Annotated in this window: 54 protein-coding genes and 1 tRNA gene (1 of these 55 only partly in view); 31 read left to right on the top strand and 24 right to left on the bottom strand. The window is 58.5% G+C overall.

The features are described from left to right. Positions 1-15 precede the first annotated feature (15 nt). The 7 genes from ADH66_RS01705 to atpC are packed head-to-tail and all read left to right on the top strand — an operon-like array spanning position 16 to position 6,242. Entirely contained in the window at positions 16-816 is an 801-nt protein-coding gene (locus ADH66_RS01705) for a F0F1 ATP synthase subunit A (protein WP_066536513.1), read from the top strand. 52 nt (positions 817-868) lie between these two features. Beyond that, complete coding sequence (locus tag ADH66_RS21940; RefSeq protein ID WP_088364354.1) at positions 869-1,243, top strand: ATP synthase F0 subunit C; 375 nt, start codon at positions 869-871, stop codon at positions 1,241-1,243. A 14-nt stretch (positions 1,244-1,257) separates the two neighbouring features. Continuing rightward, complete coding sequence (locus ADH66_RS01695; protein WP_066536519.1) at positions 1,258-1,749, top strand: ATP synthase F0 subunit B; 492 nt, start codon at positions 1,258-1,260, stop codon at positions 1,747-1,749. Further along, positions 1,736-3,490 carry a F0F1 ATP synthase subunit alpha gene (atpA, locus tag ADH66_RS01690; protein ID WP_066536528.1) on the top strand — a complete coding sequence of 585 codons (1,755 nt, stop codon included), beginning with the start codon at positions 1,736-1,738 and terminating at the stop codon, positions 3,488-3,490. The genes ADH66_RS01695 and atpA overlap by 14 nt, the downstream gene beginning before the upstream one ends. Before the next feature lie 2 nt (positions 3,491-3,492). Then, entirely contained in the window at positions 3,493-4,407 is a 915-nt protein-coding gene (gene atpG / locus ADH66_RS01685) for an ATP synthase F1 subunit gamma (protein WP_066536530.1), read from the top strand. Between the two features lie 6 nt (positions 4,408-4,413). Next, complete coding sequence (atpD, locus tag ADH66_RS01680) at positions 4,414-5,826, top strand: F0F1 ATP synthase subunit beta (RefSeq protein WP_066536534.1); 1,413 nt, start codon at positions 4,414-4,416, stop codon at positions 5,824-5,826. Then, the gene (gene atpC / locus ADH66_RS01675) at positions 5,826-6,242 is read left to right on the top strand and encodes an ATP synthase F1 subunit epsilon (protein ID WP_066536537.1); all 417 of its coding nucleotides are present in this window, start codon (positions 5,826-5,828) and stop codon (positions 6,240-6,242) included. Before atpD ends, atpC begins: the two co-directional genes overlap by 1 nt. A gap of 38 nt (positions 6,243-6,280) precedes the next feature. Here the strand turns inward: atpC and ADH66_RS19800 are convergent, their stop codons facing one another. Continuing rightward, positions 6,281-6,595, bottom strand: a complete 315-nt coding sequence (locus tag ADH66_RS19800; protein WP_157767182.1) for a helix-turn-helix domain-containing protein — start codon at positions 6,593-6,595, stop codon at positions 6,281-6,283. Between the two features lie 133 nt (positions 6,596-6,728). On the opposite strand from ADH66_RS19800, the gene ADH66_RS19795 reads away from it, so the two are divergent. From ADH66_RS19795 to ADH66_RS01635, 7 genes are all read left to right on the top strand, one after another. Continuing rightward, positions 6,729-7,214: a hypothetical protein gene (locus tag ADH66_RS19795; protein ID WP_066536542.1), complete on the top strand. Its 486-nt coding sequence runs from the start codon at positions 6,729-6,731 to the stop codon at positions 7,212-7,214. Positions 7,215-7,319: 105 nt separating this feature from the next. Continuing rightward, positions 7,320-8,252, top strand: a complete 933-nt coding sequence (gene pyrB / locus ADH66_RS01660) for an aspartate carbamoyltransferase (RefSeq protein ID WP_066536544.1) — start codon at positions 7,320-7,322, stop codon at positions 8,250-8,252. Between the two features lie 33 nt (positions 8,253-8,285). Then, complete coding sequence (locus ADH66_RS01655) at positions 8,286-9,650, top strand: hypothetical protein (protein ID WP_066536547.1); 1,365 nt, start codon at positions 8,286-8,288, stop codon at positions 9,648-9,650. A 17-nt stretch (positions 9,651-9,667) separates the two neighbouring features. After that, entirely contained in the window at positions 9,668-10,093 is a 426-nt protein-coding gene (locus ADH66_RS01650; protein ID WP_066536550.1) for an aspartate carbamoyltransferase regulatory subunit, read from the top strand. A gap of 28 nt (positions 10,094-10,121) precedes the next feature. After that, a complete protein-coding gene (gene addA / locus ADH66_RS01645) occupies positions 10,122-13,628 on the top strand; it encodes a helicase-exonuclease AddAB subunit AddA (RefSeq protein WP_066536553.1) in 3,507 nt (1,168 codons plus the stop codon). Then, a complete protein-coding gene (locus ADH66_RS01640) occupies positions 13,606-15,399 on the top strand; it encodes a beta-mannosidase (RefSeq protein ID WP_066536556.1) in 1,794 nt (597 codons plus the stop codon). Before addA ends, ADH66_RS01640 begins: the two co-directional genes overlap by 23 nt. 21 nt (positions 15,400-15,420) lie before the next feature. Beyond that, entirely contained in the window at positions 15,421-18,084 is a 2,664-nt protein-coding gene (locus ADH66_RS01635; protein WP_066536559.1) for a translation factor GTPase family protein, read from the top strand. Positions 18,085-18,185: 101 nt separating this feature from the next. Here ADH66_RS01635 and ADH66_RS01630 read toward each other — a convergent pair whose 3' ends face one another. From ADH66_RS01630 to leuA, 7 genes are all read right to left on the bottom strand, one after another. After that, positions 18,186-19,007 (bottom strand): TrmH family RNA methyltransferase, encoded by an 822-nt coding sequence (locus ADH66_RS01630; protein ID WP_066536560.1) that lies wholly within the window; start codon positions 19,005-19,007, stop codon positions 18,186-18,188. Further along, positions 19,004-20,029 carry a zinc-dependent alcohol dehydrogenase gene (locus ADH66_RS01625; protein ID WP_066536561.1) on the bottom strand — a complete coding sequence of 342 codons (1,026 nt, stop codon included), beginning with the start codon at positions 20,027-20,029 and terminating at the stop codon, positions 19,004-19,006. Before ADH66_RS01625 ends, ADH66_RS01630 begins: the two co-directional genes overlap by 4 nt. A 26-nt stretch (positions 20,030-20,055) precedes the next feature. After that, positions 20,056-20,568: a CarD family transcriptional regulator gene (locus ADH66_RS01620; protein WP_066536562.1), complete on the bottom strand. Its 513-nt coding sequence runs from the start codon at positions 20,566-20,568 to the stop codon at positions 20,056-20,058. A 124-nt stretch (positions 20,569-20,692) separates the two neighbouring features. Further along, a complete protein-coding gene (locus tag ADH66_RS01615) occupies positions 20,693-21,073 on the bottom strand; it encodes a hypothetical protein (protein WP_066536564.1) in 381 nt (126 codons plus the stop codon). Positions 21,074-21,103: 30 nt separating this feature from the next. Then, positions 21,104-22,390: an MFS transporter gene (locus ADH66_RS01610; protein ID WP_066541714.1), complete on the bottom strand. Its 1,287-nt coding sequence runs from the start codon at positions 22,388-22,390 to the stop codon at positions 21,104-21,106. Positions 22,391-22,548: 158 nt separating this feature from the next. Further along, entirely contained in the window at positions 22,549-24,006 is a 1,458-nt protein-coding gene (locus tag ADH66_RS01605; RefSeq protein ID WP_236757275.1) for a sodium:solute symporter family protein, read from the bottom strand. Positions 24,007-24,025: 19 nt separating this feature from the next. Next, on the bottom strand, positions 24,026-25,708 hold the full coding sequence (gene leuA / locus ADH66_RS01600) for a 2-isopropylmalate synthase (RefSeq protein ID WP_066536566.1): 1,683 nt from the start codon (positions 25,706-25,708) through the stop codon (positions 24,026-24,028). Between the two features lie 557 nt (positions 25,709-26,265). Here leuA and ADH66_RS19790 point away from each other — a divergent pair. Then, positions 26,266-26,424, top strand: coding sequence for a hypothetical protein (locus tag ADH66_RS19790; protein ID WP_157130611.1), 159 nt, complete (start codon positions 26,266-26,268; stop codon positions 26,422-26,424). A gap of 73 nt (positions 26,425-26,497) precedes the next feature. Then, positions 26,498-26,662, top strand: a complete 165-nt coding sequence (locus ADH66_RS19785) for a hypothetical protein (RefSeq protein WP_157130612.1) — start codon at positions 26,498-26,500, stop codon at positions 26,660-26,662. Positions 26,663-26,741: 79 nt separating this feature from the next. Here ADH66_RS19785 and ADH66_RS01595 read toward each other — a convergent pair whose 3' ends face one another. The 3 genes from ADH66_RS01595 to ADH66_RS01585 form a co-directional block, all read right to left on the bottom strand. Further along, a complete protein-coding gene (locus ADH66_RS01595; RefSeq protein WP_066536569.1) occupies positions 26,742-27,308 on the bottom strand; it encodes an N-acetylmuramoyl-L-alanine amidase family protein in 567 nt (188 codons plus the stop codon). 234 nt (positions 27,309-27,542) lie between these two features. Beyond that, a tRNA-Leu gene (locus tag ADH66_RS01590) sits at positions 27,543-27,629 on the bottom strand. Between the two features lie 221 nt (positions 27,630-27,850). Continuing rightward, positions 27,851-29,194: a citrate/2-methylcitrate synthase gene (locus ADH66_RS01585; protein WP_066536572.1), complete on the bottom strand. Its 1,344-nt coding sequence runs from the start codon at positions 29,192-29,194 to the stop codon at positions 27,851-27,853. 139 nt (positions 29,195-29,333) lie between these two features. Here ADH66_RS01585 and spoIIP point away from each other — a divergent pair, with 139 nt between their 5' ends. From spoIIP to ADH66_RS01555, 6 genes are all read left to right on the top strand, one after another. Next, entirely contained in the window at positions 29,334-30,425 is a 1,092-nt protein-coding gene (gene spoIIP, locus ADH66_RS01580; protein ID WP_066536575.1) for a stage II sporulation protein P, read from the top strand. A gap of 52 nt (positions 30,426-30,477) precedes the next feature. Then, positions 30,478-30,741: a hypothetical protein gene (locus ADH66_RS01575; protein ID WP_066536578.1), complete on the top strand. Its 264-nt coding sequence runs from the start codon at positions 30,478-30,480 to the stop codon at positions 30,739-30,741. 14 nt (positions 30,742-30,755) lie between these two features. Beyond that, positions 30,756-30,980 carry a hypothetical protein gene (locus ADH66_RS01570; protein ID WP_066536580.1) on the top strand — a complete coding sequence of 75 codons (225 nt, stop codon included), beginning with the start codon at positions 30,756-30,758 and terminating at the stop codon, positions 30,978-30,980. Between the two features lie 189 nt (positions 30,981-31,169). After that, positions 31,170-32,420 carry a murein hydrolase activator EnvC family protein gene (locus ADH66_RS01565; RefSeq protein ID WP_066536581.1) on the top strand — a complete coding sequence of 417 codons (1,251 nt, stop codon included), beginning with the start codon at positions 31,170-31,172 and terminating at the stop codon, positions 32,418-32,420. 136 nt (positions 32,421-32,556) lie between these two features. Continuing rightward, entirely contained in the window at positions 32,557-33,027 is a 471-nt protein-coding gene (locus tag ADH66_RS01560; protein WP_066536583.1) for a GNAT family N-acetyltransferase, read from the top strand. Between the two features lie 213 nt (positions 33,028-33,240). Beyond that, positions 33,241-33,474 carry a hypothetical protein gene (locus ADH66_RS01555; RefSeq protein ID WP_066536585.1) on the top strand — a complete coding sequence of 78 codons (234 nt, stop codon included), beginning with the start codon at positions 33,241-33,243 and terminating at the stop codon, positions 33,472-33,474. On the opposite strand, the gene ADH66_RS01550 is transcribed toward ADH66_RS01555, so the two are convergent. After that, positions 33,454-34,155 carry a DNA alkylation repair protein gene (locus ADH66_RS01550; RefSeq protein WP_066536587.1) on the bottom strand — a complete coding sequence of 234 codons (702 nt, stop codon included), beginning with the start codon at positions 34,153-34,155 and terminating at the stop codon, positions 33,454-33,456. The two genes, ADH66_RS01555 and ADH66_RS01550, sit on opposite strands and share 21 nt — an antisense overlap. Beyond that, complete coding sequence (locus ADH66_RS01545) at positions 34,152-35,279, bottom strand: MGDG synthase family glycosyltransferase (protein WP_066536589.1); 1,128 nt, start codon at positions 35,277-35,279, stop codon at positions 34,152-34,154. The genes ADH66_RS01550 and ADH66_RS01545 overlap by 4 nt, the downstream gene beginning before the upstream one ends. Before the next feature lie 283 nt (positions 35,280-35,562). Between ADH66_RS01545 and ADH66_RS01540 the strand changes: the two genes are divergently transcribed. The 9 genes from ADH66_RS01540 to gluQRS all read left to right on the top strand — a co-directional run bounded on the left by ADH66_RS01540 (position 35,563) and on the right by gluQRS (position 46,308). Next, complete coding sequence (locus ADH66_RS01540) at positions 35,563-37,149, top strand: VanW family protein (protein WP_066536591.1); 1,587 nt, start codon at positions 35,563-35,565, stop codon at positions 37,147-37,149. Positions 37,150-37,234: 85 nt separating this feature from the next. After that, positions 37,235-39,148 (top strand): NAD(+) synthase, encoded by a 1,914-nt coding sequence (locus ADH66_RS01535; protein WP_066536594.1) that lies wholly within the window; start codon positions 37,235-37,237, stop codon positions 39,146-39,148. Positions 39,149-39,170: 22 nt separating this feature from the next. After that, positions 39,171-40,181, top strand: a complete 1,011-nt coding sequence (locus tag ADH66_RS01530; RefSeq protein ID WP_066536596.1) for a D-2-hydroxyacid dehydrogenase — start codon at positions 39,171-39,173, stop codon at positions 40,179-40,181. Positions 40,182-40,185: 4 nt separating this feature from the next. Beyond that, positions 40,186-41,322 (top strand): cysteine desulfurase family protein, encoded by a 1,137-nt coding sequence (locus tag ADH66_RS01525; RefSeq protein ID WP_066536598.1) that lies wholly within the window; start codon positions 40,186-40,188, stop codon positions 41,320-41,322. A gap of 1 nt (position 41,323) precedes the next feature. Beyond that, positions 41,324-42,022 (top strand): HAD family hydrolase, encoded by a 699-nt coding sequence (locus ADH66_RS01520; protein WP_066536601.1) that lies wholly within the window; start codon positions 41,324-41,326, stop codon positions 42,020-42,022. Positions 42,023-42,026: 4 nt separating this feature from the next. Continuing rightward, entirely contained in the window at positions 42,027-43,217 is a 1,191-nt protein-coding gene (gene thiI / locus ADH66_RS01515; RefSeq protein ID WP_066536603.1) for a tRNA uracil 4-sulfurtransferase ThiI, read from the top strand. 2 nt (positions 43,218-43,219) lie between these two features. After that, entirely contained in the window at positions 43,220-44,089 is an 870-nt protein-coding gene (locus tag ADH66_RS01510) for a GNAT family N-acetyltransferase (RefSeq protein WP_066536606.1), read from the top strand. Between the two features lie 30 nt (positions 44,090-44,119). Further along, positions 44,120-45,373 carry a competence/damage-inducible protein A gene (locus ADH66_RS01505; RefSeq protein ID WP_066536609.1) on the top strand — a complete coding sequence of 418 codons (1,254 nt, stop codon included), beginning with the start codon at positions 44,120-44,122 and terminating at the stop codon, positions 45,371-45,373. Positions 45,374-45,384: 11 nt separating this feature from the next. Beyond that, positions 45,385-46,308, top strand: a complete 924-nt coding sequence (gluQRS, locus tag ADH66_RS01500; protein ID WP_257789557.1) for a tRNA glutamyl-Q(34) synthetase GluQRS — start codon at positions 45,385-45,387, stop codon at positions 46,306-46,308. A gap of 124 nt (positions 46,309-46,432) precedes the next feature. Here gluQRS and ADH66_RS01495 read toward each other — a convergent pair whose 3' ends face one another. The 11 genes from ADH66_RS01495 to mfd all read right to left on the bottom strand — a co-directional run. Next, on the bottom strand, positions 46,433-47,089 hold the full coding sequence (locus ADH66_RS01495; protein ID WP_066536615.1) for a V-type ATP synthase subunit D: 657 nt from the start codon (positions 47,087-47,089) through the stop codon (positions 46,433-46,435). A 6-nt stretch (positions 47,090-47,095) separates the two neighbouring features. Then, positions 47,096-48,469 (bottom strand): V-type ATP synthase subunit B, encoded by a 1,374-nt coding sequence (locus tag ADH66_RS01490; RefSeq protein ID WP_066536618.1) that lies wholly within the window; start codon positions 48,467-48,469, stop codon positions 47,096-47,098. Continuing rightward, positions 48,469-50,238 (bottom strand): V-type ATP synthase subunit A, encoded by a 1,770-nt coding sequence (locus ADH66_RS01485; RefSeq protein WP_066536621.1) that lies wholly within the window; start codon positions 50,236-50,238, stop codon positions 48,469-48,471. Before ADH66_RS01485 ends, ADH66_RS01490 begins: the two co-directional genes overlap by 1 nt. A gap of 33 nt (positions 50,239-50,271) precedes the next feature. Beyond that, the gene (locus tag ADH66_RS01480; protein ID WP_066536624.1) at positions 50,272-50,592 is read right to left on the bottom strand and encodes a V-type ATP synthase subunit F; all 321 of its coding nucleotides are present in this window, start codon (positions 50,590-50,592) and stop codon (positions 50,272-50,274) included. Beyond that, positions 50,585-51,547: a V0D/AC39 family V-type ATPase subunit gene (locus ADH66_RS01475; protein ID WP_066536627.1), complete on the bottom strand. Its 963-nt coding sequence runs from the start codon at positions 51,545-51,547 to the stop codon at positions 50,585-50,587. The genes ADH66_RS01480 and ADH66_RS01475 overlap by 8 nt, the downstream gene beginning before the upstream one ends. A gap of 28 nt (positions 51,548-51,575) precedes the next feature. Further along, positions 51,576-52,187 carry a V-type ATP synthase subunit E gene (locus tag ADH66_RS01470; protein ID WP_066536630.1) on the bottom strand — a complete coding sequence of 204 codons (612 nt, stop codon included), beginning with the start codon at positions 52,185-52,187 and terminating at the stop codon, positions 51,576-51,578. Positions 52,188-52,227: 40 nt separating this feature from the next. Beyond that, a complete protein-coding gene (locus tag ADH66_RS01465) occupies positions 52,228-52,716 on the bottom strand; it encodes a V-type ATP synthase subunit K (protein ID WP_066536633.1) in 489 nt (162 codons plus the stop codon). 3 nt (positions 52,717-52,719) lie between these two features. Beyond that, on the bottom strand, positions 52,720-54,744 hold the full coding sequence (locus tag ADH66_RS01460) for a V-type ATP synthase subunit I (RefSeq protein WP_066536635.1): 2,025 nt from the start codon (positions 54,742-54,744) through the stop codon (positions 52,720-52,722). Between the two features lie 17 nt (positions 54,745-54,761). Continuing rightward, positions 54,762-55,079: a hypothetical protein gene (locus tag ADH66_RS01455; RefSeq protein ID WP_066536637.1), complete on the bottom strand. Its 318-nt coding sequence runs from the start codon at positions 55,077-55,079 to the stop codon at positions 54,762-54,764. A gap of 261 nt (positions 55,080-55,340) precedes the next feature. Further along, the gene (locus ADH66_RS01450; protein WP_066536639.1) at positions 55,341-56,504 is read right to left on the bottom strand and encodes a hypothetical protein; all 1,164 of its coding nucleotides are present in this window, start codon (positions 56,502-56,504) and stop codon (positions 55,341-55,343) included. Positions 56,505-56,603: 99 nt separating this feature from the next. Further along, positions 56,604-57,515: the end of a transcription-repair coupling factor gene (gene mfd / locus ADH66_RS01445; RefSeq protein ID WP_066536641.1), read on the bottom strand. Its footprint extends 2,556 nt past the window's final position; only the last 912 of its 3,468 coding nucleotides appear in the window; its start codon lies off the right edge, out of view — the gene reads right to left on this strand; it ends in the stop codon at positions 56,604-56,606.

Here is a 57,515-nt window from a genome sequence, read left to right as displayed (position 1 = left end):
GAAAGGAAGTGCGCGATGAAACAACACAAAAAGGGCCTGGTAATATGGGTCCTGGTGGTTTTGGCGCTGCTAACAGCGTCCATTCTGGCCGGGACACACAGCCGGGCGGAAAGCGTGCAGGAGGCCATGCGCGACGCGGTGCTCCACGGCGAGAACCGCATAGCGTTCCTGGGCGGCAAAACCGTGAGCCCGGCGCTCATCTCGGCTGTCACGGTAACGGGGCTGCTGCTTATTATCGCCCTGCTCATAAGGGTCTTCGCCGTGCCGAGGTTCAAGCTCCAGCCGGGCAAGCTACAGCTGGCGCTGGAGGAGGCAGTGGGCCTGTTCCACAACATGGCAAAGTCCAACAGCCCGCACATGAACGGCTTTCTGGGGGTGTATCTGTTCACCGCCGGGCTGTATGTGTCCGTGGGCACCCTGTTTGAGCTTCTGGGACTTCAGGTCATCACCACGGGCGGCAGCCCCATCACCCTGCCCGCGCCCCTGTCGGACGTGAACGCGGCTATAGGCCTTGGCACAATGTCCTACCTGGTGATACTCTCCGGGGGTATAGCCGGGAACGGATTAAAGGGCGTGGGCAAGACTCTTAAAGAGTTCTCCCTGCCCATCTCCATGAGCTTCAGGCTCTTCGGGGCACTCCTCAGCGGCCTTCTGGTGACGGAGCTTGTGTACTACTACGTGAATCTCAGTTTCGTGCTGCCGGTGATAGTGGGGGTGCTCTTCACCCTTCTGCACGCCATCATACAGACCTACGTGCTCACCATGCTCACTGCGCTGTACTACGGCGAGGTCTCCGAGAAGCCCCATAAAGAGTGATTTTTGGTCCAAAAGCGTTTATCTTAAAGTATTTTTTCTGGAGGAAATCAAAATGAACAAACTGCTTCGCAACAAGAAAAACATATGCCGCGCCCTGCTGGCGCTGGCGGTCGTCATGCTGTTCACCGTCATGTTCGCCCTGCCCGCCATGGCCGAGGAGGGCGAAGCCGCCCCCGCGGCCGCCGAGGCCGCCGCCGACAACACCCTGGGCATGAAGGCCCTTGCCGCCGGTCTTGCCGTGGGCATAGCCGCCGCCGGCGGCGCTATCGCCATGGGCCTTGCCACCGCAAAGTCCGCCGAAGGCATCGCCCGCCAGCCCGAGGCCGAGGGCAAGATCCGCACCACCCTTATGCTGGGCCTGGTGTTCATCGAGACCGCCATCATATACGCCCTTCTGGTGGTCATACTTATCATCTTCGTACTCTAAGGCAGGTGTGAAATATGCCGCTGAACATAGACTGGCAGCAGATACTGCTGCACTGGATGAACCTGGCTATTCTGGCCGGGGGGCTCTACTTCCTGCTGTATAAGCCGGTGGTGGGCTTTATGCAAAAGCGCGAACAGCACTATAAGGATATGGAAAACAAGGCCCAGGCGGAGCTTCAGAAGGCCCAGGAGGCCAAGGCCCAGTATGAGGCGAAGCTGGACGCCGCCGAGGAGGAGATAAGGGACGCAAGGCAGAAGTCCCAGGCGGCGGTACAGAAGTCTGCCGAGGAACAGCTGGCCCTTGCCCAGGCCCAGGCCAGGGAGATCGTTGTGGATGCCCACGCCCAGGCCAAGGAGGCCAGGGAGAAGGCTCTGCGGGACTCTCAGCGGGAGCTCAAGCGCCTTGCCTCCGAAGCCGCCGAGAAGCTGGCCTTCCACAAGGACGACGATCCCTTCGACAGCTTTTTGAACCTTGCGGAGGGAGGAACCAAGCATGAGGGCCGATAGGAGCCATCTCTCCGCGCTGCTGAGAAGCGCCAAGGAGCCCACAGGGGAGCAGCTTGCCCGCTTTGAGGCCTATCTCCGGGAGCACTATAAGCGCGAAGTGCCCGTGTCTTGGGAGATGGACCCGGAGGTGCCGGTGGGCTTCAGGATGCAGGTGGGCTCGGACGTGTACGACTGGACCCCCCAGGGCACCTTCCGGCAGTTTCGCGACCATCTGCTGAATGTGCGCGAGGGCGAGAACGACATACTGCCCCTGATGCAGGAGGCCGTTGACAACTGGCGGCCCAGCGCCGAACCCGAGGAGATGGGCGAGGTGCTTGCCGTTGACAGCGAGGTGGCCACCATCAGCGGGCTGGCCCACGCCCGGTACGGGGAGATACTCACCTTCCCCTCCGGAGTGAAGGGCATGATACAGGACCTGAGAAAAGACGACCTCTCCTGCGTGCTGTTCGCCGACAGCGGCGAGGTGGCCGCCGGGGACATGGTCCGCCGCACCCATAAGACCGCCGGTATGCCGGTGGGCGACGGCTTTCTGGGCCGGGTCATCGACGCCCTTGGGGTGCCCATCGACGGCAAGGGGCATATTGACCCCGACGGCTACAGGCCCATAGAGAACCCCGCCCCGGGTATCCTGGACCGTCAGCCGGTGAACACCCCCATGGAGACAGGGCTTTTGTGCATCGACTCCATGTTCCCCATAGGCCGGGGCCAGCGGGAGCTGATAATCGGCGACCGTCAGACCGGCAAGACCGCCATCGCCCTTGACACCATCATAAACCAAAAGGGCAAGGACGTGGTGTGCATATACGTGGCCATCGGCCAGAAGACCAGCAGCGTTGCCCAGCTTACGGAGAACCTTCTGCGCCGGGGGGCTTTGAGCTACACCACCGTTATCAGCGCCCCCGCCGGGGCCAGCGCGGCTTTGCAGTACATCGCGCCCTACGCCGGCTGTGCTCTGGCCGAATACTTCATGTACTCGGGCCGGGACGTGCTGATAGTGTACGACGACCTTAGTAAGCACGCCATAGCCTATAGGGCCCTGAGCCTGCTCCTGGGCCGCTCCCCAGGCCGCGAGGCCTTTCCCGGGGACGTGTTCTACCTGCACTCGAGACTATTGGAGCGCTCGGCCCATCTCTCCGACGAGCTGGGCGGGGGCAGCATGACCGCCCTTCCCATTGTCGAGACCCAGGCCGGGGACGTGTCAGCCTATATCCCCACAAACATCATCTCCATCACCGATGGCCAGATATTCTTAGAGAGCGACCTGTTCTTTGCCGGCCAGCGCCCCGCCGTAAACGTGGGCCTCTCCGTGTCACGTGTGGGCGGCGACGCCCAGACCAAGGCCATGAAGACGGCGGCGGGCACCCTCCGGCTGGACCTGGCCCAGTACCGGGAGATGGAGGTCTTTACCCAGTTTTCCAGCGACCTGGACGAGACCACCAAGCGCCAGCTCACCTACGGCCAGGGGCTTATGCGCCTTCTGCGCCAGCCACAGTACGCCCCCTTCTCCCACCACAGGCAGGTGGTGATACTCACCGCCGCCATGGCCCATATTATGCAGGACATACCGCTGGACAAAATTGATAAGTTCAGAGAGGGTCTTGTGGGCTTCCTTGAGGAGGAGGCCGCCGACCTCTGCCGCCGGGTGGACATGACCGGGAAACTGTCAGAGGAGGATAAGGAGGAGCTTGTGGACCTTGGCAGAAAATTCCTCTCCGAATATCTTGGAAAGGCCGGTGACTGAGTATGCCCGGCACCAGGGAGATAAAGACCCATATGCAGAGCGTGCAGGAGACCAAAAAGATCACCAGCGCCATGTACCTTATCGCCTCCACAAAGCTTCGAAAAGCCCGGGCGGAGCTGGAAAACACCCGGCCCTACTTCAACGCCCTGCAGGGGGAGATAAAGCGGATATTCAGAAACGTCAGGAATGTGGAGAGCCACTACTTCTATCCCGACCAGGGACTCCCCGCCCTTGAGGGGACCTACGGCTGCCTTGTGATAACGGCGGACAAGGGCCTTGCGGGGGCGTATAACCAGAACGCCATAAAGGAAGCCATGAAGATACTGGAGCAGCACCCCGACACCAAGCTCTTTGTGGTGGGCGAGTACGGCCGAAGGTACTTCGACGGGCACAATATACCCATAGAGCACAGCTTTTTATACACCGCCCAGAACCCCACCATGATGCGGGCAAGGGAAATAAGCGCCCTCTTGCTGGACGGCTTCAACAGGGGAGAGCTCCAGAAGATATTCGTAGTCTACACGGACATGGAGAACAGTATGAGCTTTAGGGCCCGGTCCACCAGGCTCCTGCCCTTTCACAGGACTTACTTTGTGGATACTATGGAGCACGAGAAAACCGTAACAGAGCCCTTCGAGTTCCTGCCTGACGCGAAGGCTGTGCTGCATAACATCATGCGAAGCTATATATCGGGCTTCATATACGCGGCGCTCATAGACAGCTTCTGCTGCGAGCAAAACGCTCGTATGACAGCCATGGACAACGCCAACCGCAACGCCGAGGAGCTTATGGGTCAGTTGTCCTTACAGTACAACCGGGTGCGCCAGTCGGCCATCACCCAGGAGATAACCGAGGTCTCGGCGGGGGCCAAGGCACAGCGCAGGCGCTCAGAGCGCATACCAAAGGAAGGAGAGTGATTCACGATGAATAACCTTGAACGCGGTATCATCGTACAGATATCCGGCCCCGTGGTGGACGTGGAGATAGTAAGCGGGACCCTGCCAAAGCTCCGTGAAAAGCTCACCGTGGAGCTTAAAGGCGAGCTCCGGGTGATGGAGGTCTCCCAGCACCTGTCCTCGGACACGGTGCGCTGCGTCCTGCTCTCCCCCAGCGAGGGGCTTCAGAGGGGCCTGGCGGTGGCCGTGCCCGGAAGGACCATAGAGGTACCCGTGGGCACGGCCACCCTGGGCCGTATGTTCAACGTGCTGGGCGAGCCCATCGACGGCAAGGGGCCGGTACCTGAAGGTACGCCTGTAAAGAGCATCTACCGCAAGGCCCCAAGCTTTGAGGAGCAGAGCCCCGCCGTGGAGATACTTGAAACGGGCTTGAAGGTCATCGACCTTTTGGAGCCCTACCCCCGGGGCGGCAAGATAGGCCTCTTCGGCGGCGCGGGCGTGGGCAAGACCGTGCTCATTCAGGAGCTCATACACAATGTGGCCATGGAACACGGCGGCTATTCCATCTTCACCGGCGTGGGCGAGCGCAGCCGGGAGGGCAACGACCTCTGGCGGGAGATGCAGGAGAGCGGCGTTTCCGATAAGACCGCCCTGGTCTTTGGCCAGATGAACGAGTCCCCGGGCGTGCGCATGAGGGTGGCCCTGTCGGGGCTGACCATGGCGGAGCATTTTAGGGATGCGGAGCATAAGGACGTGCTCCTGTTCATAGACAATATCTTCCGTTTCGTCCAGGCGGGCAGCGAGGTCTCCACCCTCTTGGGCCGAATGCCCTCTGCTGTGGGCTACCAGCCCACCCTTGCCAATGAGATGGGCGAATTACAGGAGCGCATAACCTCCACCAAGGACGGCTCCGTCACCTCTGTCCAGGCGGTATACGTGCCCGCCGACGACCTGACGGACCCGGCCACGGCCACCACCTTCGCCCACCTGGACGCCACCACCGTTTTAAGCCGCAAGATATCCGAACAGGGAATATACCCCGCCGTGGACCCCCTGGCCTCCACCTCTCGGATACTGGAGGCGGACATAGTGGGCGAGGAGCACTACAGGATAGCGAGAAAATGCCAGGAGATACTGGAGAAATACAGCGAATTGCAGGATATCATAGCTATCTTGGGCATGGAGGAGCTCAGCGAGGAGGACCGCCGGATAGTGGCCCGCGCCAGAAGGCTCCAGCGCTTCTTCGCCCAGCCCACCCACGTGGCCGAGAAGTTCACCGGCCTTAAAGGTATCTACGTGCCCTTGAAGGACACCCTGGAGAGCTTCGGGGCCCTGGTGGACGGCGAGCTGGACCAGTACCCCGAGGCCGCCTTCTACAACGTGGGCACCTGGCGGGACGTGGTGGAGAAAGCGAAGAAGCTGGAGGCGGGTGAAATCTGATGCAGGAGTTCCAGGTACATATTTTGGCCGCCGACCGCACCTTCTATGACGGCCCCTGCGTGAGCCTGACAGTACCCACCAGCGACGGCGAGCTGGGAATTCTGGCCCACCACAGCCCCATAATAGCCGCCGTCCAGCCCGGCACCCTCAGGTACCAGGCCCCAGACTGCGAGGCGCAGCTGGCGGCGGTGTCCCCGGGCATGGTTAAGGTGGAGAACAACGAGGTGCTTGTACTGGTGGACTCCGCCGAGCGCCCTGAGGAGATAGACGCAGCCCGGGCCCAGCGGGAGGCTGACGAGGCCCTGGAGGCCCTCCTCCAGAAGAAGTCCCTCCAGGAGTACCAGGTGGCCCAGGGCACCCTTGCCCGGGCGCTGAACCGGCTCAGAGTCAAATCCAACTACACCGGGAAACACTGAAGAAAACATGGAGAAAGCACCGCGGCCCGGTGCTTTCATTATTTTTTCAGATAGTTTTTTATTACCAGCCGTATGCTCTCCTTCTCCCCCTCGTCCAGTCCTCTATAGTCCCTGAGGAGCGCCCATTCCTCCTTCGAGAGCTCCAGCCCGGCGGCGCCCGAGGGGGTGTGGCCTATAAGGTAGTCGACGGTAGTCTCAAAGTAGTCGGCAAGAAGGATAAGGGTGCCTATATCCGGCTCGAACTTTTGCTTTTCATATCTGTTTACAGACTGCTGGGTTATTCCCAGATAGTCCGCTATCTTCTGCTGGCTGATGCCCTTGCTCATGCGTAAACTGCGAAGATTTTTAACCATTTCTTGTTCACCCCGATAATATAATAACAACCTATAGGTGTTATTTGTATTATGCTCCACGGATAAACGAATCATTGACAACACTTTTGAAGTGTGATAAAATGTGTAATGATATGTGGAAGGAGGGGACAATATGGCGGCACTGGTAATATCTGTCATAGCTGTGATTATCCTCTTCGCCATAAAAAGTCTGCCCGGCCCCTCCCCCGCGCGGACACAGGAAAAGAAAAGCGCCCTGATACAATACCTGTCTGAGTACGCGACTTTTTCAGATTCCGTACTGTTCCTCAACAGGAGGTCAAAATCCCTTAGAGCCGTTATGAGAGTGCGCCGCTTCAAAAACTATCAGGAAATCCCCGGGAGAGCGCAGGAGCGCGGCGACGAAAAAGCGTTCCTCTTGTTCAACGAGGAGAATGTCTCCTGCATCAAGCTGACGGAAAGCGTGCATGAGGAAGCAAAAAGCTCAAGTATAGAGCGGCTTATAAGCGAAAGCGGAGAGATACTGCTGGTCTCCCCCTGGAGCGACTGCGGCACAGCCGACAGCGCCCTTTCCACCTATGAAAAATGCGTTGAAATATTGGACTGGGTATGCCGCCTGGAATCCGAGGAATCCCATTGACACCTCCCTCTGAATCAGGTATAATTTAATAGTGAACACAGCCGCGGGTTATGTTGCCCGCGGCCTTTTTAGAGCCAATATTGACCCGGAAAGGCGGTATACGTTATGCGTCATCTCATCGACCCACTGGACTTTAATATGCAGGAAACCGGCCGGCTTCTGAAGCTGGCCGGAGGGATCTCGGACAGGCCCCGGGAGTATGCCCACTGCTGTGACGGAAAAATCTTAGCCACACTGTTTTTCGAGCCCAGCACCCGGACCCGGCTCAGCTTCGAGTCGGCCATGCTGCGCCTTGGCGGCCAGGTTTTAGGCTTCTCCTCGGCGGGGAGCAGCTCCGCCGCCAAGGGCGAGAGCGTTGCGGACACCCTCCGTATGATCTCCGGCTATGCCGACATCGCCGCCCTGCGGCACTTTAAGGAGGGCGCGCCCTTCGTGGCCGCCCGGTACTCAAAAATACCCGTGGTAAACGCCGGTGACGGCGGCCACCAGCACCCCACCCAGACCCTTACGGACCTTTTCACCATACTGCGCCGGCGGGGGGAAATAGGGAACCTCACCATAGGCCTGTGTGGCGACCTGAAATTCGGCCGCACGGTGCACTCGCTGATAAAGTCCCTGGTGCGGTATGAAAACGTGCGCTTTGTGCTCATCTCTCCCGAGGAGCTGCGGGCCCCAGGGTACATAGTAAAAGAGGTGCTCACACCCTCCGGCCACAGCTTCACCGAGGCCAGAAGGATAGAGGAGGTCATGCCGGAGCTGGACGTACTCTACATGACACGTGTCCAGCGGGAGCGCTTCTTCAACGAGGAGGACTACGTGCGCCTTAAAGACTCCTATATCCTCACCCCAGAAAAGCTGAAAAGCGCCAAAAAGGACCTGGTGATAATGCACCCGCTCCCCAGGGTCAACGAGATTGACCAGCGGGTGGACGAGGACCCCAGGGCCCTGTACTTCGAACAGGCACGGGGCGGCGTGTTCGTCAGAATGGCGCTGATACTGGCGCTTTTGGGGTTGGAGCCGGAGGTTCTTGATCCATAAATTTTTTCAATAAAAACAAAGGAGAAAACCAAAATGAAAAAACTTACCGCCACACTGCTGTCCCTGCTTATGCTTATCGCCGCCCTGGGCGGGTGCAGGCCCAAGGACGCGGAGGAGAGCCGCGCGCCGGAGGGCGGGGGGGCGGAGCCTTTGCAGGTGTTTATTGACGTGGAATTCGGAAGTAATGTGTTTATATCTGTCCGGGAGTTTCTAAGGGACTATGAAGCCGAAACCACAAAGGGCGGCAAGACCAAATACAAGAGCCTCCAGGCCGTGATAGAGGAGCTGGGCGGGCCGGAGGATATAGAGCTGGAGTTTGCCCCCAAATGCGGCGACGAGCGGGACGCTTATATGACGGCCCTTCGCACGGAGATAATGGCCGGCAAAGGCCCGGACGTATTCGTGACCCTTTCCGGCTATGGCAACCACTGGGATGACGCGTCCCTTTCCAAGCTCTGCCGGGAGGACTCGCTGTTCCAGTTTCCGAAGCAGGCCATGGAGCGCAATATGTTTCTGCCCTTAGACGATTATATTGAAAAGGCCCGGTTCATGGAGTGGGACAAGCTGACCACGATTATTATGGAGACCGGGAAAAATGAGCATGGACAGCTCCTGCTGCCCATGACCTATACGGTGCCGGTCGCTACCTTCAAAAGCGAGGATATCGATTTCAGGCTTGACGGCAATACCGGGCTTACCTGGAGGGATATGCTGTCAGGCCCGCCGGAGCTGGTGGTCTCGGCAGCAAAGTCCCACGCATCTATGCAGAGCGCGGCCCTCTACCCCATCGCGGACTATAAGAAGGACGAGCTCGCCATAACCGAGGAGGAGCTTTTAGACTACGTCACCTCACGGAAAGACGCATACGAACAGTGCAAGGAAATGAAGTTCCCCGAGGGCTCTATAAGCTGCCTTATGCCCCTTAACTGGTTCGACGATGAGTACGGCTCTGAAAACCAGCTTACCATGGCGCCCCTTTTCTCCCGCAGCGGCGGCTACTCCGCCGTTGTCACCAGCTTTATCGGGATAAATGTCAACACAAACCGTCCTGACGACGCGTTCTTCATAGTTGACTACCTCATGAGCAAGGAAGCCCAGCAGTCAAAGCTCTACACCCACATGACCTGGGGGAACGCCGTCCCCACCATGGAGGGCCTGCTGTCCGGCCGGGGCAATGGGATAAGCGATGGCGACAGCAAATATTATTATATGTCGGAAAACCTCTACTCTGAGTTCGAGAAACTCCGGGCAAATATATCCGGCGCAGACTTCTACACACCCCTGGACGCGGAATTTTTTGAGCTGGAGGGTGAGCTCTATGACGGGCCCTCGAAGCCGGTGGAGGAACTGGTACATGATATGTATATGCGCATGAATATGATGCTTGCCGAATCATAAAAAAAGGAGAGACAAAAATGCTAAACATCGACAGCATAGAAAACGGAATAGTTATCGACCACATCACCGCCGGGCGTGGTATGCGGGTGTATGAGCTTCTGGAGCTTCAGAAGCTGGACACCTGCGTGGCCATAATACGCAATGCCCGCAGCAGCAAGTTCGGCAAAAAAGATATAATCAAGATAGAGGGCCTGACGGACATAGACCTGGACGTGCTGGGCTTTATAGACGACCACGCCACCGTCTGTGTTATCCGGGACGGGGAGCTCATCGAGAAGAAACAGCCCAAGCTGCCGAAGAAGCTTGTGAATATCGTCAGCTGCAAGAATCCCCGGTGCATAACCAGCGTGGAGGACGTGGACCAGGTGTTCACCCTCTGCGACGGCGAGCGGCACCGCTATCGCTGCCAATACTGCGAGCAGGTGCTGGAGGAGGCGCGGTAGGCTTAGATTTATTTAAGGGGGCGAGGGAATGAAGTGGACGGACAGCCAGTGGGACGCGATAGAAGCAAGGAGGGGCACGGTGCTGGTGGCGGCGGCGGCAGGCTCCGGCAAGACTGCCGTGCTGGTGCAGAGAGCCATAGAGCGGCTTATAGACCGGAGGAACCCCACGCCGGCCAACCGGCTTTTGATAGTCACCTTTACAAAGGCCGCGGCGGCGGAGATGCGCGCCCGGCTTGAGGGGCGGCTCTATGAGCTTTTGAGGGAGAACCCGGGCAGCGGCCTTCTCCGCCGCCAGAGCATACTGCTGCATCAGGCCCATATCGGCACGGTGGACAGCTTCTGCGCGGAGATGGTCCGGGAATTTTTCCACCTTCTGGACATAGCGCCGGAGTTCAAGATACTCTCCGACAAGCGGGAGCAGGAGCTGATAAACGAGTCTCTGGAGGAGGCCATGTCCGCCGCCTATGACAGCGGCAGCATACGGGAACTCTCCGACGCCTTTGCCGCCGAGCGGGACGACCGGCGCATAACCCGCATGGTCCTGACCCTGTACCGCTTCATGCAGAGCCACCCCTTCCCGGAAAAGTGGCTTAATGAAAAGGTGAAGATGTACTTTGCCGGGGACGGTACGCCCTGGGAGCGCGTTATCCTTGAGTACGCCGCCGAAGCCGCCGGGCACGCCGCCGCCCTGCTGAAGGGCGCGCTGGCCCTCTGCGGAGAGGACGGGCCCATATACGAGAGCTTCGCCCCGGCTCTCTCCGCCGACCGGGAGGGCTGCCTGGCCCTTATGAAAGCCGCCCGGACCGGGGACTGGGACCTCTGCTCCCGCCTTGTGGGCCAGTGGTCCCCCGCAAGGCGGGGCCGCCTGCCAAAAGGGGCCGGGGAGGACCCCCTGGTTTCCCGGCTTGAAGCCGTGCGCGCCGAGGTAAAGCGGGTGATCCCCGGCCTTTCCCGCTGCCTTTCGGCCCCCCGGGCCGCCTGCCTTGAGGAACTGGAGAAGGCCGGACCGCTGCTCCAAAGCCTTGCGGAGCTGACTTTAGATTTCTCAAAGCGCTATGAGGTCAAAAAGCGGCAGAAGGGCTTTCTGGACTACAGCGACCTGGAGCACTGCGCCATCCGGCTGTTTGTCCGTGAGGACGGCTCCCCCACCCCCGCCGCCCTGGAGGTGGCCGGGCGGTTTGACGAGATAATGATAGACGAGTACCAGGACATCAACGAGGTCCAGGACAGCATCTTCCGGGCCGTATCAAAAGAGGGCAAAAACCTCTTTATGGTGGGCGACGTGAAGCAGAGCATCTACGGCTTTCGCCGGGCCATGCCGGAGATATTTCTGCGCTGCCGCCGGGCCTTTGAAAAGTATGACAGGAGCGCGCCGGAATACCCCGCCTATATTGTCCTGGACCGAAATTTCCGCTCCCGGCGGGAGGTGACGGAGGCGGTAAACTTCGTCTTCTCACAGCTTATGAGCCGCGAGGCCGGGGATGTGGACTATACCGGCGAGGAGCGGCTGGTCTGCGGCGCGGGCTATGGCCCCAAGGAGGGCTGCGATACCGAGGCCGTCTTTATCTCCCGGGGAAAGGCCCCCGCCGAGACCGCCGAAGCGGCCTTTATAGCCAAGAGGATAAAGGAGCTTATAAACGGTGGATTTACCGTCAGCGAGGGGGACGCCGAGCGCCCCGCGGCCTTCGGGGATTTCTGCATACTTTTGAGAAGTGCCAATAAGCACGCCCACGTATACGCCCAGGAGCTGAAGCGCCTTGGGGTGCCCGCCCGGGCCACGGTGAGCGGTGGTTTCTTCGCGGCGGCGGAGATACAGACAATGCTCTCCTTTTTGCGGGTGATAGACAACCCCAACCAGGACATTCCCCTCTTGGCTCTCTTGATGAGCCCCATATACGGTTTCTCCGCCGACGATGCGGCAGAACTCCGTGCCGGGGACAAGTCCGTATCTGTGTATGTTTCCCTTACCCGGGCGGCGGAAAGGGATCCTCGCTGCCAAAAGGTTCTGAAGGAGCTCTCAGAGCTGCGCAGCCTTGCGGCCACCATGCCCGCCGACGGCTTTATAACCCTGCTCTATGGCCGCACGGGTTTCCCGGACATGGCCCTTGCTATGGACGAGGGGGCGGGGCGGCTTGCCAACCTCCAGCTTTTGCAGAGGTATGCCCAGGAATATGAGAGCTCCGGCTATCACGGGCTGTCGGGCTTTGTCAGGTTTCTGGACCGGCTTCGGGACTCGGGCACGGATTTGCAGGCCGCCGAGCTCCAGCCCACAGGCTCCGACGCGGTGAGCATCATGAGCATACACAAGTCAAAGGGGCTCCAGTTCCCGGTGTGCATAGTGGCCGGCTGCGGCAGGAACTTTGCCGGGGACCAGGCCGAGGAGGTGCTTCTGCACCCGGAGCTGGGCCTGGGGGTCAAACTGAAGGAGGGCCCCGGGGGCGCAAGGTTCACCACCACCGCCCGGGAGGCCATCGCCCTTGAGACTGCTCGTGGGGCCGGGGCCGAAGAGCTACGCGTGCTGTATGTGGCCATGACCCGGGCACAGGAGAAGCTGCTTCTGGTGTCCTCCGCGCCGGACATGGAGACGCTGCTGCAAAAGGCGGCCATGGAGCCGCCAGGGAACAGAGTCTCCCCCTTCACCGTGCGCAAGTCCAGAAGCGCCGCCGCCTGGCTCCTGCTCTGCGCCCTTCGGCGCCCGGAGGGCAGAGAGCTCAGACGGCTTGCGGGCATAGACGAGAACGTCTCCGTTTCAGACAGCGGCGCGCCCTGGCGGATATCCCTTACGGAGTACGCGCCCCCAGAGGCCGAGGACGCTCCCGCAGAGGAGCTGGCCGCAGAGCCCGACATGGAGCTCTACGCCCGGCTTCAGGCCCAGGCGGCCTTCGAGTACCCCCACGCCCGTGTGCTGGACGTGCCCGCCAAGGTTTCCGCCTCCAAGCTGGCGGCACAGCAGGGGGGCTCCCGGGAGCTGAACCTCACAAGACCGGCGTGGTTGGGGGCAAAGGGCATGACCCCGGCCCAGCGGGGCATAGCCCTGCACGAGTTCATGCAGTTCGCGGACTTCCCCGCCGCCGCAAGGGACCCGGCGGCCGAAATAAACCGGCTGTCGGACCTTCGGTATCTGACCCCCGAGCAGGCGGGGGCGGTAGAGGTAAAACGGGTGCGGGCGTTCTTTAGAAGCCCGCTGGGCCAAAGGGTGCTGGCCTCGCCCCAGGTCATAAAGGAGCGGCGCTTTACCGCCGTGATACCCGCCGGCCTGGCCCAGCCGGGGACTCCCGCCCCGGAGGAGCCCGTGGTGCTCCAGGGCTCTGTGGACTGTACGTTCCTGGAGGAGGGCAGACTGAATATTATCGACTTTAAAACAGACCGGGTAGAGGATATAGAGGAGCTCTGGCGGCGGTATATGGTGCAGATAAGGCTGTACGCCCGCGCCATGGAGGAGGTCTCCGGGCTTCCCATAGGCGAGATGTTCCTCTACTCTACCTGGCTCAGTATGGGGAGTGGAAAACCGTATGATGAAACAGGCAGCGCATAATATAATAATGGACGTGTTCGTCAGCCAGACACACATGAACGGCGCGGTCATGCTGGACATTATGGGGGACTTTTGCACAGCGGGGGATACGGAATTCACCGTATTTGTCACCGACCCCCGTGGTCGTGTGACAGAGCTCCCCTCCTTCCCCGCCCACCTGGCCATAGAGGGCCCCCAGCTCTGGTGGCCCCGGGGGTATGGGGAGCAGTCCCTCTACACCGTCCGGGTAGAGGCAAGGCTTGATGGCCAAGTGGCCGATTTCTGGGAGCAAAAGATAGGCCTGCGCACAGCTTCAATGTCCATAGAGACAGACGGATATGGCGAGAGCTTTGCCCACATGATAAACGGCGTGAAGATATTTGCCATGGGCGCAGGCTATACTCCCCGGGAGGATAGCACCCCCGAGCGCACTCGGCGGCTCCTTGAGGACGCGGCGGCGGCAAACTTCAACTGCATAAGGGTCCGGGGCGGGGTCTGCCCCCACGGCTTCTTCTACGATATATGCGACGAGCTGGGCCTTATGGTCTGGCAGGACTTTATGTTTTCAAGCCCGGCCTATGACCTGACCCAGGAGCTTGCGGAGAATATAAAGGCCCAGGTCCGTAACAGCGTCACCCGCCTCAGGCACCATCCGTGCATCGCCCTCTGGTGCGGCAATGAAGGGCTGGAGCTCTCCGCCCCCAAACTTACCCCCAGGCAGAGGGCCGACTATATCCGCCTCTTTGAGTACATCATCCCCAAGGAGCTTAAAAGATGCGACCCCGATGCGTTTTATTGGCCCTCAAGCCCCTCCTCCGGCGGAGGCTTCGACCGGCCGGACAGCCCTGACAGCGGCGACGTCCACTCCAAATGCTCCGACCAGAAAGGCCCCGGGCGTTATGTCTCGGACTTCGGGACGCCCTCCTGCCCCTGCCTGCCCACAGTGGAGAGCTTCACCCCTCCAAAGGAGCGCAACCTGTTCTCCCGGTCCATGGAGGAGCACTCAGATACCCCCCGCGATACGGCCCATATCATGGCGAATATCCAGCGGTACTACCTCTGCCCCACCTCCTTTGATACGCTCCTTTACGCCTCCCAGCTCTCTCAGGCGGAGATACTCCGCGCCGCCGCCCAGCGTTACCGGCGGCACAGGGGCCGCTGCATGGGGGCCCTCTACCGGCAGCTGGACGACTGCCGCCCCCAGGTCTCCTGCTCCTCCATCGACTATACCGGCCGGTGGAAGGCCCTGCACTACTTTGCAAAGCGCTTCTTTGCGCCGCTTCTACTCTCCTGTGGGGAGCTCTCCGGCCAGGATAAGGCCCTGGGCCTTTGCGTCACCAACGATACCCTCGCCCCCCATACCGTGCTCATAAAGTGGGCCCTTCGCGATAACTCCGGCCGTGTAAAGCGCGAGGAGACCATCTCCCTCACCGTACCGCCCCTGGAGAGCGCCTGGCTTGATGAGGTGCTTCTGCCTGAGGCGGATATATTCAGCGACCTTGTGACCTATACTCTCTATGAAAAGAGCGCGCCCATAAGCTTCGGCACGGCGCTGTTTGTCCCGCCCAAATACTATGAATTCCATGACCCCCAGCTTGACTGCCGTCTTGACGGCGAGGAGATCATAGTCACCTCTAAGGCCTACGCCCAGGGCGTGGAGATACGCAATGCAAAAGAAAATCTGGTTCTAAGCGATAACTATTTTGATATGCTCCCGGGAGAGTACCGGGTTAAAATACTGCGTGGCAAGCCGGAGGAGCTTCGGGCACGCAGTGTGTACGATATAAAATAACCCCAGAAAGGAGCTCCGCCCATGCGCAAGCTCACCGTCGGCCTCCTTGCTCACGTGGACGCCGGTAAAACCACCCTATCCGAAGCCCTCCTATACCGGGGCGGCGCCCTGCGAACCCTGGGCCGCGTGGATCACGCCGACGCCTTTTTGGACCACGACAGTCTCGAGCGCGCGCGGGGCATCACCATCTTCTTAAAGCAGGCCGTCCTTCCTCTTCCAGACGTGGAGCTCACACTGCTGGACACCCCCGGCCACGTGGACTTTGCCGCCGAGGCAGAGCGCACCCTCCAGGTCCTGGACTGCGCCCTTCTGGTGGTCTCCGGCCCCGACGGCCCCCAGGGCCACACTCTCACCCTCTGGCGGCTTTTAGAGCGCCACAAGGTGCCGGTGTTCCTGTTCCTCAACAAGATGGACCAGCCCGTGGACCAGGCCGCCCTCCTTGAAAAACTGAAGCATACCCTCTCCCCGAACCTTCTGAACATGGACGCATATGGCGAGGACAGCTTCTTCGAGACCGCAGCCCTTGGGGACGAAGCCGCCCTCTCCGAGTACCTGGAAACAGGCTCTATAGACGAGCCCACCCTCCGCCGCCTTATATCAGAGCGCAAATGCTTCCCCTGCTTCTTCGGCAGCGCCCTAAAGCTCCGGGGGGTGGACCGGCTCCTGGACGGCCTTACAAGACTTGCCCCCCGTCCCCAGTGGGGCGGAAACTTTGCCGCCCGGGTCTACAAGATAACCCGGGACGACCGGGGCGCCCGCCTTACCCACGTAAAGATAACCGGCGGCAGTCTCGGCGTAAAGGAAACCATAGACCTCCCCGGCGGCGGGGAGAAGGTCAACGAAATACGCGTCTACTCCGGAGCAAAATTCACCCCCCAGAGCTCCGTAAAGGCCGGGACCATATGCGCGATTACCGGCCTTAGCTCCACCTTCCCCGGCCAGGCCCTTGGGGCCGAGAAGTCCAGCCCTCCTCCGGCCCTGGAACCCGCCATAGCCTACCGTATGCTGCTGCCCGAGGGGGTCCCCGCAAATTCCGTGCTGCCAAAGCTCCGGGAGCTCTCGGAGGAGGACCCCCAGCTGCACCTGGAGTGGAACGAAGCCCTGGGACAGATAACCGTGCGCCTCATGGGCAGGATTCAGGCCGAGATACTAAAGCGGGTGATTCTTGACCGCTTCGGCCTGGAGGTAGAATTCAGCCAGGGCAGCGTGGTCTACAAGGAGACCATCGCCGCCCCGGTGGAGGGAGTCGGCCACTTCGAGCCCCTGCGCCACTACGCCGAGGTGCACCTGCTCCTAGAGCCCCTCCCTCTTGGCAGCGGAGTGGAGCTGGCTGCGGCCTGCTCCGAGGACGACTTCGCCGGGAACTGGCAGCGGCTGGTGCTCACCCACCTGGCGGAGAAGGTCTACCGGGGGGTGCTCACCGGCTCGGCCCTGACGGACGTGCGCATCACCCTTGTGGCGGGCCGGGCCCATCTCAAGCACACCGAGGGCGGCGACTTCCGCCAGGCCACCTATCGGGCCGTGCGCCAGGGACTGATGAAGGCCCGCTCCGTGCTCCTGGAGCCCTGGTACTCCCTGCGCCTGGAGGTGCCCGCCGAGAGCTTAGGCCGGGTTCTAACGGATATTCAGCGCATGGGCGGCGGGGCCGGGCAGCCCCAGACCGTAGGCGAGGAGACCGTCATAGAGGCCAGCGTCCCAGTGGCTGCCTTCGGCGACTACGCCGCAGAGGTCGCCGCCTATACCAAGGGCCGGGGCCGGGTGTCCTGTACTCTGTCTGGCTATAAACCCTGCCCGGACCAGGAATCCGTAATAAAATCCATCGGTTACGACCCCGAGAAGGATCTGGAGGATCCGCCGGGCTCGGTATTCTGCGGACATGGAGCCAGCTTTCTTGTCCCCTGGAATGAGGTGGAGAGTTATATGCACCTGCCCGCCCTAAAGCTTGGCGCGGACGGCGTCCCTTTTGTCCCAGCCCCCGGGGAGCCTGATAATTCCTCTCCCCGGGGCTCCCGCCCCCTTGCGCCCCTTGAAGCGGACAAGGAGCTGCTTGCCATCTTCGAGCGCACCTACGGCCCTATAAAGCCCCGGGCCTTTGAGCCCGCCCCCCGGCCAAAGCGGCCCGCGTCCTCCCCTAATGACCCCAAGTCTCCCCGCCGCCCCATAGAACTTCCGCCCCAGGGGCCGGAGTATCTGCTGGTGGACGGCTATAACATGATCTTCGCCTGGGAGGAGCTGAACGCTCTATCAAAGCTGGACCTGTCCGCCGCCCGCACGGCCCTGGCAGATATCCTCTGCAACTATCAAGGTTTCCGCCAGAACAGGATAATCCTGGTTTTCGACGCATATAAAGTCCCCGGCGGCGCGGGGTCCGTCACCAAGTATCACAATATCCATATTGTCTACACCAAAGAGGCCGAGACCGCCGACGCCTACATTGAGAAGGCCAGCTATCAGCTCACAAAAGTGCACCGCCGGGTGCTTGTGGCCAGCGCGGACTTTGCCGAGCAGCTTATTATCCTTGGTCACGGCGCTCTGCGTATGTCGGCCCAGGAGCTTCGCCTGGAGGTGGAGCAGGCCAATGGGGAGATAAGGGATATTCTGGCGCGCCAGGCGCTCCTGCCAAAGGGCGGCGGGAATATGCGCGAAGCGTTCCGCAAGGCAACAGAAGACAAAGACAAATATTAAGCGGGCATATCCCTGCCCGCTTTTAGACCTTGGGGCGACTTCGCGCAGCGAATGTCAACTGCCCCCAAACCCCGCAACCTTTGAAAAGGTTGACGAAACTTTTACCCGCGCTCCGCGCGCTGCCGCACCGCCTCATACATCAGCACAGTCCCCGCGCACGCTACGTTAAACGAACTGGCGGACCCCTCCTCCGCCATGGGTATCGTACACAATACATCGCAGCTCTGCTTGAACCCATAACTGAGCCCCTCCGTCTCGTTCCCCAGCATAAGCAGCACAGGCCCAGAGAGGTCCTCCCCCCAGACCGCCCTCTGCCTATGGGCCGTGGTCCCCACCGTCCGAAACCCCGGATATCTCTCCCGCAGCTCCTCAATATAGGCTGTCACGTCCCTGAGCTCCATCTGCGCCGCCTGTACCCGGAAGAACGACCCCATACTGGCCGTCACCACCTCCGGGTCATAGAGGTCCACCCCGTGCCCGGTAAGTATCAGCCCGTCGGCCCCCAATCCGTCGCAGGAGCGCAGCAGCGTCCCCAAGTTTCCTCTGTTGGAGGGCCTGTCGAACAGCACCAGCAGCGGATTCTCCGGCAGCCTGAACTCCCCGGCCCCGCCGCTGCGCATATTCACCACAGCCATCAGCTCAGAGGTGTCCTCCTTGCCGCTGAGCTCCTCCATCAGCCCAGGACCCAGCCGTAGGTTCTCCTGTGTTCTCACGTCTCTCAGCATACCCTTGGCCCAATCCGAAAGCTCCCGGTCCCGGGGGTACACAAAGGACGCTATCTCCCAGCCGTTGGCCGCGGCCTGGTTGATGTTCCGCACGCCCTCCACCAAAAACTGGCCGTATCTGTGCCGCTTGTTTCTGTTGGTTTTCAGCACCTGCAATTTCTGGAACGCCGCGTCCCGGTTGTTAATATCCCTTATCATCTCTGCACGTCTATGAGCACCTTCATGGTGGACTCCCTGTTCCCGTCTATGTACTTATATGCTTCCAGATATTCCTTGAAGGGGAACCGCTTCGACAACAGCGGCATAAGCCGCACCTTCCCCTCCTGCACAAGCTCTATGGCCTTCTCATAGTCCTCGCTTCTGTACATCATAGAGGTATTAAGGTCCAGCTCATGGTCGTTTAAAACCGCAAGGTCAATGTTCGCAATCTTGGCAAAGACCGCCACCAGGATTATAGTGCTGCCCTTTCTGGCGTACTTTATGGCCTGGCCCATGGTAACGTCGTTCCCGGCGCAGTCATAGATAACGTCCGCCTTATCCGGCCCGAAGAACTCCGCAAAGGCCTCTCCGAAGTCCCGCTCTCTGGTGTTCACCACCGCGTCCGCGCCGCACTCCTTCGCCTTCTCCAGCCGTAGATTGCTCACGTCCGTCACCATCACCCGGCCGGCCCCCATGCCCTTGGCCGCCTGGGCCACCAGTATGCCTATGGGTCCGGCCCCCAGCACGCATATGTCACGGCCCCTAACGTCCCCGGCCCGGCGCACTGCGTGCACCGCCACCGCCAAGGGCTCTATCATCGCGCCCTCCTCAAGGCTCATCTCCTCCGGCAGGGGAGTCACCTTCTCCGCGTCCACGGCAAAATATTCCGAAGCTACCCCCGTGGTCTGAAAGCCCATGACCTTTAAGCTCTCACAGAGGTTATACTTGCCGTTTCTGCACGGCCAGCACTCCCCGCAGACTACCTGGGGCTGTATTGTCACCTTCTGGCCCACCTTTAGGCCCTCTACTCCTTTTCCAAGCTTCTCTATCACCCCGGACACCTCGTGGCCCTGGGTGACAGGGTAGCTTGTGAAGGGGTGCTCCCCGTGGTAGACGTGTATATCGGAGCCGCAGACTCCTATCTCCATTATCCTTACCAGTACCTGGCCCGGGCCTGCTTCGGGCACGGGGATTTCCCGGAACTCTATCTTTCCAGGCTCGGTCATTACCTGTTGAAGCATTACTCAATTCCTCCCGTAAATCATGTTCAGCTCGCCTTCAAGCTCTCCAGCTTCGCCCCGATATACTCCCGGACCTCCTCCTTGGGTATATCCAGCGCCGCCGCCAGCTCCCCGAACAGCAGCTCCTCTGCCTGTTTGAGATACCTCTCGTCCACGCTGCCGAACTTTCTTTTCCGGCTTAACAGCCACTGCTTCTTTGTATGGATGGAGATGGTCATCTCCATCCAGTTTTGGCAGCTATAGCTCTTCAGCAGCGTCGTATAGTGCTCGTTAAGCTCCCGGCTCACCCGGCTGTGAAAGGCCGGGCAGTCCATGGTGGGGATAAGCCCTATCAGCCGGTCGGCCTCGTCCCTTGTGATGATGGGCCGGATAAACACCTTGTCAGAGTCCACCGGCACAGAGATCACGCAGGCCTTATACAGCGGCTGCATGACATAGTACAGCCGCTCCTCCCCGTCCGGGCAGGTCTGATTGATTATTTCACTCACCCTGCACACGCCTGTGCTGCCATAAGAAACCAGCTCTCCCACCTGATACATGCTCTTTCCCCCTCTTAATATGGTCTGCTATTATTTTATATAATAATAGTATACCACATTTTTGGACGGAATGTAAGCATAAAAACTCTAAAATTTGAAAAATTTTTTCACAAATCCGGCCCTTTTACCAGATGCCGTTGGTGAACCAGTCGGGCAAAAGCGCCGCCTCGCTCAGTATAAGCATCACCTTCATCAGCACTCCGATGGCCGATATCACTATCCCCGCCACAGCAAGCCCCCGGTTGCGGTCGCTCCTAAAGCCCACTATGGACGCGATAAACCCCAGGGGCAGCAGCAGGACGCTTGCGAAAAAGTACCCCACCACCGAGGACACGAACCCCAGCACTGTGAAGACATCCCTCCAGCAGAAGGACCTCTGGGGCCTGGGATATTGCGGGGGCGGCAGCATGGGACGGGGCGGCGTGCCCGGCTGATACGGCTGAAACTGGGGCGGCTGTGCCTGAACCGGTTGCCGGTCCGGCCCGCCGTTAGGATAGGTATTCATGTCAATGCACCTCTCTTGATTATGCTTGATTTATTGGACTTCACCCCTCCTCTGCCCCAGAAGCAGCAGCACAAGCCCCACCAGGAACAGTATCGCAAGGCTGATGACCCCGATGGAATCCCGCCCGGTCAGTTGAGTAAACATCGCCACCAGCAGCGGGCCTATGACTGCGGCGAACTTGCCGAAGATATCGAAGAAGCCAAAGTATTCGTTGGAGCGCTCGGCCGGTATCAGCTTGCCGAAGTGGGACCGGGAAATGGCCTGTATGCCCCCCTGCACCGTGCCCACCAGGAACGCCATGCACCAGAACAGCACCAGCGACAGGGTCAGCGCCCCCTGGTCCCCGGGGTGGTTCTCGATGTTAAAGCCCATATAGAAGCCCACAAGGCAGATGAAGAAGTATATCCCCACCGCCCCGCACAGGGCCTTAAGGGCCCCGATTTTCTCCGCAAGCCTGCCGAACATGATGGAGAAGGGCACGGCCACTATCTGGGTCATGAGCAAAGCCAGTATCATGCTGATATTGTCCAGCCCCAGCTTCGAGCCATAGGAGGTGGACACGGAAATGATGGTGCCCACGCCGTCGATGTAGAAGAAGTAGGCCAGGATAAATAGAAAGATATGCTTTTGCCTGAAAATGTCCTTTGCCGTCCTCGCGAGGTTCTGAAACGTGGAGCGCACCAGATTCCTCTGGGGCTCGATATAGTGCACCTGATGCACGTTCTTCATAAAGGGTATGCTGAACGCCGCCCACCACACGCTTGTGAGCGCTATCACCAGCTTGAAGGCCAGCATATTGTCCATGCCCATCACAAATAGTATCACAATGCTGATAAGGAAGGGTATGGTACTGCCGCCGATATAGCCCATGGCATAGCCCCAGGAGGACACACGGTCCATGCGCTCGTTTGTGGTCACGTCCGTCAGGAACGAGTCATAGAAAAGGCAGGAGCCCGAAAAGCCGATATGGGAGAGCACATAACCCACCAGGAGCATACGGTACTCGTCGAAAAGCGCGCTGGTAAGGGTAAACAGCACCCCAATGACCAGAAACGCCGTGAACAGCTTCTTTTTATGCCCCTTATGGTCCGCAAGAGCCCCCAGCACCGGGGCCAAAATAGCCACCACAAAGGTGGATATGGACGTGCCATAGCTCCACAGCACCAGGTTGTCGGCCCCCGCCGCCTGGCAGACCGACCCGAAGTAGATGGGGAATATAACGGCCAGTATGTTTGTGGCGTACACAGAGTTGGCCCAGTCGTACATTATCCAGCTCTTTTCGGGCTTGGTAAATTTGAATTTATTGGCTTTTGCCATCTGCAAACACCCCTCTCCTATATATAATCCCATATTTTGGACAAAAACACAAGAGGTTTTTTAATATTTTTATATTTTTATCAAAGAAAGCCCTCTGAAACAATTTGTTTCAGAGGACTTCTGCCTTCTGTCAACCCGCTATCTTTTCCGAACTCCGCTCAGGCTTCAGCGCCCTTTCTCCCCGCTGCCTTGCTCACCCCAAAGCACAGCACAAAGGATACCGCCATGGCAAGGCACGCGTACAGCGGGCCGTCCGGCGTGGTGAACCCGGAGATGGCCGCGGGCAGGAAAGCAGTCAGGAAGCCGCCCAGCATACCCGCCCAGGCCCCGGCCCGGTTTATTCCCCTCCAGTAGAGGGACAGCAGGTACGGCGCCAGGAAGGAGCCGGAGATTATGCCCCAGGAATAGGACATCATCTCAAGGATGGGCGTGGGGTAGTTGGCGATAAAGTAGCTCATCACCACGAACACCAGGCAGAGTATGCGCGTCAGGGCCGCCAGGTCCTTGTCGTTCATCTTCTTGGCTATGGTGGGCTTCACCAGGTCCATGGACACGGTGGAGCAGGCCGTAAGGGTTATGCTTGAGAGGGTGGACACCGAAGCCGAAATAAGCAGCACCAGTATCACGCCCACCAAAAGGTCCGGCAGGCCCGCCTGGTCCAGCATCAGCGGCACCAGGAAATCCTTGCCGCCCTCGGGCATGGTTTCGCCAAAGAATAGGTGTGAGAGCGACCCGATGAAGTACCCGCCACCGGCCACCAGCAGGGCAAAGACCGTGGAGATTATGGTGCCTCGCTTTACCTCCTGCCTGTCCTTAATGCCGTAATATTTATGTACCATTTGAGGGAGCCCCCAGGTGCCGAAGCTGGTCATCAGAAGGGTGGAGATAAGGGCCACGGCGGGCTTGCCCGTAAGTGGCAGCATCTCGTGGGACCTCATGTACTCCGTCATGTTGGAGAGCCCCGTGCCAAGGCCGCCCACCTGTGGGGACAGGACCACCAGCACTATCAGTGCCGTTACCCCGATCATCATCACAAAGCCCTGGACAAAGTCGGCTTTAAGGGTAGCTATATACCCGCCCAGCACCAGCAGAAGCGCAGAAGCGATGGCGATAATTATCATGCAGACCTGTTCATCTATTCCCAGTATCACCGAGCAGACGCTGGTCAGCCCCTTATATACCGAAGCGGAATATGGGATAAGGAACACGAAGATCACCACGCAGGCGAACAGCCGCATTTTAGAGCTTCCGAAGCGCTTTTCAAAGAGCTGGGGCATGGACTTGATGTCGTGCTTCCTGGTGTACTCCCTGGTGCGGTCCGCCAGGACCAGCCACGCCAACAGCGAGCCGAACAACGCGTTGCCAATGCCCACCAGCACGCTCCAAAGGCCATAGCTCCAGCCGGAGCCCCCCGAGTAGCCGATGAACATCACCGCCGAGAAGTAGGCCGTGCCGTAGGAGAGCGCGGATATCCACGCCCCGGCGCTGCGGCCTCCCACGGTGAAGGAGGCCATGTCCGTGCCCTTGCGAGAGTAGAGTATGCCCACCGTCAGCATGAAGATGGCGTATACGCCGATAACTATCCAGATCGTCAGTTGCTTGTCCACTGGAATCATCCCCAAAGCAAAGTTTTATTTATACCCGCAGGTTGCGGTTTATGGCACAGATTATGCCCTTTATGGACGCTATGCTGATATTGCTGTCCACCCCCACGCCAAAGAGCCGCTCGTCCCCGTGCTTAAGCTCGATGTAGGACACAGCCTTGGAGTCCGCGCCGCTTGATATGGCGTGCTCGCTGTAGCTTACGAACTCATAATGCTCAAGGCCCACGGCCTTAATGGCGTTGAAGAAGGCGTCTATGGGCCCGTTGCCCTTGCCGGAAATGTCCTTGGTAACGTGGTCGTGGCGGATGGTGCCCTCAAAGTCCACGATAACCTTGCCGTCACCGCCGTTCTCCTCGAATATCTTATAGCTTATAAGGTCATAGGGCTCGTGCACGTCCAGGTACTCCCTATTGAAGATATCGAACACCTCCTGGGCGCTTATCTCCCTGCCCTTCTCGTCGCAGTCCTTTTTAACAAGCCTCCCGAACTCCGGGTGCATGGCCTTCGGGAGCACATAGCCGAAGCTCTGGTGCATCACAAAGGCCGCGCCGCCCTTGCCGGACTGGCTGTTTATGCGCACGATGGGCTCATACTGCCGCCCTAAATCTGCCGGGTCTATGGGCAGGTACGGCACCTCCCAGTAGGGGTTATTCTCCTTCTGCATGGCGTTCACGCCCTTGTTTATCGCGTCCTGGTGGGAGCCGCTGAAGGCCGTGAACACCAGCTTGCCCGCGTAGGGGTGCCTGGGGTGTACCTTCAGCTCAGTGCAGCGCTCGTATACCTCTTTAATATGGTTCATATGGCTGAAATCCAGCTTCGGGTCCACACCCTGTGAATACATATTCATGGCAAGGTTCATAATATCAGAGTTGCCCGTGCGCTCGCCGTTGCCGAAGATGGTGCCCTCCACCCGCTCGGCCCCGGCCATTATGCCCAGCTCCGTGGCGGCGGTGGCGGTGCCACGGTCATTGTGGGGGTGCAGGCTTATGATGGCGCTGTCCCGGTGCTTCATGTTCCTGCAGCAGTATTCTATCTGGTCGGCGTAGGTATTGGGGGTGCACATCTCCACGGTGTTGGGCAGGTTTATAATGACCCTGTTCTCCGGCGTGGCCCCCAGCTCCTCCAGGACCCTGTCGCAGATGAGCACGGCATTGTCCATCTCCGTGCCGGAGAAGCTCTCCGGGGAGTATTCATATCTGATGTTAATGTCGGAATTCGCGGTTATCTCCTCGGTGAGCTTTCGGATAAGCCTGGCGCCGTTTACGGCAATGTCTATGACCCCCTGCATATCCGTGTTGAACACCACCCGGCGCTGTAAGGTAGACGTGGAGTTATAAAAGTGCACTATCACGTTCTTCGCGCCGTCAATGGCCTCGAAGGTCTTGCGGATAAGGTGCTCTCTGGCCTGGACCAGCACCTGGATGGTCACGTCCTCGGGTATCAGGTCCTGGTCGATAAGGGCTCTGAGTATCTCATACTCGGTCTCCGAGGCCGAGGGGAACCCCACCTCTATTTCCTTGAAACCGATGTCGCACAGCAGCTGGAAGAATTCCAGCTTCTGCTCCAGGTTCATGGGATTGATAAGGGCCTGGTTGCCGTCGCGCAGGTCAACGCTGCACCACGCGGGGGCCTTGGTGATGGCCTTGTCGGGCCAGGTGCGCTCCGGGAAGGAGAGGGGTTCAAAGGGCCTGTACTTGCGGTAGCCGAGGTTCATTTCAAATTCCTTCTTTCTATATTATTATAATGTATATCTGTGTCAGTTCGCCGGGGGAAATCAAAAGCCCCGGACGCTTTTTGTAAAGCGCCCGGGGCGAAAAGCTTCGCGGTACCACCCAGGATTCCGACGGGCAAAAGCGCCCATCGCTCAGAGCCTCTGACAAAAGGCCAAGCGTAATAACGCTGCGGATAACGACGCCACACGGCGGCGCTTACTGACCCCATAGGGGCGTTGGGCGCGGCAACTCAGGGAACAGTATACGCGGCGGCCTGCCGCCTGCTCGCACCGTCCGCAGGCTCTCTGAAAGCTGGAAACGCCGATTTCCTCCCGTCACAGTTTTTGAGGATATTTTGATACAGTATACCACGCCTTAAGGGCAAAGTCAAGTCCCGGCCGGACATTTTGCGCATTTATAAATTTTCAAAAATTTTTAAAAAATCTTTATAAAACCCCTTGACAAATTTATAAACCAGGTTTATAATATAGTCACAAGGTCGGGAGAGACAAGAAAGCAAATCAAAACGATTTATAAATACTGAGAGGAGAGCTTTATTATGAAAAACACCATCAAAACCATCATGAACACCCTGAACCGCACACGCCGCCAGAACGAGAGCTTTGAGCTCTTCATGCAGGAGAGGGCCGACGTTTTCCAGGTAACCGGCCAGAAGGAGCAGGCAATGTTCTGGAGCCAGTGCCTGCTGGGCCGGTAAGAATTTACAAAATATTTACGCGCATTTCAGAAAATATTTATAAATCATCTGTAAACTTAAAGGAGAGATAACCATGAAATACAAGAAGAAGACCATGATCGAGAGCCTCCACGAGTCCATTGCCCGCCGCCAGAACGAGAGCTACGAGCGCTTCATGCAGGAGAAAGCCGACGTTTTCCAGGTCACCAATACCAAGGAGCAGGCCATGTTCTGGGTGCTTTCCCCCATGGTCCATTAAAGAGACAATAAGTTTTCGTCACTCCCAATAAAAAGCATATCCCTCCGGCGATGGGGGGATATGCTTTTATCTTTGAAATCTACGCGAACCCGAAATAGCTGAGCATCCCCACATATATGCCCCTTGCAAAGGACCTGGGGTCCTCCCGCAGCTTCATGGCGTCCCCGGGGTTGGAGAGATACCCCAGCTCCACCAGCACCGCGGGCATACTGGTCCTTCTCAGCACATACAGCGAGGAGTTCACCCGCACACCATTGTCCCTGGTGCCCGCCTCCTGCACAAGGCCCTGGATAATGTGCTGACCCAGCCAGAAGGCCTGGGTGGCCTCCTGGTATACGTACACCTCGGAGCCGTTTATGGCCGGGTTTGGGTTTGAGTTGCAGTGTATGCTCACAAAGTAATTGGCGGGCCAGGAATTGGCCCTCTGCACCCGGGCGGCCAAACTGGTAGCGTTGCTGGTGCCAAGGCTCTCCGTTGGAGTGTTTCGTGAAAGCCTTACGGCGAATCTCGGGTCCTCCCTCAGCATATCCGCCAGAGCCCTTCCGACAACATAGGTCACGTCCTGCTCCCGAAGACCGTTGCCCTCGGCCCCGGCGTTCACCCCCTGCGGGTTATGGCCCTGGTCTATAAACACGCGAATAGGCACAAGCGTTCACCTCCTTCGCCCCATTTTATGCCCCGGAGCGGAAGGTGGTGCGCCAATCTGTCTGCGTGCCTATGTATGGCCCAGGAGGCCTCCTCGTTTATAATATGCTTTCTCAGACGCAGCTGACGGCGTTACCGCCTTGCTCCCTATGGAGATAAAAAGGACGGCGGCTTTTGGCAAAAATCAAGGACGCCTATCCCAATACCTCTCGTATCAGAATAACCGTCCTTTAGATGGTGCCGGAAGCGGGGGTCGAACCCGCACGGTATCGCTACCACTGGATTTTGAGTCCAGCACGTCTGCCAATTCCATCATTCCGGCGTGGCATTTGACTAATATAGTCAAGAACATTACACAGGCTAGAAGAACCCCATAAAATATCGCTTATACAGTATACTACATATCACAACAAATTGCAAGTGCTTTTCCAAACAATATTGCGAAGTGTAATTCCTAACAGAAAGAGAGCAGGGCAAGCCCCAAAGCCTGCCCTGCAGTTAATCCTTTTGTGAAGTCAGCTCCTCTGCCGGAAGCTGCTGTCCTTACTCAAACTCCCTGTGCTCCTGTACAGCTTTATAGGAGGGCCGGATAATCTTACCGCTGCCTACAAGCTCCTCAATACGGTGGGCGCTCCAGCCGGCTATCCTTGAGATGGCGAAGATGGGGGTGTACAGCTCCATGGGCAGATCCAGCATACTGTAGATAAAGCCGCTGTAGAAGTCCACGTTTGCCGAGACGCCCTTATATATCTTGCGGTCCTTCGTGATAGCCTTTACGGCCAGGCGCTCCACGTTCTCGTAAAGCTTGTATTCAGCTGTGCGCCCCTTCTCTCTTGAGAGCCCCTCCACGAAGCTCGCCATGGTCTTGGCGCGGGGGTCAGAGATGGAATATACCGCGTGGCCCATGCCATAGATAAGGCCGGACCTGTCAAAGGCCTCCCTGTGCAGAAGCTTCAAAAGATAGGCGCTTATCTCCTCGTCGTCCTCCCAGTCCTTCACGTGGGCCTTGATGTCCTCGAACATCTGCACCACCTTTATGTTCGCGCCTCCGTGCTTCGGGCCCTTCAATGAGCCCAGGGCCGCCGCGATGGCCGAGTAGGTGTCCGTGCCGGAGGAGGTCACCACGTGGGTGGTAAAGGTGGAATTGTTGCCGCCGCCGTGGTCGGCGTGAAGTATCAGGGCTATGTCCAGGACCTTCGCCTCCAGAGCCGTGTATTTGCAGTCTGGGCGCAGTATTCGCAGGATATTTTCAGCCGTGGAAAGCTTTGGGTCGGGCTGGTGGATAAACAGGCTCTGGCCGTCATGATAGTGCCTATAGGCCTGATAGCCGTAGACGGACAAGAGGGGGAACAGTGCGATAAGCTGCAAACACTGCCTAAGGACATTGGGAATAGAAATATCCTCGGCGTCCTCGTCATATGAATATAGAGTGAGCACGCTCCTTGCCAAAGTGTTCATCATGTCGCCGCTGGGAGCCTTCATGATAATGTCCCGGACAAAACTGGTGGGCAGGGTGCGGTAGAAGGAGAGGAGCTCGCAGAACTCCGCTAGTTGGGAACCGTCGGGATAGTCCCCGAAGAGCAGCAGGTACGCTATGCGTTCATAGCCGAAGTTGTCCTCCTTGGGCTGGCGGCGGATAAGCTCCTCCACGTCGTAGCCCCTAAAGTACAGCTTGCCCTCGCAGGGGACGGACCTCCCGTCCACGGTTTTTGAGGAAACTATCTCTGAAATATTTGTCAGGCCCGTGAGCACGCCCTTGCCGTTAAGATCGCGAAGGCCGCGCTTTACGTCGTAGCGGGTGTACAGCTCCGGGTCGATGCGGCTGTTGTCTATACAGCTCTTTGCCAGGGACTTTATCTCCGGCCTTATCTCGGAATAGATGGACATTGGCAAATCTCCTTTCTTTTATGAGGTTTGTCGGTGAATAAAGTGAAACTTAGTTTTTATTATACTAAAGTTATCCGCCCCGCGCAAGGGGAAAATTGTAAACAAATAAAGAACGATACTAAAGAAAGAGGGTAACGTTTTGCAGAAACTGACAGGATTTATTAAGAAGCTGGCCATACTAATCAGCGTCTGTGTGTGCGCGTGGTGCGCGGCGGACAGCCTGGGTGAGTGGCTGACCCAGAAGGGCGGCGAGGCCCTTCTGCTTGCTGCGGGCATGGGGGTGGAGAGGGAACCCTCGGAGGTCCCGGAGGAGGGCGTCTCCCAGCCGGAGTACAGCAGTGCGGTGGAGCGGGAGATACACAGCGACGGAACGCTGCCCGACGACGGGGTAGTGCCCTTCCACAGCGACCTGCTGCCGGGCTTCACCGCCACCCCGGACCCGGACAGGAGCAGCGGGCCGGTGGAGGAGATACTCTTGGACGGGGGCACGCCCATAGCAAACTTCTTCGTGCGGGACAGCACAGAGTCCGGCACGGACCTGCTGGCAGAACTCTCAGAGAGCCCGGACGTGCACATAAAGGGGGACGGCAGCGTGGAGGTGCTCATATACCATACCCACACCAGCGAGGCCTATTCGGAGAGCGCCCCGGGCTTCTACTATACGGACATGGAGACCCGCACCCAGAACCAGGACATGAGCGTGGTGGCCGCCGGGGAGGAGCTGGCCCGGGAGCTTCAGGCCAGGGGTATAGGTGTGATCCACGATAAGACGGTGAACGACCTCGCCTATAACGGCTCCTACTCCCGGTCCTGGGAGGTGATACAGAAGAACCTCTCCGAATATCCGGGCATACAGGTGACCATAGACCTGCACAGGGACTCAATGACCACCGAGGAGGGAGTAAAGTATAAACCCACGGCCCAGATAGGCGGCAGGAATGCAGCCCAGGCCATGCTGCTGGCCGGCTGCGACGCCTCCGGGGAGTGGGGGGATTTCCCGGACTGGGAGTGGAACCTGCGGCTTATTTTAAGGGTACAGCAGAAGGCTCAAGAGCTCTATCCTGGGCTTATGCGCCCTTTGAACTTCTCAAACAGCAAGTACAATATGAACGCCACAAGGGGGTCCATGCTCATAGAGGTGGGCACCGAGGTGAACACCGCGGCAGAAGCGAGATATACCGGCCGGCTGTTGGGGGAAATATTGGCCGAGACTTTGCTGGGGCTGGAATAATCCTGCGGAAAACGGCCACGCTACTTTATAAAAAGAAGGGGGCGCGGCTGAAATGAAGCGTGACTGGAGAGCCTTCTGGATGGGGTTCGGAGTGAGCATATTTGTGTTTCTGACCGGGACGGGGCTTCTGATGGTGGACTATGAGGGGCGGAAGCTCAGCTTCGGGGACGACGCGCCCATTGCCCGGGTAGAGCGCGGCCCGGCCCGGACGGACCTGACGGTCAGGGCCTTTGGGCGGAAGGGTACCTGGGACGTAACGGAGCTTGACAGGGCCTGGTGCTTTTTGTGCGATTTTATGTGTGTTCCCCATAAATGACGGGAGGTGCAGCTATGGGCGCGGTAGAGAGCCTTTGCAGGGCGGTGGGGTACGGCGGCTGGGGAGCCGTGCTGCTGGGGGTGCTCTGCGTTATGATGGCGGTAATGCTTGGCGGGAGGAGAGAGTGCGTAAGGCTGACGGTGCCTGTGGGTAACGAGCGGGAGCAGATAAGACATTCGGGGCTTTATACTCCGCCGCCCCACAGAAAGAATTACCGCAGCAGCCGAAGAAGGCTCTAAATGCTCCCGCCTGGGGGGAGGCCCCAAGGTCTTGACATAAAATCGGATATTTTGCGCAACATGGGCTGTTAACCATTTGTTTACAGGTTTAATTCCTAAAAGGAAAAAACAAAGGGCTTTGATGGGCTATAATAGAGCAGACGAAGACCCTAATACGAAGATTTCCCTTTTAGGAAGGTGGATACGGTTATGAAGATAATGCGCAGAAGAAGGCTTATGTGTCTGCTGATGGCGGTAGTTATGCTTATGGCGATGCCCCTGGAGGCCATGGCCAGAACCACCGCCGAGGTAGAGGCGGAGCAGGCCCAGCTGGAGGCCGAAAGGCAGGAGCTGCAGGCGCGGCTGGAGCAGCTGCGCGCCGACGAGGCCCAGAAGCAGGAGTATCAGGAGACCCTTGAGAAGCAGATAGAGGTGCTGGAAAACCAGATACGCACGGCGAGAAACGATATCGAGGAGCTGAACGCCAGCATCAACGAGCTGACCATGAAGCTTGACGCCTCCCAGGAGGAGATTTCGGACACCATCGACCAGTTCAAGGAGCGGGTGTCGGCCCTTTACAAGGCCGGGACCGTCAGCACTCTGGAGGTGCTGCTGAACTCCGAGAGTCTCAGCGACTTCACCATGCGCTCTGAAATGCTCAGCACCATGAGCGTGCGGGACCAGGAGCTTATCAATAAGATAAGCGAATATATGGACGCCACCAAGGACGAGCGCGAGGAATGCGAGGCTGAGAAGGAGCTGGTGGCCGAGCTGAAGAAGGACATGGAGCGCAAGCAGAGTGAGCTGGACAGGCTCTATGAGGAGAACGCCAAGGCCATAGAGGAGCTGCAGGGCAAACAGAACGACACCAACCACGCCCTTGAGCAGAACGCCGAGGAGATACAGAAGCGGGACGAGGAGATACAGCGGCTGATAGAGGAGGAGAAAAAGCGCCAAGAGGAGGAGGAACGCCGGCGCCAGGAGGCTGCGGCCAACGGCAGCTACAGCGAGATAGGCGGCGGCGGTGAGACTGGGAACGTAGGCTGGGTGCCGGACGGCACCACCAACGGCGTGTCCGGGTTCAACCCCACCTGGCCCCTTCCGGGAGTCACATATATCTCCGACGAGTTCGGCGGGTCCAGGGGCCACGGCGGCATGGATATTGCCGGGGCCTATGGCACGGCAATAGTGGCGGCGGAGTCCGGCACGGTCATCAGGTCCCATATGGCGGACGAATGGGGCTGGGGCTGGGGATATCATGTGTATATCTACCATAACGATACTTACAGCACCCTTTACGCTCACATGAGCTCCACGGCGGTGTCCACCGGCGAGTACGTCAGCAAGGGACAAGTCATCGGCTATGAGGGTAACACGGGCGACTCCACCGGGCCGCACCTGCACTTTGAGGTCTGGCAGAATGGCACCAGAGTAAACCCGAGACCCTTCCTGTTTGGATGATTAGTTAATAAAAAATATGGAGACCGGCTTTGGGCGAACTCCTGTAAGGAAGTTAACACCCACTGAAAAGAAGTTGATTTTCAGTGGGTGTTGCTTTATAATTGACCTATCGACAAATTCTATTTTGGAGGCCCCTATGAAAGACATATCTCTATGTATTATGACCAGAGAGCTTTGCCACGAATTATATAAAGGTTGGGAGAATGATCCTGACATATATATGGACATGGATTTGTTTGAGCCTTACCAATATAATGAGAACGCAGTAAACAGATATTTTGACTCCAAGCAGGATTCCTCCCGTGTCCTTTTTGCAATTATAAAAGATGACAAACCAATAGGAGAGATTCAACTAAAGCAAATCAATTACAAGAGCAAAGAATGCACATTAAGTATTCATATGCAAAATGACGACGTAAAAGGGCATGGATATGGCTCCTGTGCAGAACGGTTAATTTTGCAGTACGCTTTTAATGTTTTGGGAATGGTCGCAGTAAATGCTGATACAGTTATAAAGAATACTCGGAGCCAACACGTTCTTGAAAAAGTAGGATTTCAGTATATAAGAGAAGCTGACGGATTTAAGTATTATCGGTATGTGAGATAAATTCACCGTTTATCGCTCTCCCCACGAACACTTTTCTTGAAAGTGTCATAGTGGGTTACGCAGTATAAAAAGGGCAAGGTAGACCGCAACGGTCTGCCTTGCCCTTAACTTCTTTATGATGCCTTGCCCTTGTGCCGGTCTCTTTTTTTGTGTGCGGAGCTTACCTTACAGTGGCAGGGCGCGTCTAATGAATTGAGAGGGGGGAGGAAAAATATGCAGAAAGAAAACTTTAGGAATGTGGAATATCCAAGGTTCAGGGTGCACTGGGGCGTGAAGCTGCTGGGGCTGGCCTGGGCCGTGGCGCTGGTATTTATTATCGGTATGGTGGCCGGGGGAATACTTGGAGCAGTAGAGGGGGACGGCGCAAATGCGGCGGTATGCGTGGCGAGGAGCCCCACAACCTTAATGCCGGGCACGGCTCTGATATCAGAGCTTATACTGTACTAACATATCTTTATCTTCTCTGGAAACACGGTACGACTCACGGATTTTCTGAATAGACTTGTTCTGGGTAAACTTCGGGAGAACTTGGCGCTCTAAAAGGGCCAGGGTCTCCGCGGGGAACTTCACATAGCATACGGAAACCGCCCAGGCGGCGGCCATGCGGACATAATACTGCTCCTGGGTCAGGGCCTCGATACGGTTAAGGCCTGGCCCGATGTAGTCCGGCTCCACGAAATGCCCCAGAAACATCACCAGGGCAAAGCGGGCGTAAAACTCCCGAGGGTCGGAAAAGAGCGGCTCTATAAGCCGCCACATCAGCTGCTTTTCGGCGGTGGAGCGCAGCTTCAAAGAGGAGCAGAAGGTGTCGCAGACCGCCCAGTTGTCAATAAGCGGCAAAAAGCCCTCGATAAGGGGCAGGCGCTCTGAAAGGGGCAGCTTCATCCCCGCTATCACCATTCCCCGGAGCATTATCTCCTCGTAGGAGGCTGTACGGCTTACCCGGAGGAACTCCTCCGGGCCGGACTTGACAATGGAGCGGGCCATGTCTCTGAGAGCCGGGACCCGCACGCCATAGGCGGTGGAGGTGCCGGGGATAAGGCTCTCGTTAAAGGCCTTGTACTTGGGGTCACCGAGCTCCGAGAGCTTTGACAGGAGGGCGGCGTAGTCCGCCGGGGCGAAGCTCATGACCTTGCCCCCGCAGGGGTCAGGCGGCGGATAAGCTCCAGCATATTGGGGATGGACTGGGACTTGTCAAAGCCCGCGCAGTTTTCACGCATGGCCTGCAGGTGCTTTTTCTCCTGTAGAAGCCGGGAAATTTCTCCGGCAAAGTTCCCGTCCTTCTCAATGCGCACACACATATCGTGGGTCTTCAGGAAATTGGCGTTGTCCTCCTCCTGGCCGGGTATCGCGTCGAAGACGGCCATGGGCAGGTTGCAGGCCAGGGCCTCTGAAACGGTGAGCCCGCCGGGCTTTGTCACTAAGAGGTCGGCGGCGTGCATATACTTTTCCACCTCGTCGGTGAAATAGAAGAGCCGGGTGGGAAGGGGAGACTTATCTCCTATCTCCTTTTCAAAGGCCTCATAGAGCTTCTGGTTCCGGCCGGTTATTACAATTATCTGCATCTTCACCTCGGTCGCGGCAAGGTCCCTGTAGAGCCTGATGATGTTGGACACGCCGAAGCTGCCGGCCATGAACAGAAGGGTGGGCAGCTCCGGGTCCAGGCCCAGCTGCCGAAGGAGCATACCCTGGTCCTGGCGGTCGAAAAAAACCCCGTGGACCGGGATGCCGAAGGGGTGTATCTTATTTTTTGGTACGCCGAACTCCATGAGCTCGGGTATCATGTCGTCGCTGGCCACCACATAGCTGTCCACCTCATCGGCGATATAGGCCCGGTGCGCTCCATAGTCGGTGATGATGCAGATAAGGGGCGCGGACACAAGGCCGTCTGCTTTAAGGGCCGCCACCATCTCCGTGGCGAAGGGGTGTGTGGTGATTATCACGTCCGGGCGGGAGCCCTCTATGGTGGGATACAAAAGGTTGCTGAAAAGGCCGCTGAGCTTTGGCACCAGATGGGAGATGACGTTCTCCTTATTGGTGCGCTTATAGAGCCGGCCAAAGAGCATTGGGGCCTTCTTCGCCATAAAGAGGTAGCTGTCGCATACGGTCTTGTCCAGCAGCTTGCCAACTGCCTTTAGGCAGTCCACGTTCTCCACCTCCCAGCGGGTGTTTTCTCGGATGTACTGTTCGATGGCGTTGGCCGCGCGGATATGTCCGCCGCCGGTGGCTGCGGTGAGAAGCATTATCTTCATTTCGGGGCTCCTTATATAGGTTCTTGTTGTGGATAATATAGCATAAATCCAAATGTACACTTTGCGTACATTATAACATGGGCGAGAAAATGTTTCCAGCCTTTTTAACAAAGCGTAAGTTATTTGTAAGCAGTTTGGCATCATAATAGGAGGGGGATAATAATTATAACAAAATTGAAACCAAATTCGTGTGTTTATCGGCTTTACATTTGAGACAAGGCAGTATATAATATAAAAACAGGTTAAAAGCAGCCCGCGGCGGCGGGAGGAAGGATAAAGAAAAATGGCGAAAAAGAACGGACGGTTGGAGTGGAGAAGGATAGGGGCCCTTGCGGCGGCGGTGATGCTCGCCCTTACCCTGGGCGCCTGCAAGGGCAAGGGCGAGGAGTCCAGCAGCGAGATAGAGGGTCCAGAGATAAGCGATACATCGGTGTTCCCAGAGGGCACGGAGATAGGCGGGGTCAATATTGGGGGTAAGACCGAGGAGGAGGCCCTGGAGATAGCCAAGGGAGCCATGAAGGAGGCCATAGACGGCCTGGAGATTAGCGTGACCTTCCAGGACGACACAGTGTCTCTTTCGGGTGACGACTTTGCGATAAAGGACGTGCTGGAGCTTTCTCTGCCGGATATGCTAAAAAGCGGTAAGGCGGAGAAATATGAGCTGCCCTTTGTGGCCGATCTCTCTGCCGAGGGCGAGCGCAAGCTGACAGAAGCGGCCAAGGCCTGCTTTGTAGAGGGCAAGGACGCTTCGATTGAGAAGTTCGACACGGAGGCCCAGAAGTTCATATTTACAGACGAGCAGCCAGGTAAGCGGGTGGACATGACGGCCACCCTTAGAAATGTGCGCCAGCTGCTGGCCCAGAAGCACGGCGGACTCCTCCAGGCCGAGTTTGTGGAGAGCAAGCCCAAGGTTACAAAGAAGTATCTTGAGGAAAACTTTAAGCTGCTGTCCACCTACAGCACCGAATCCACCAACAACTCCAACGGCAACAGCAATATGGCCCTGGCTCTCTCCCATGTAAACGGCACCATTTTGCAGCCGGGCCAGGAGTTCTCCTATAACGGAACCATCGGCGACAGCACCGACCCGGGTGCCGGTTGGCTGCCGGCGGGCGGCCTTGTGGGCGGCATGAGCGTGCAGGTCTACGGCGGCGGCATCTGCCAGGGCTCCACCACCATATATAACGCCGCCTTAATGGCGGGTATGGAGATAGTGGAAAGGGACTGCCACGCCATCCCCTCCAGCTACTGCCCCATAGGCCTGGACGCCACGGTAGACTATGGGAGCATAGATTTCAGGTTCAGGAACAGCCTGAAGAACCCGGTGTACATCGCCTCCTGGATGGACGGCGTTATCCTGACGGTGAACTTCTACGGAGTGTTCCCCGAGGAGTGGGACGATATCCAGCTGGGGTCCGAGCAGACAGGCTATGAGCCCCCCAGGGACACGGTGGAATTCGAGGTGGACGGCTCCCTGCAGAAGGGCCAGTATGTGCGCAAGACCGGCGGCAACCCCGGGTACTATGCCAGCGCCTGGCGGACCTATTATAAGAATGGCGAGTCCGTGCGCACTGAGAGCCTGCCTGATTCCTACTATGGCTCTACGGGAAAGAGGTACAAGGTGGGCCCGGGTACGGACACCTCCAAGGTGGACACCAGCAAGGAGAGTGGCAGCACAGACCCCAAGGCCACGGCCACGCCCTCTCCCACACCCGCGCCGAAGCCAAAGCCGACCCAGGGCCCGACTCCTGTGCCGCCCCCGGTGGAAACCCCGGAGCCCACCCAGGCCCCAACTCCCGAGCCCACTGAGCCGCCGGTGGTGGAGCCCACCCCGGAGCCCCCGGTGGACGGTGGGGAGACCGGCGAATAAAAATGCAATATCAAAGGCTGCAGGTCTTTCCTGTGGCCTTTTTGCGGTTAAATACAGAGAGAAAAATTGAGAGGAGAGACAGTTTATGCGGGATGGATTTTTTAGGGTCGCGGCGGCAACGCCCCAGGCGAAGGTCGCGGAGGCCGACGTGAACGCGGAAAGGATAGTTGAGCTCATTAAGGCGGCGGCGGAGAAGGGCTGCGGGGCCGTCTGCCTGCCGGAGCTCACGGTGACGGCCTATACCTGCGGGGACCTGTTCCAGAGCCGGACGCTTATTTCGGCGGCGGAGAAGGCCCTGGGACGGATACTGGAGGAGACAAGGGACCTTGACATACTCTGCGTTTTGGGTATGCCCGTGGCTGTAGAGGGGTCGCTGTATAATACGGCGGCGGTGTTCCATAGAGGAAAACTCCTGGGGCTCCCGGCCAAGAGCTTCATACCCAACTACTCGGAGTTCTATGAGGCCCGGTACTTTGCCCCGGCCCCGGAACCCAGAGAGGTCACCCTCTGCGGTCAGCGGGTATGGCTTGGGAGAAAGCTCCTGTTTGAGTGCGTAAACGTACCGGAGCTCATAGCCGGTGTGGAGATATGCGAGGACCTTTGGGGGCCCGAGCCCCCAAGCGCAGGATTGTGCAAAAACGGCGCGACCCTTATCTTCAACTGCTCGTGCAGCAACGAGGTAGCCGGCAAGGCCGAGTACAGGCGGGACCTGACGCGTATGTGGTCCGGACACCTTATGGGGGCATATGTGTATTCGGATGCGGGGCTCGGGGAGTCCACCGGGGACATGGTCTTCGCGGGCCACGACATAATAGCCGAGAACGGCGCGGTGCTTCAGGAAAGCCGGCTCTTTGATAGTGGACTTATTACGGCTGAAATCGATTTGGAAAAGCTTTTGCAGGAGCGCAGAAGGAACAACACCTGGGTGAGCGCGAGAGATCCTGGGTATGTGCGCATACCCTTTGAGTATAAGAAGGACACCCTCGAAGGGTACGAGCCGGAACGCACCTTCTCAAGGCAGCCCTTTGTGCCCCATGACCCCGCTAACCGCAGTGAGCGCTGCCAGCTGATACTGACCCTGCAGGCCCAGGGGCTTGCGACCCGGCTGCGGCATACCGGGTGCAAAAACGCTCTTATCGCCTTCTCCGGCGGGCTTGACTCGACCCTTGCGGCGCTGGTGACCGTGCGGGCCTTCGACCTTCTGGGGCTCCCGCGCAAGGGCATACTGACCGTATCCATGCCCTGCTTCGGCACTACGGAGCGCACTAAACGCAACGCCGAAACCATGGCCCGGGAGTTGGGCGTGGACTTTAAGGAGATACCCATCGGCAGGACGGTAACGAGCCATTTTGAGGACATCGGCCAGGATCCGGAGAATTACGACGCGGCCTTTGAGAACGCCCAGGCCAGAGAGCGCACCCAGGTGCTTATGGACATGGCGAACCAGAGAAACGGCCTGATGATAGGCACCGGGGACCTGTCGGAGCTGGCCCTGGGCTGGAGCACCTATAATGGGGACCATATGTCCATGTACGGCGTGAACGCGGACGTGCCCAAGACGCTGGTGCGGCATCTGGTAAGGTTTGAGGCCGAGAGATTGGGCGGAAAATTGGGCGAGGCTCTCTTTGATGTGCTTGACACGCCGGTGAGCCCGGAGCTGCTCCCGCCAAAGGACGGAGAGATATCCCAGAAGACCGAGGAGCTGGTAGGGCCCTATGAGCTCCACGACTTCTTCCTGTACCATATGCTCCGCCACGGCTTCGGGCCGGGGAAAATCTACCGCATGGCCTGCCGGAGCTTTACGGGTGAGTATGGGCCTGAGGTCATAAAGGGCTGGCTCAGGGTATTCTGCCGCCGGTTCTTTGCCCAGCAATTCAAGCGCTCCTGCCTGCCGGACGGACCCAAGGTGGGCACGGTGGGCGTGTCCCCAAGGGGGGACTGGCGTATGCCCAGCGACGCCAGCGCGGCGGTCTGGCTGAAGGAGATAGAGGAGCTTTGATAATATACGAGGTGTGAATAATATGAAAAACATTCTGGTTACAGTGCCGGTATCGCAAAGGCAGAGAGAAGCCCTGGAGCAGGAGGGCGCACAGGTGCGCTATAGGCTTGGGGAGGCCCTGCCCTCTGGCCGGGGAGGGGCGCTGCCCTTTCCTGACCTGCTCCCCGCGGAGATGGTGACGGAGGAGGACATCGCCTGGGCTGACGCGATACTTGGCAACGTCCAGCCGGGGCTGCTGAAAAGCGCGGAAAACTTGAAATGGCTGCAGACCAGCAGCGCGGGGGTGGAGTTCTACACCGCGCCGGGGGTCCTGCCAAAGGGCGCCGCGCTTACCAACGCCACCGGGGCCTATGGGCTGGCCATCTCCGAGCATATGCTGGGGATGCTTTTAATGATATTCAAGAAGCTGGAGCTCTATAGGGATGCTCAGCTTAAAGAGAACTGGAGCGGCCAGGGGCAAGTGCGCACCCTTTTGGGGGCAACGGTGCTGGTGATGGGCATGGGCGATATCGGCGGCAGCTTCGCCCGGCTCTGCAAAGCCATGGGAGCCTATGTGATAGGCCTGCGCAGAAGCGACGGCAGCAGGCCGGACTACGCCAACGAGGTGCACCTTACCGGGGAACTGGATTCCCTTCTCCCCCGGGCGGACGTGGTGGCCGTGACGCTGCCCGGCACCCCGGAGACCAGGGGTATGCTTGGTAAAGAGCGGATAGGTAAAATGAAGCCCGGGGCCGTGGTGCTCAACGTGGGCCGGGGATACCTCCTCGATACCGAGGCCCTCTGCGACGCTTTGGAGAGCGGGCGCCTGGGCGGGGCAGGATTAGACGTGACCGAGCCGGAGCCGCTGCCAAAGGGCCACAGGCTCTGGGGCCTGCCCACGGCGGTTATCACTCCCCATGTTTCCGGGGGCTATCATCTCTGGGAGACCCATGAGCGCATCGTGGACATATTTGTGGAGAATCTGGGCCGTTTCCTTAGGGGCGAAGCGCTTAAAAATTTGGTGGACTTCGAGACCGGCTATAGAAAGCTTTAAGCCTATGGGAGAACATTATCTGGACAATTCCGCCACCACCCGGGTACTGCCGGAGGCAGCTGAGGAGGCCCTGCGTCTGATGACGGAGTGCTATGGTAACCCCTCCTCCCTGCATACCATGGGCTTTCGGGCGAAGAAGGCGCTGGACTCTGCCCGGGAGACCATAGGGAGAAGGCTGGGCGCATTGCCGGAGGAGATAGTATTTACCGGCGGGGGCACAGAAGCGAATAACCTGGCGATACTTGGCGCGGCCCGGGCAAAAAAGCGCATGGGACAGCACATAGTTACCACCATGACAGAGCACGACTCGGTGCTGAACACCATGAAGCAGCTGGAGAGCGAGGGTTTCCGGGTGACATATCTTGCCCCCGGCACCGATGGAAATATTGACCAGGCCGAGCTTGAGGTGGCCATAGGGCCCGATACGGTCCTGGTGAGCATGATGCTCTGCAACAACGAGACCGGGACCATACTGCCGGTACAGGCGGCGGCAAGGGCCATAAAGCGCAAAAAGTCTCCGGCGCTTTTGCACACAGACTGCGTGCAGGCCTTCTGCAAGCTGGATTTTACCGTGAAGGGCCTGGGAGCTGACCTGTGCACCGTCAGCGGGCACAAGGTGCACGCCCCTAAAGGCGTGGGGGCACTGTATGTAAAGAAGGGTGTGAGGTTGCTGCCCATAGTCCACGGCGGCGGCCAGGAGCGAGGGCTGCGCTCTGGGACAGAGAGCCTGCCGCTTATAGGCGCTTTCGCAAAAGCTGTAGAGCTGGCCCCGAAAGGGGCCGGGGCTCTGGAGAAAATCGGCGGGCTCAGGGAGCTCCTATTAAGTGACCTGGCTGAATTGCCCAGGGTCGAGGTGAACTCCTCAGGGAACGGCCTGCCCTATATTGTGAACTTGTCGGCCCTGGGCGTACGGGCAGAGACCATGCTGCACTTTTTGGCAGAAAGAGGAGTGTACGTATCAGCGGGGTCTGCCTGCGGCAAAGCCAAGCCCAGCCATGTGCTGGGGGCCATGGGTCTCCCAAGGGAGCGGGTTAGCTCTGCTTTGAGGGTAAGCTTTTCACGCTTTAGCACAGAGGAGGACGTATACGCGCTCATAGAGGGCCTGCGGGCAGGGCTTTCAAGTCTTGAGAAGGAGAGATAGAATGGGGAAGTATAAGGCGGTATTTTTTGACCGGGACGGCACCCTTGTACACGGCGATCCGGAGTGGACGGCTTTCCGTAACCGCAGCCTGAAGGAGTGGAGCGGGAGGGAGTTTGACAATTCCTACGATTACTTTATGAAAATTTTCAACCGGGTAGAGGAGGGGGATTTCCCCTTCGCGCCTTACCATACGGTGGAGGAGGAGCTGGAATTTTTCCGGCAGTGGTACCTCTTTGTCTTTGACGACATGGGCATCACGGAAAAGCGCTCTGAGCGGGCGGATATGCTGGTGGAAAAGCTCTGGTACTTAAAAAAGCACCCCTACCCGGAGACGGTGGAGGTGCTGGAATATTTTATGAACAAGGGGTACAAAATGGGCGTGATAAGCGACTCTGCGCCCTCCTTGGAAATGACCCTTGAGGACTGCGGGCTGCACAAGTATTTCACCAGCTTCACCGCCAGCTCTTTAGTTGGCGCGGGCAAGCCGGACCCTGTCATCTATAACGCCGCCCTAAACGCTCAGGGGGTCACAGCAGAGGAGTCGCTGTATGTGGACGACTACCGGCCCGAGGCTGACGGAGCTAGGGCTCTGGGCTTCACATCGTTCCTGCTGGACAGGCAGGGCATAGAGCCCGAGGACCCATTTACCATCGGGAACCTGCGGGAACTGGTGAATTTTGTGGAGCGGAACAGGAGGTAACTATATGCGCGAGGTCATACTGCTGAAGCTGGGGGAGATTGCCCTTAAAGGGCTTAACCGCCGCAGCTTTGAGGAGATAATGATGAAAAATATCCGCCGCCGGCTTTCGAGCGCGGGGGAGTTTTCGGTGACGGCAAAGCAGTCCACCATCTATGTGGAGCCGCTGGACGACAGCGCCGACATGGATCTAGCCGAGGAGCGCTGCGCAAAGGTTTTCGGCGCGGTGGGCTATACCCGGGCCGGGGCGGCTGAAAAGGAGCTCGTTAAAATACAGGAGAAGGCCGCGGAGTATCTCCGGGACGAGCTGGAGCTGGCGGAGACCTTCAAGGTGGAGTGCAAGCGCAGCGACAAGAAATTCCCCCTAAAGTCCCCGGAGATAGCCACGGAGGCTGGGGCATACCTGCTGGAAAAGTACCCGCATCTGCGGGTGGACGTGCATAACCCCGACGTGACCGTATGGGTGGAGGTCCGGGAAGAATTTGCCTTTATACACTCTGACGCAAAGCCCGGGGCCGGGGGCCTCCCGGTGGGCTGCGGGGGCAAAGCGGCGGTGCTCATCAGCGGAGGACTGGACAGCCCGGTTGCCGCCTGGTCCATGGCAAAGCGCGGGGTGGAGCTGACGGCCATACACTTCTCAAGCCCTCCCTATACCAGCGAACTGGCCCACGACAAGGTGGTGCGGCTGCTTCGGAGGGTCAGCGAATACGCCGGACGTATAAAGCTCATCACCGTAGAGCTTACCCATCTCCAGCAGGAAATACGGGACCATTGCCCCGAGGAGCTGGGGACGGTGATACTTCGCCGGTATATGCTTCGGGCCGCCCAGGCCCTTGCGGAGGACGAGGGCTGCCTTGCCCTTATCACCGGGGAGAGTCTGGGCCAGGTGGCCAGCCAGACCATACAGGCTATCGCCTGTACGGACGCGGTGGTGGGTATGCCGGTGTTCAGGCCCCTTATTGGCAGTGATAAGGCCGAGATAGTGAAGATAGCAAGAAAGATAGATACCTATGACATCTCCATAGAGCCCTATGAGGACTGCTGCACGATATTCACCCCCAAGCACCCGCGCACCAAGCCCAGCCTTGAGATGGTGGAGCGGGGCGAGGGGGCTATTGAGGGCGGGGCGCTCCTTAAAGAGGCCCTGGAGAATGTGGAGACTATTCACATCAATGCCTATGAGGATACAGAGAGGTAGATATGAAAAATATTGCTACTAAACAGTTCAGCATTTTGAGCGACCATATGGACGTGTATGACTTCCTGCTGGACATTTTTTCACAGGACCGCCGGGGCGGCGTGCCCGCGCCCTTCTGGGAGTACGCCCTGGTGTCCAGTTGGATGGACAAATCCTACCTGCACCGCTGCCGTATCTGGAAGGAGGGGGAGAAGATAGTGGGCTTCTGCTTCCATGAGAACCCGGTGAGCGACATTTATTTCAGCCTGCGGGAGGGCTATGAGGAGTTGGCCCCGGAGATGGTGGAGTACGCCGAAAAGCATATGCCCCGGACGGACGGTAAACAGCAGATAGTGCTGGTGGGGAACCAAAGGGAGTTTGAGCAGGCGGCCAAGGCGGCGGGCTTTGAAAAGGCCGGCGGCTATGAGAGCCTGGTGTATGACTTCGACGAGCCCCTCAGCTATCCGCTGCCGGAGGGCTTCACCTTCACAGAGTCTGGCAGCGTGGACCCGGCCAAAGCCTGCGAGTGCTGCTGGAGGGGCTTTGACCATGAGCAGGAGGAGGGGCCCTGGAACGGCGAGTATGAGTACGCCTACGACCTGATAAACGCCCCCCACGCCACCCCGGAATATGATATAGCCGTGATGAACGGCAAGGGCGAGTACGTCTGCTATGCCGGGATGTGGTGGGTGCCAGAGAATAAGCTGGCGTACCTTGAGCCCCTTTGCACCGTGCCGGAGTACAGACATAAAGGGCTTGCCGCGGCGGCGCTGTCGGAGCTCTATAGACGGTTGAGACCGCTAGGAGCCACGCATATGACCGGCGGGGGGAACCCCTTCTATGCGAAGATCGGGTATAAGAAGGGGATAGAGTGGAGCTTTTGGAGGAAGTGACCGGGATAATATATTATGGAGGATGATAATATGAACGCAGAAATAATTTCCGTTGGCACCGAGCTCCTCTTGGGCGCGGTAGTCAACACCGACACGGCCATCGTGGCCCGGGCCCTATCTGAGCTGGGCATTGACCTTATGCACACCTGCGTGGTGGGGGACAACCCCCGGCGGCTTAAAGAAGCGGTAGAGGGGGCCATTGCCCGCAGCGGCCTGCTCATCATGACCGGCGGGCTGGGGCCCACCACCGATGACCTGACCAAGGAAACTACCGCCGCTGCGGCGGGTAAGAAGCTGGTGCTCCATGAGGAGAGCCTGCGGCGCATAGAGAACTACTTTAATGAGAAGCACGTGAGTGAAAACCAGGCAAAGCAGGCCTGGCTCCCGGAGGGTTGTACGGTGCTGCAAAATGACAACGGAACGGCCCCCGGCTGCGCGTTCCAAGCCGAAAATGGGTGCACGATAATTATGCTCCCCGGCCCTCCCTCTGAGCTTGCTCCAATGCTGGATAATTATGCTGTGCCTTACCTCAAAAAGAGTCAGGAGTACACCATCGTGTCCCATAACGTGCACATATATGGCAGGGGCGAGGCCCCGGTGGCCCAGATGATGGACGATCTGATGGACTCGGAGAACCCGACCCTGGCTCCCTATGCCAACGAGGGGGAGTGCTATTTGCGGGTAACGGCCAAGGCCCCCTCCCATGAGGAGGCCGACCAGATGTGCTGGCCTCTTATTGAAGAGATAAAAAAGCGTCTGGGGAATTTTGTGTATAGCGTTGACGTGGACAGTCTTGAGGAGCTGGTGGTAAAGGAGCTTTCGGCACAGGGCAAAACCCTTGCCACTGCCGAGTCCTGTACCGGGGGGCTTCTCAGTAAACGGATAACGGACGTGTCCGGGTCCTCGGGAGTGTTCCATATGGGCGTGGTTACCTACGCCAACGAGGCCAAAGAAGCCCTCTTAGGTGTGCCCCGCGAGGTTTTGGAGCAGCACGGCGCGGTCAGTGAGCAGACCGCCCGGGCCATGGCCGAGGGCATTGTAAAGCGCGGCGGAAGCGACTTGGGCGTGGGTATCACCGGGATAGCCGGGCCCGAGGGCGGTACAGCAGAGAAGCCTGTGGGGCTCATATACATCGCCCTCAGCGATGGCAGGGATACCTGGATAACGAAGCGCTCGCCCATAGGCCGTACAAAGAGCCGGGCTTGGCACAGACACTGTGCCGCCTCCCAGGCGCTGGACATGGTGCGCAGATACCTAGCGGGTATGCCGGTAATAGAGCCGTGACGCGGGAGGTTGTGGGTCGCTTTGCGCCCACCCCCAGCGGCAGTATGCATCTGGGGAACCTCTTTAGCTGTCTGCTGGCATGGCTGTCCGTCAGGGCCCAGGGCGGCAGGATAATACTGCGCATGGAGAATCTTGATACCCATCGCACCAGCCGGAAGTTCGCTGAACAGCTTATGCGGGACCTTGAGTTTCTGGGGCTGCACTGGGACGAGGGACCCTACTGGCAGTCGGAGCGCGGAGATTATTATCAGGAGTGCCTTGATAAGCTGAGTGTGCAAGGTCTTGTATACCCGTGCTTTTGCAGCCGGGCCGAGCTCCACGCCGCGAACGCGCCCCACGCTTCGGACGGGGACTATATATACCAGGGTACTTGCCGGGCGCTTACGGCGGCGGAGATCGCGGAGAAAAGCCGGAGCCGTGCCCCGGCCATGCGCCTGAGGGTAAGCGGTACGGTGGGCTTTAACGATTTGCACTACGGTTGGTATGAGCAGGATTTAGAGAGGGATTGCGGAGATTTTCTTCTGCGGCGGTCCGACGGGGTTTTTGCCTACCAGCTGGCGGTAGTGGCCGATGACGGTGCTATGGGGGTCACCCAGGTGGTTCGGGGGCGTGACCTGCTGAGCTCGACCCCCAGGCAGCTGTATCTTTATAAGCTTTTAGGGCTCCCCACGCCGGAGTTTGCCCATATACCTATGCTCCTTTCCGGGGACGGCAGGCGGCTGTCAAAGAGGGACGCTGACATGGGACTTGAAAAGCTTCGGGAGAGGTTCCTCCCGGAGGAGATTGTGGGCAGTCTGGGGTATCTGGCGGGTTTGCTGGATAGGCCGGAGGCGGTGAGGCCCCATGAGCTTGTACCGGCGTTCAGTTGGGAGAAGGTGCCTATGGAGGATATCTATCTGCCGTCAGACTTATTTGACCGATCCAGCCGGTCTTAGGCTGGCAGGGTGTGGGGCGGTGCCCCACGACCTTGCCGTAGGGAGCGACCTGTGCTCCCGGAGGCCCCAAACATACTCCAGAAAAAGAAAAAGCAGGGTGAAAACCCTGCTTTTTGTGCGTGTGTCAGAAGGTCTCGTAATTATGCGCGTCTTTCAGCACCATATCCTTGACCTTCATCAGTCTGATCTGCGTGGACCGCTCGTTCTCGTCCAGCTTCATGGAGATGTACTTGATATTGGCCTGAAGCTCGGGTATCATCACGTGCTCCAGGGCGTTGACCCTGCGGCGGGTCTTCTCTATCTCCACGGCCATCAGCTGGCAGGACTTTTCTATCTCCGCCAGTTTCAGCATATCCGGGAAGATGTCCGCCAGTGACTGCACCGCGCCGTCCAGATCGCTGGAGGTAAAGGCGAAGCCGTAGGAGAAGATATCGTTCTGGTCGGGGGTGCGGGTCTTGAAGTCGAAGGTAGGTATCTCCACGCTCATGACGTTCTCCATACCGGCCTCAACGGACACCCGCTGCTTTGGGGCCAGCATGGCGGTATTGAGCACCTGGTCCTGCATACCCGCCCGGGCCAGCAGAAAGTTCTTGTTAGCGGCTTTTATGCCCTTTTCCACCTGCTCGCGGAGGGTCTTGTTCTCCCGTACCTTCTCCAGGAACTGGCGCATTAACTCATCCCGCTTGTCTTTCAGGAGCTTATGGCCCCGGGTTGCGGTAACCAGCTTCTTTTTAAGGCGCGTAAGCTCCATGCGGGTAGGGGTTATCTGTTTACTCGCCAAGGCCCATCACACCTTTCCGTAATACTGATCCAGGAACTTGTCGTTAATACGTTTAAGCTCGGAGCGGGGGAGTATGGACAGGAGTTTCCAGCCGATGTCCAAGGTCTCCTCGATATCCCGGTTGGCGGTATAGCCCTGGGAGACGTACTCGCTCTCGAAGGCATCCGCAAATTTGGCATAGAGCTTGTCAATCTCTGTCAGAGCCGCCTCGCCCAAAACAACCATCAGCTCCTTGGACTCCTTGCCGCGGGCATATGCCGCGAACAGCTGGTTCATGGTAGCCGCGTGGTCAGCGCGGGTACGGCCCTCGCCAATACCCTTGTCCTTCAGACGGCTAAGAGAGGGCAGCACGTCAATGGGCGGAGTCACGTTCTTGCGGTACAGCTCCTGGCTCAGGATTATCTGACCCTCGGTGATGTAGCCGGTAAGGTCGGGGATGGGGTGGGTCTTGTCGCCCTCAGGCATGGTCAGGATGGGTATCATGGTGATGGAGCCGGTCTTGCCCTTCTGACGGCCAGCGCGCTCGTAGAGAGTGGCAAGGTCCGTGTACATATAGCCGGGATAGCCGCGGCGGCCTGGAACCTCTTTACGGGCGGCGGAAACCTCACGGAGGGCGTCGGCGTAGTTGGTAATGTCGGTGAGTATGACCAGCACGTGCATATTCTTCTGGAACGCCAGGTATTCGGCGGCGGTCAACGCCATCTTGGGGGTGGCGATACGCTCGACGGCGGGGTCGTTTGCCAGGTTCACAAACATAACCGTGCGGTCAATAGCGCCGGTCTCCCTAAAGCTCTGCACAAAGAAGTTTGACTCCTCAAAGGTGATGCCCATGGCCGCGAAGACCACCACGAAGGGGTCGTTGGTGCCGCGCACCTTTGCCTGGCGGGCAATCTGGGCTGCCAGCTGGGCGTGGGGCAGGCCGGAGGCGGAGAAGATGGGCAGCTTCTGGCCGCGGACCAGGGTGTTCAGTCCGTCGATAGCGGAAACGCCGGTCTGGATGAACTCCTGGGGATAGTTGCGGGCGGCGGGGTTCATGGGCAGACCGTTGATGTCAACGCGCATATCCGGCAGGATTTCCGGGCCGTCGTCAATGGGGCGGCCCAGGCCGTCGAACACGCGGCCCAGCATATCCTCGCTGACCCCCAGCTCCATGCTGTGGCCCAGGAAACGCACCTTTGAATTGCTGAGGTTGATACCTGTGGAGTTTTCAAAGAGCTGCACCAGGGCGTTGCCCTCGTTTATCTCCAGGACGCGGCAACGGCGGCGCTCGCCGTTTGCCAGCTCTATCTCCGCAAGCTCGTCATACGCCACGTTCTCCACGTCGCGCACCAGCATAAGAGGGCCTGCCACTTCCTGGATAGTCCTATATTCCTTTGGCATTAGAAGTCCTCCTTTGCGTTTTTAGCTTCGTTTACTTCCTTATCGAGCTCTGTCATCACCTGGTCAAAGGTGGAGGCAGCGTTCTCGGGCAGGGTGTACTTATAGCGGCCTATCTGCTCTCTAACCGGCAGGTCGATGAGCTTCTGGATATCTGCCCCGGCGTTCAGGGCGGCCAAAGCCTTGTCGTAGTAGGCGGCTATCAGCTGCATCATCTTGTGCTGCTTGTCAAGGGGAGTGTAGGTGTCCACCTCGTCGAAGGAGTTCTGGTGCAGGAAGTCCTCGCGGATAGACCTTGCGACCTCCAGCTTCAGGCGCTCGGGGGCGCTCAAAGCGTCCATACCGACCAGCTGTACGATTTCCTGCAATTCAGATTCGTCCTGCAAAAGCCCCATAAGCTTTGTACGCATATCTATCCAGTCCGGGGCAACCTTGTTGTTAAACCACTCTGCGATATTGTCCAGGTACAGTGAATAGCTGGTCAGCCAGTTGATGGCCGGGAAGTGGCGCTGCTGGGCCAGAGCGGAATCCAGGCCCCAGAACACCTTTACTATACGCAGGGTAGCCTGAACCACCGGGTCGGAGTTGTCGCCGCCGGAGGGGGAGACAGCGCCGATAACGGACAGGGAGCCCTCGCGGTCGTCGCCGCCCAGAGTCTTGACATAGCCGGCGCGCTCGTAGAACTGCGCAAGACGGCTGCCAAGGTATGTGGGGTAGCCCTCCTCGCCAGGCATCTCCTCCAGACGGCCGGACATCTCTCGAAGGGCCTCGGCCCAGCGGGAGGTGGAGTCGGCCATCAGGGCCACGGAGTAGCCCATGTCGCGGAAATATTCGGCGATGGTGATGCCGGTGTAGACGGAGGCCTCCCGGGCCGCCACGGGCATATCGGAGGTGTTGGCGATAAGCACCGTGCGCTCCATCAGGGACTTGCCGGTTTTGGGGTCCACCAGCTCCGGGAACTCGTTCAGAACGTCGGTCATCTCGTTGCCGCGCTCGCCGCAGCCGATATAGACCACGATATCAGCCTCCGCCCACTTTGCCAGCTGGTGCTGGATAACGGTCTTGCCCGAGCCGAAGGGGCCGGGGACCGCCGCCACGCCGCCCTTTGCGATGGGGAACATGGTGTCCACCACCCGCTGGCCGGTGACCAGGGGCATATTGGGGGAGAGCTTCTGCTTATAGGGCCGCCCCTGGCGGACAGGCCACTTCTGCATAAGGCCCACCTGCTTGGGGCCGTCCTTGGTCTCCACGGTGGCCACCATGTCGGTGACCTTGTACTTTCCGGCCTTTATCTCGGTTATCTTGCCCTCGATGCCCACGGGCACCATTATCTTGTGAGAAACCACTTCTGTTTCCTGCACGGTGCCGATGATGTCGCCGGGAGCTACCTCGTCGCCGGCCTTCTTGGTGGGAACGAAGTCCCACTCCAGGTCCCGCTTCAGAGAGGGAACCTCAACGCCGCGCTGGAGGTTGTTGCCGGAGATCTTCATGATGTCGTCCAGCGGGCGCTGGATGCCGTCATAAATGCTGGTGATAAGGCCGGGCCCAAGCTCCACGCTCATGGGCACGCCGGTGGATTCCACCGGCTCCCCGGGGGCCAGGCCGGAGGTCTCCTCGTACACCTGTATGGAGGCCTCGTCGCCGTGTATCTCTATTATCTCGCCGATAAGGCGGCGCTCACTTACGCGCACCACGTCGAACATATTGGCGTCGCGCATACCCTTGGCGATAACGAGAGGTCCGGCTATTTTTTTGATGGTACCATTGCTCATGTTTACCGATCACCTTTTTTCTCGTATTATTTTTTAGTTGCCGTTGAAAATGATGTCAGAGCCCACGGCCTGCTCCACCGAGCGCTTCACCATGTCGATGCCGTACCCGGTGTTTCCGTGCACCCCCGGTATGGGGATAACGGCGGGCATAAGGCTCTCCCGGCAGCGGTCAAGCTCCCCCGGTATCTCCTTGGCCAGGGCCTCGGTAATATACACCACGGCGTAGTCCTGCTCTGAGAGCCGCCGGAGGGTATGGGCGCCCTCGTCGCCGCTTTGGACCGGGAATACCTCCAGCCCCAGGGCCGCGAAGCCGTAGATGCTGTCGCGGTCGCCCAAAACTGCAATCTTATACATACATATCCCTCAGTCTTTCCCGGACCATGCCGTCGTCCAGCTCGTTTAACTTGCCGGAGAGTATGATCCGCACGGTGTTTATTTCGTTCCTCCTCGCCAGCACATAGGCGAAAAGGGGTCCCACGGTGAAGGGGTTCATCTTCTGCTCCTTGATAAGGTCCATAACCCTGTCGTCGCAGTATTTTTCAAAGGCGGAGTAGGACTCCCGAAGCTTCTCCGCGGCCTCGCCGTAGGGCGTTACCGTAAGATAGCCGAACAGTTCCTCAAGGCTCTTGCAGGCCGCTGCCGCCAGGGAAACCGCGTCCAAAGTCCCGCAGGGGACCAGCGCGGACTCTAAAAACGCGCGGCTCTTGCCGGTTTTGCAGGCGCGCACAGCTATCTTGATGTCGGAGATGGCCACTGTCAGCTCGGCGTAATCCCGAAGGATATCCACCCCGCTCTCCCGGCCGCAGCGCAGCAGGTCCACAAGGCAGGCCTTATCAAGTATCACGTCGCAGAGCTGGCCGTCCTGGGTCTCAAGCAGAGTGTGATAGGCCTCGTCGGCGGCCGCCGCCATGGTCTCGGGAAGGTCGGAAAAATCGCCCTCCCTGACACAGCGGAGCATCACCTGGGGGTCAACGGCCCCGCCGGGCAGGAACACGTCGTGGGGCTCCACTCCGGTGACCACCGTTTTAATGGCGGCCTTCAGGTTGTTATAGTCGGTGGGGTATAAAAGCACGTTAAAGGGCGTCAGGTCGTCCGTCAGCTCGTGGATGAAGGCCCAGGTCTTTTCCTCCTCGCCGGCAAGAACAGCCTCCGCAGAGAGGTCGCCGCCGCCCCAGCCCTTGTCTGATAATGTCCTGAGGCACTCGCCATAGGTCCTGCAGGCCATCAGCTGGTCCACGTCCTGGCGGCTGAGAAGACTGAGCTCCCTGGAGCGCACCCTCGCCACCGCGTAGATGTATTCTTCAGTCATAGAGGCAGTTTCCTTTCTCCCTGCGTACTCATGCCGTCGGGGCAGCAGCTTGGCTGCTGAACAGCAGCCTGCCCGCCGTATCCCTCAGCTCCTCATAGGCGTCCTCGAAAATGGCCCGGAAGGTGCAGTTGATATCGACGCCGCCGTATACCAGCAGGAAACCGCTCTCAACGTCGTGGGCCTTTGGGGAGATGGTCACCTGCGCCCCGGGGACCGCCTTGCGCATACGGGACAGGAAGTCGTCCGGCAGCCGCTCAAGGTCCCTCGCGTTCAGGTGCAGCTCGCCCTGGCCCTCCCGGGCAAAGCGGGTGTAAAGGGCCAGAAGGGTGTCGAAATACTCGCCGTCGGGGGCCTCCTCAAAGGTCCTCCGGGCGGCGTCCACGGTCTCGCCGATAAGCTGCTGCTTAAACACCAGCATCTGGTTTCTCTGCTCCAGCTCCGCAGCGGACTTGGCCCTGTCGCGGAGGTCCTGGGCCTGGCGCTCGCCGTCCTTCAGGATCGCGCGCACCTGCTCGGCGCCCTTTTCCTTGAAGCCCTCGGAGATCTCGCCGGCCTTTTTTCTGGCCTCCTCAAGAATCTCTTCTGCTTCCTTCTGGCCGTCACCGGCTATCTGGCTTAAAATGGATTCCAGTCCGGTCATGGATCTGCCTCCTCTCTCTTATGTATTGCCGCGCCCATTCTTACAGGCCGGCGATGCTGGTGATGGAGAGGATGGAGATCAGAAGGGCCAGAACCGCGTAGGTCTCGACCATGGCGGGGAAGATCATGGACTTACCGAACTGGTCGGGCTTCTTGGCAACAAGGCTGATAGAGGAGACAGAGGCCTTGGCCTGCCACTTTGCGGAAACCATGCCCACGATGGCCATGGGCAGGCAGGCGGCCAGGTACAGAAGGCCCTTCCACAGGCTGTCGGGAGCGGTGCCGCCCAGAACGCCTATCTGGGTAAGGGTCACGAAGCCGATAAGCAGGCCGTAAATGCCCTGGGTGCCGGGCAACAGCTGAAGGATAAGGACCTTACCGAACTTGGAGGGGTCCTCGGTCACAACGCCCGCGGCCGCCTGGCCGGTCATGCCAACGCCGACGGCGGAGCCGATGCCGCCCATGAGAGCCGCCAGGACAGCGCCCAGCAGCGCGAACACAACGCCTAAAGAGTCCCAATTGAATTCCATTTCTTATTCCTCCGTAATCTTAAAGTGTTTTGTATTTGCGGCGAAGGGCTCAAATTTTTGCCCGCCGCCCTCATAGAACTTGCCGAAGAACTCCACGTACTGCAAGCGGTTGGTATGTACGTATGCTCCCAGCAGGTTGATGAGCAGGTTGAGAACATGGCCGATAACGAACACCAGAATGAACAGTATCGCGCCGATAACGCCGCCGCCGGCCATGGTGCCCAGCATATTGAACACCTGGGCGATAACGCCTGTGGCAAGGCCCAGGGCCAGAAGGCGGGAATAGGACAGAATATCCGACAGCCAGCTGGACACGCCGTAGAGCCCGTAAAGGCCCTTGAGTAAGCGCTTGAAGCCCCGGCTCTCCCGGCCGCTGGTGGCGATGATGCCCACCGCGCCGATGGCGGCGAACACCAGGGCTATGGTGATGACTATAGACGGAATGGGCAGGTCAAGGCCCATCATGTCCTTGAACATATCGCTGCCCACAAGGGCGATGATAAGGCCGCCCACCAGCATATACCAGAAGCCGCTGTCATACAGGGCGTCCAGGTACTTTCCTCGCCGGCAATACTGGTATATCTGCATTCCAAGGCCCGCGAACAGGTGGATTATGCCCAGCAGGAAGCTAAAGAGCATAAGCCTCATGGGGTCGTCTAAGGGCGCGAACCACAGGGGCGGCACATTTACCTCGTTTCCGAAGAAGGTCCTGGTGATAACCGGGATAGCGTCGCCGAAATAGCTGCCGAACATCACACCCCAGAACATAGTCGATATTCCGCAGAAGAAGAACATACGCATGGTCTTGCGCAGGCCCTCCTCTATGTTTTTGAACTTTAAGAGCACGATGCCGCAGGCAAGGGAGATCAAAAACCCGTATGCCGCATCTGAGAGCATCATGCCAAAGAGCACGTAGTAGAACACGCACATGACCCTTGAGGGGTCCACCTCCCATTTGCCGGGAAGGCTGTAGCCCTCCAGCACCCCTTCGACCGGCGCGCCAAAAAAGCCGTTCTTCAGCTTTACGGGCAGCTCCTCGTCAGGAGAGGGGGTTTCCAGCTCCACCAGAGCGTCGTACTTCTGCTCCAGGGCCTGCTTCAGCCCGTCGGCCCGGGCGGCCGGGACGTAGCCGGTGAGATAGAACACGTGCCGGCTCTGCCAGAGCTCGCCCAGAACCTGGTACTTATCCGCCCGCATGGTGTAGTAGTCGGCGGTGAAAAGCAGCTCCTCGCGCTTTTCGGCGTAGGACATGATCTCTTGCTTTGCGGAGTCTATCTCGCCCTGTGCCGCCTTGATGCGCTCTTTTAGCTCCTTCACTCTCTCGGGCGGGGCGGTCTTGCTGGGGGCGGCGGGATAGGTGAAGCCCATGCCGCGAAGGGCCGGCTCCAGCTTTACTCCGTACTTACCAAGGCATACCACGAACACACAGGTCTGCTGGGGCTGGGTGCTTATGACCTCCACCTCCACGCCCTCCACCTCGGGGGCGCTCTGTGCTATCATGGCCTTTATCTCCCCTTCGGTGAACTCTTCGGGGAAGGAGCCGATGAACACGCTGGTGGAATTGGTACCGATGGTGCGCATAGACACGTCCAGGCCCCTCCAGGGCTTCAAGGCGTCGATCTGGGCTTCAAGTCTTGCGATCTCCGCCTGCTGGTCCGTAATGCGTTTGCCCAGGGCGCTTATCCTGCCGGCTGTTTTTGTCAGCTCCGGGGCGCTTTGGGCGGTCTCATCATACTCTCTAACGCCTATGCTCTTTCTTCCCTCAAGCATGGAAAGCATGGGCTTTTTAAAGGAGGCGTAGGTATCCAGCACCTCCACAGCGGAGCTGATGAGCTGAGCGTTTTTCTCGAATGTCTGCCTGGCAGAGGCCGTATCCGTCTTGGCGAAGGGGCCGTCGTTCAGTTCCTCGCCGGTCTCTTTGGGAAAGCTGACCTGTACGGCGGCTCTGCGCTGCAGCATCTCAAGGATTTTTTTGCGGTTGTTCTTCAGCGCGTACACATGTATGCGCTTCATTTCCACTACCGCCATTCTGCATCGAACCTCCTTTAGGCCTTGCCCAAAACGATTTTGCGGATCTCCTCTGCCACCCGGGCGCCGTTCGCCCCGGCGGACTTGCGCAGCTCCTCCTGTAAAGCGAGGGTCTGCTCCCGGACGGCGGCGCGGGTCTTCTCTGCGTCCGCCCGGGCTACGCCGCAGAGCACATCGGCCTTTTTGCGGGCCTCCTTGGCGGCGGCCTTCAGGGCTTCTGCGCCCTGGGATTCGGCCTCGGCAGTGATCCTTTCGCCTTCTTCCTTGGCATGCAGCACCGTGTTGCGCGCTTTTAGCTCGGCATCACTGATGGCCTGCATGGTCTCTTTCGCCAAACTTCTTCACCTCCTGCTGATAGCCTCAATGTAGTTTTGATAATATAAGGTTGCACTGTGCGCCCCTATAAATTATAGGCACACAGACACAAGGATATTATACCCCTTATATTCCCAAATGTCAAAACTAAAATTCCAAAAAAGAGGTTAAAAATTCAATAACACTATGCGCTGTTCCCCTGGGCAGAGAAACGACAATATAGAGCAAAAAAAGCTCCGCCGCAAGGGGGCTCTCCCTCCTGCGGCGGGCTTAAATATTTTTTATTCGCTTTCTGAGCTCTCTGCGCTTTCAGAGCTTGCAGAACTCTCGGAACTCTCGGAGCTCTCAGTCTGTGAGCTCGCCCCGCCGGAGCTTTCAGAGCTTTCTGCGGAGGAAACGCCGTTCTTGCCCATGACGTTCGCCACCTTCGAGGGATTTATGCCGTTTATGGCGCTCTGGTTTATCTCGACGTCCATAGTCCTGCCCTGGTCAATGGTGTACTGGGAGAAGTCCTCCGCCTTCATCTCAGTGAGAAGGCCCGTAACCCGGGACTCGTCCTCTATGAGCGCCTTGAAGTCCTCCTCTATATCCAGCCTCTGTACAATATAGTACCTAGTGGTGGTCTCCGCAAAGGCGGCCCCGCCGTTCTTCAGGGGCTCCAGCGCGTCGGTAAAGACGCTGCTGAGGTTGTCCCGCTTATAGGCCATGGGCGCGTTCAGGTCGGGCTCTGTGCCGTGCAGGGCGGAGTAGTTGCCGGAGACGGTATCAAGGTCCGCGCGGCCGCTGTTTACAAGCTCTGCCTGGTCCTCAAGATATTCCTTGATACCGGCCTTTTCGTCGTCGTCCATGTCTGTGGAGTTGCCCTCCTCGTCGGTGGTGGTAAGGCCCACGGACATGTAACGGTAGTACACGTATTCTTCGGTGTAGTAGTCGTGCATTTCCTCCTCGGAGAGCTCCATCTCGCCGCCCTTGCCGTACATCACGCCCAGAAGCTTTGAGAGCTTGGCGTTATAGACGGAGTAGGCCTCCTCAAAGGAGCTCTCGGCGATGCCCATATTCTCGAAGGGCTCTCTGTAATAGCTCCACATACTGTCTGTGACGTAATCCACAGAGTCCAGCTCCTCCTCGTCGAGAGCAAGGCCCAGCTCGTTGAACTTCTGGTTCACGTAGCAGTAGGAATAGAGATAGTCCATGGCCTTGGACTTTACCCACTCCGTGGCGCTCTGTCCGTCCAGGTCGGCCTTCAGCACCTCGCTGCCCGTACCCACCTTCCCGGCGGCCTCGGAGTAGGCGCTGGAGAGGTAGTAGATGTATCCGCCAATGGGCAGGGTGCTGTCCCCGGACTTTACGGCCCATGTCTTGTTCTCGCTGTAGCAGCCGGTAAGGCCCGCGCACATGGCCAGGGCCATTACCCCGGCGGCGGCGCGCTTGAAAATTTTTGTCATAGATACACTGTCCTTTCTTTTAAACAGGCCGCAAAAAGCCTGCTTTTTCCTGAAATCAAACTGGAACTCCCCTATTATACCGCAAAACTTCGCAAATGTCTACTCATTTTCCCCCATGATTTTTAAAACCCTTGAAAGGACCTCAAGAGGAGGAGCCCCCCCCAGCTTCACGCTGAGATAGGGCTTGCTGCCGGCGCTGACCATCACCTGGCCGTTCATGGCCTTTATGAGCCGCTCCACCTGGGCCATGTCCACCTCGCGCTGGTACAGAAGCAGGGAGTCGTTCTGCTGCTTTATCTCGTTTATGCCCAGCCACGCCGCCCTGCCCCGGAGCAGAGCTATCTCTATAAGCCCCCTGACAGCTTCGGGCGGCTCTCCAAAGCGGTCGATGAGCTCGTCGGTCACGTCTAAAGCGTCCTCCTGGTCCTGAATCCCGGCTATCCTGCGGTAGACCTCCAGGCGCAGGTCTATGCTCTCGATATAGTCCTCGGGAATATGGGCCGAAACCTGCATATCCACCGTGCAGCCCTCGTCCACCGGGGCCTTTACCTCCTCGCCCTTCATAAGGCTGACGGCCTCGTTTAAAAGCTTCACGTACATATCATAACCCACGGCCTCCATATGGCCGTGCTGCTCCCCGCCCAGCACATTGCCCGCGCCCCGTATCTCCAGGTCCCGCATGGCTATCTTGAAGCCCGAGCCGAACTCCGTAAACTCCCTTATGGCCGAGAGCCGCTTCTGGGCTATCTCCTGCAGGGACTTATTGGGGGTATAGGTGAGGTAAGCGTAAGCCCTTCTGGAGCTTCTGCCCACCCGGCCCCGGAGCTGGTGAAGCTGTGAAAGGCCCATCCGGTCCGCGTTTTCTATTATAAGGGTGTTGGCGCTGGGCACGTCCACGCCGGTCTCTATAATGGTCGTGCACACCAAAATATCTATCTCATGGTCCAGAAGCTGCCGCCAGACTTCGCTTAGCTCCTCCTCGTCCATCTTCCCGTGGCCGAAGCCCACCCT

The organism is Acutalibacter muris, assembly GCF_002201475.1.
GTDB classification, from domain to species: Bacteria; Bacillota; Clostridia; order Oscillospirales; family Acutalibacteraceae; genus Acutalibacter; species Acutalibacter muris.
Note: the sequence above shows the minus strand (reverse complement) of the source record. Positions and strands in the feature narration are given on the sequence as shown.

Coding starts and splice junctions, on each gene's coding strand:
- ADH66_RS01705 (WP_066536513.1), top strand. CDS start 16: ATGAAACAACACAAAAAGGGCCTGGTAATATGGGTCCTGGTGGTTTTG.
- ADH66_RS21940 (WP_088364354.1), top strand. CDS start 869: ATGAACAAACTGCTTCGCAACAAGAAAAACATATGCCGCGCCCTGCTG.
- ADH66_RS01695 (WP_066536519.1), top strand. CDS start 1,258: ATGCCGCTGAACATAGACTGGCAGCAGATACTGCTGCACTGGATGAAC.
- atpA (WP_066536528.1), top strand. CDS start 1,736: ATGAGGGCCGATAGGAGCCATCTCTCCGCGCTGCTGAGAAGCGCCAAG.
- atpG (WP_066536530.1), top strand. CDS start 3,493: ATGCCCGGCACCAGGGAGATAAAGACCCATATGCAGAGCGTGCAGGAG.
- atpD (WP_066536534.1), top strand. CDS start 4,414: ATGAATAACCTTGAACGCGGTATCATCGTACAGATATCCGGCCCCGTG.
- atpC (WP_066536537.1), top strand. CDS start 5,826: ATGCAGGAGTTCCAGGTACATATTTTGGCCGCCGACCGCACCTTCTAT.
- ADH66_RS19800 (WP_157767182.1), bottom strand. CDS start 6,595: ATGGTTAAAAATCTTCGCAGTTTACGCATGAGCAAGGGCATCAGCCAG.
- ADH66_RS19795 (WP_066536542.1), top strand. CDS start 6,729: ATGGCGGCACTGGTAATATCTGTCATAGCTGTGATTATCCTCTTCGCC.
- pyrB (WP_066536544.1), top strand. CDS start 7,320: ATGCGTCATCTCATCGACCCACTGGACTTTAATATGCAGGAAACCGGC.
- ADH66_RS01655 (WP_066536547.1), top strand. CDS start 8,286: ATGAAAAAACTTACCGCCACACTGCTGTCCCTGCTTATGCTTATCGCC.
- ADH66_RS01650 (WP_066536550.1), top strand. CDS start 9,668: ATGCTAAACATCGACAGCATAGAAAACGGAATAGTTATCGACCACATC.
- addA (WP_066536553.1), top strand. CDS start 10,122: ATGAAGTGGACGGACAGCCAGTGGGACGCGATAGAAGCAAGGAGGGGC.
- ADH66_RS01640 (WP_066536556.1), top strand. CDS start 13,606: ATGATGAAACAGGCAGCGCATAATATAATAATGGACGTGTTCGTCAGC.
- ADH66_RS01635 (WP_066536559.1), top strand. CDS start 15,421: ATGCGCAAGCTCACCGTCGGCCTCCTTGCTCACGTGGACGCCGGTAAA.
- ADH66_RS01630 (WP_066536560.1), bottom strand. CDS start 19,007: ATGATAAGGGATATTAACAACCGGGACGCGGCGTTCCAGAAATTGCAG.
- ADH66_RS01625 (WP_066536561.1), bottom strand. CDS start 20,029: ATGCTTCAACAGGTAATGACCGAGCCTGGAAAGATAGAGTTCCGGGAA.
- ADH66_RS01620 (WP_066536562.1), bottom strand. CDS start 20,568: ATGTATCAGGTGGGAGAGCTGGTTTCTTATGGCAGCACAGGCGTGTGC.
- ADH66_RS01615 (WP_066536564.1), bottom strand. CDS start 21,073: ATGAATACCTATCCTAACGGCGGGCCGGACCGGCAACCGGTTCAGGCA.
- ADH66_RS01610 (WP_066541714.1), bottom strand. CDS start 22,390: ATGGCAAAAGCCAATAAATTCAAATTTACCAAGCCCGAAAAGAGCTGG.
- ADH66_RS01605 (WP_236757275.1), bottom strand. CDS start 24,006: ATGATTCCAGTGGACAAGCAACTGACGATCTGGATAGTTATCGGCGTA.
- leuA (WP_066536566.1), bottom strand. CDS start 25,708: ATGAACCTCGGCTACCGCAAGTACAGGCCCTTTGAACCCCTCTCCTTC.
- ADH66_RS19790 (WP_157130611.1), top strand. CDS start 26,266: ATGAAAAACACCATCAAAACCATCATGAACACCCTGAACCGCACACGC.
- ADH66_RS19785 (WP_157130612.1), top strand. CDS start 26,498: ATGAAATACAAGAAGAAGACCATGATCGAGAGCCTCCACGAGTCCATT.
- ADH66_RS01585 (WP_066536572.1), bottom strand. CDS start 29,194: ATGTCCATCTATTCCGAGATAAGGCCGGAGATAAAGTCCCTGGCAAAG.
- ADH66_RS01575 (WP_066536578.1), top strand. CDS start 30,478: ATGAAGCGTGACTGGAGAGCCTTCTGGATGGGGTTCGGAGTGAGCATA.
- ADH66_RS01570 (WP_066536580.1), top strand. CDS start 30,756: ATGGGCGCGGTAGAGAGCCTTTGCAGGGCGGTGGGGTACGGCGGCTGG.
- ADH66_RS01565 (WP_066536581.1), top strand. CDS start 31,170: ATGAAGATAATGCGCAGAAGAAGGCTTATGTGTCTGCTGATGGCGGTA.
- ADH66_RS01560 (WP_066536583.1), top strand. CDS start 32,557: ATGAAAGACATATCTCTATGTATTATGACCAGAGAGCTTTGCCACGAA.
- ADH66_RS01555 (WP_066536585.1), top strand. CDS start 33,241: ATGCAGAAAGAAAACTTTAGGAATGTGGAATATCCAAGGTTCAGGGTG.
- ADH66_RS01550 (WP_066536587.1), bottom strand. CDS start 34,155: ATGAGCTTCGCCCCGGCGGACTACGCCGCCCTCCTGTCAAAGCTCTCG.
- ADH66_RS01545 (WP_066536589.1), bottom strand. CDS start 35,279: ATGAAGATAATGCTTCTCACCGCAGCCACCGGCGGCGGACATATCCGC.
- ADH66_RS01540 (WP_066536591.1), top strand. CDS start 35,563: ATGGCGAAAAAGAACGGACGGTTGGAGTGGAGAAGGATAGGGGCCCTT.
- ADH66_RS01535 (WP_066536594.1), top strand. CDS start 37,235: ATGCGGGATGGATTTTTTAGGGTCGCGGCGGCAACGCCCCAGGCGAAG.
- ADH66_RS01530 (WP_066536596.1), top strand. CDS start 39,171: ATGAAAAACATTCTGGTTACAGTGCCGGTATCGCAAAGGCAGAGAGAA.
- ADH66_RS01525 (WP_066536598.1), top strand. CDS start 40,186: ATGGGAGAACATTATCTGGACAATTCCGCCACCACCCGGGTACTGCCG.
- ADH66_RS01520 (WP_066536601.1), top strand. CDS start 41,324: ATGGGGAAGTATAAGGCGGTATTTTTTGACCGGGACGGCACCCTTGTA.
- thiI (WP_066536603.1), top strand. CDS start 42,027: ATGCGCGAGGTCATACTGCTGAAGCTGGGGGAGATTGCCCTTAAAGGG.
- ADH66_RS01510 (WP_066536606.1), top strand. CDS start 43,220: ATGAAAAATATTGCTACTAAACAGTTCAGCATTTTGAGCGACCATATG.
- ADH66_RS01505 (WP_066536609.1), top strand. CDS start 44,120: ATGAACGCAGAAATAATTTCCGTTGGCACCGAGCTCCTCTTGGGCGCG.
- ADH66_RS01490 (WP_066536618.1), bottom strand. CDS start 48,469: ATGCCAAAGGAATATAGGACTATCCAGGAAGTGGCAGGCCCTCTTATG.
- ADH66_RS01485 (WP_066536621.1), bottom strand. CDS start 50,238: ATGAGCAATGGTACCATCAAAAAAATAGCCGGACCTCTCGTTATCGCC.
- ADH66_RS01480 (WP_066536624.1), bottom strand. CDS start 50,592: ATGTATAAGATTGCAGTTTTGGGCGACCGCGACAGCATCTACGGCTTC.
- ADH66_RS01475 (WP_066536627.1), bottom strand. CDS start 51,547: ATGACTGAAGAATACATCTACGCGGTGGCGAGGGTGCGCTCCAGGGAG.
- ADH66_RS01470 (WP_066536630.1), bottom strand. CDS start 52,187: ATGACCGGACTGGAATCCATTTTAAGCCAGATAGCCGGTGACGGCCAG.
- ADH66_RS01465 (WP_066536633.1), bottom strand. CDS start 52,716: ATGGAATTCAATTGGGACTCTTTAGGCGTTGTGTTCGCGCTGCTGGGC.
- ADH66_RS01460 (WP_066536635.1), bottom strand. CDS start 54,744: ATGGCGGTAGTGGAAATGAAGCGCATACATGTGTACGCGCTGAAGAAC.
- ADH66_RS01450 (WP_066536639.1), bottom strand. CDS start 56,504: ATGACAAAAATTTTCAAGCGCGCCGCCGCCGGGGTAATGGCCCTGGCC.